Annotated in this window: 49 protein-coding genes, 1 tRNA gene and 1 pseudogene (1 of these 51 only partly in view); 23 read left to right on the top strand and 28 right to left on the bottom strand. The window is 70.3% G+C overall.

From position 1 onward, the window contains the following. A protein-coding gene (locus BMH31_RS03540; protein ID WP_099724413.1) for a siderophore-interacting protein crosses the window boundary here: on the top strand, positions 1–694 show its 3' portion. 53 nt of this gene lie to the left of the window's left edge; the window shows 694 of its 747 coding nt (coding positions 54–747); the start codon falls outside the window, past its left edge; it ends in the stop codon at positions 692–694. Positions 695–724: 30 nt separating this feature from the next. Here the strand turns inward: BMH31_RS03540 and ribB are convergent, their stop codons facing one another. Further along, a complete protein-coding gene (gene ribB, locus BMH31_RS03535) occupies positions 725–1,357 on the bottom strand; it encodes a 3,4-dihydroxy-2-butanone-4-phosphate synthase (protein ID WP_099724414.1) in 633 nt (210 codons plus the stop codon). A 112-nt stretch (positions 1,358–1,469) separates the two neighbouring features. Between ribB and BMH31_RS15675 the strand changes: the two are divergent. Continuing rightward, positions 1,470–2,546 (top strand): annotated as a pseudogene (locus BMH31_RS15675) (MFS transporter); the annotation flags it as partial. A gap of 47 nt (positions 2,547–2,593) precedes the next feature. Here BMH31_RS15675 and BMH31_RS03525 read toward each other — a convergent pair. Next, the gene (locus BMH31_RS03525) at positions 2,594–3,535 is read right to left on the bottom strand and encodes a helix-turn-helix transcriptional regulator (protein ID WP_199068187.1); all 942 of its coding nucleotides are present in this window, start codon (positions 3,533–3,535) and stop codon (positions 2,594–2,596) included. A 92-nt stretch (positions 3,536–3,627) separates the two neighbouring features. Between BMH31_RS03525 and BMH31_RS03520 the strand changes: the two genes are divergently transcribed. Beyond that, entirely contained in the window at positions 3,628–4,461 is an 834-nt protein-coding gene (locus BMH31_RS03520) for a sulfite exporter TauE/SafE family protein (protein ID WP_099724416.1), read from the top strand. Positions 4,462–4,516: 55 nt separating this feature from the next. Here BMH31_RS03520 and BMH31_RS15820 read toward each other — a convergent pair whose 3' ends face one another. Next, on the bottom strand, positions 4,517–6,574 hold the full coding sequence (locus BMH31_RS15820; RefSeq protein WP_099724417.1) for an Ig-like domain-containing protein: 2,058 nt from the start codon (positions 6,572–6,574) through the stop codon (positions 4,517–4,519). 144 nt (positions 6,575–6,718) lie between these two features. On the opposite strand from BMH31_RS15820, the gene BMH31_RS03510 reads away from it, so the two are divergent. After that, entirely contained in the window at positions 6,719–9,481 is a 2,763-nt protein-coding gene (locus BMH31_RS03510; RefSeq protein WP_158234940.1) for a LuxR family transcriptional regulator, read from the top strand. Positions 9,482–9,528: 47 nt separating this feature from the next. On the opposite strand, the gene BMH31_RS03505 is transcribed toward BMH31_RS03510, so the two are convergent. Continuing rightward, positions 9,529–11,085: a molybdopterin-dependent oxidoreductase gene (locus tag BMH31_RS03505; RefSeq protein WP_099724419.1), complete on the bottom strand. Its 1,557-nt coding sequence runs from the start codon at positions 11,083–11,085 to the stop codon at positions 9,529–9,531. Positions 11,086–11,402: 317 nt separating this feature from the next. Here BMH31_RS03505 and BMH31_RS03500 point away from each other — a divergent pair, with 317 nt between their 5' ends. The 3 genes from BMH31_RS03500 (at position 11,403) to BMH31_RS03490 (ending at position 15,704) form a co-directional block, all read left to right on the top strand. Then, positions 11,403–11,723, top strand: coding sequence for a hypothetical protein (locus BMH31_RS03500; RefSeq protein ID WP_099724420.1), 321 nt, complete (start codon positions 11,403–11,405; stop codon positions 11,721–11,723). Between the two features lie 44 nt (positions 11,724–11,767). After that, positions 11,768–14,698 (top strand): LuxR family transcriptional regulator, encoded by a 2,931-nt coding sequence (locus BMH31_RS03495; protein ID WP_099724421.1) that lies wholly within the window; start codon positions 11,768–11,770, stop codon positions 14,696–14,698. Between the two features lie 109 nt (positions 14,699–14,807). Continuing rightward, the gene (locus tag BMH31_RS03490) at positions 14,808–15,704 is read left to right on the top strand and encodes an acetamidase/formamidase family protein (RefSeq protein ID WP_158234939.1); all 897 of its coding nucleotides are present in this window, start codon (positions 14,808–14,810) and stop codon (positions 15,702–15,704) included. Here BMH31_RS03490 and BMH31_RS03485 read toward each other — a convergent pair. Then, positions 15,691–16,434, bottom strand: coding sequence for a GntR family transcriptional regulator (locus BMH31_RS03485; RefSeq protein ID WP_099724423.1), 744 nt, complete (start codon positions 16,432–16,434; stop codon positions 15,691–15,693). The genes BMH31_RS03490 and BMH31_RS03485 overlap by 14 nt on opposite strands. Positions 16,435–16,565: 131 nt before the next feature. Here BMH31_RS03485 and BMH31_RS03480 point away from each other — a divergent pair, with 131 nt between their 5' ends. Further along, positions 16,566–17,507 carry a proline iminopeptidase-family hydrolase gene (locus BMH31_RS03480; protein WP_099724424.1) on the top strand — a complete coding sequence of 314 codons (942 nt, stop codon included), beginning with the start codon at positions 16,566–16,568 and terminating at the stop codon, positions 17,505–17,507. Beyond that, positions 17,504–18,919 carry an APC family permease gene (locus BMH31_RS03475; protein ID WP_099724425.1) on the top strand — a complete coding sequence of 472 codons (1,416 nt, stop codon included), beginning with the start codon at positions 17,504–17,506 and terminating at the stop codon, positions 18,917–18,919. The genes BMH31_RS03480 and BMH31_RS03475 overlap by 4 nt, the downstream gene beginning before the upstream one ends. 105 nt (positions 18,920–19,024) lie before the next feature. On the opposite strand, the gene BMH31_RS03470 is transcribed toward BMH31_RS03475, so the two are convergent. The 7 genes from BMH31_RS03470 to BMH31_RS03440 form a co-directional block, all read right to left on the bottom strand. Further along, positions 19,025–20,572, bottom strand: coding sequence for an Ig-like domain-containing protein (locus BMH31_RS03470; protein WP_099724426.1), 1,548 nt, complete (start codon positions 20,570–20,572; stop codon positions 19,025–19,027). A 137-nt stretch (positions 20,573–20,709) separates the two neighbouring features. Further along, positions 20,710–21,261, bottom strand: a complete 552-nt coding sequence (locus BMH31_RS03465; protein ID WP_199068188.1) for a hypothetical protein — start codon at positions 21,259–21,261, stop codon at positions 20,710–20,712. Positions 21,262–21,339: 78 nt separating this feature from the next. After that, the gene (locus BMH31_RS03460) at positions 21,340–21,765 is read right to left on the bottom strand and encodes a hypothetical protein (RefSeq protein WP_099724427.1); all 426 of its coding nucleotides are present in this window, start codon (positions 21,763–21,765) and stop codon (positions 21,340–21,342) included. Continuing rightward, positions 21,762–22,820, bottom strand: a complete 1,059-nt coding sequence (locus BMH31_RS03455; RefSeq protein WP_099724428.1) for an ankyrin repeat domain-containing protein — start codon at positions 22,818–22,820, stop codon at positions 21,762–21,764. The genes BMH31_RS03460 and BMH31_RS03455 overlap by 4 nt, the downstream gene beginning before the upstream one ends. 40 nt (positions 22,821–22,860) lie before the next feature. Continuing rightward, positions 22,861–24,069 (bottom strand): low temperature requirement protein A, encoded by a 1,209-nt coding sequence (locus tag BMH31_RS03450; protein WP_199068189.1) that lies wholly within the window; start codon positions 24,067–24,069, stop codon positions 22,861–22,863. A gap of 76 nt (positions 24,070–24,145) precedes the next feature. Next, the gene (locus BMH31_RS03445) at positions 24,146–24,526 is read right to left on the bottom strand and encodes a DUF2255 family protein (protein ID WP_099724429.1); all 381 of its coding nucleotides are present in this window, start codon (positions 24,524–24,526) and stop codon (positions 24,146–24,148) included. Between the two features lie 35 nt (positions 24,527–24,561). Next, positions 24,562–25,476, bottom strand: coding sequence for an alpha/beta hydrolase (locus BMH31_RS03440; RefSeq protein WP_099724430.1), 915 nt, complete (start codon positions 25,474–25,476; stop codon positions 24,562–24,564). A 196-nt stretch (positions 25,477–25,672) separates the two neighbouring features. On the opposite strand from BMH31_RS03440, the gene BMH31_RS03435 reads away from it, so the two are divergent. The 5 genes from BMH31_RS03435 (at position 25,673) to BMH31_RS15455 (ending at position 30,972) form a co-directional block, all read left to right on the top strand. Further along, positions 25,673–26,605 carry a helix-turn-helix transcriptional regulator gene (locus BMH31_RS03435; protein ID WP_099724431.1) on the top strand — a complete coding sequence of 311 codons (933 nt, stop codon included), beginning with the start codon at positions 25,673–25,675 and terminating at the stop codon, positions 26,603–26,605. Positions 26,606–26,647: 42 nt separating this feature from the next. Continuing rightward, entirely contained in the window at positions 26,648–27,670 is a 1,023-nt protein-coding gene (locus tag BMH31_RS03430; protein ID WP_099724432.1) for an SMI1/KNR4 family protein, read from the top strand. A gap of 578 nt (positions 27,671–28,248) precedes the next feature. After that, entirely contained in the window at positions 28,249–29,922 is a 1,674-nt protein-coding gene (locus BMH31_RS03425) for an SIR2 family protein (protein ID WP_099724433.1), read from the top strand. A 40-nt stretch (positions 29,923–29,962) separates the two neighbouring features. Then, positions 29,963–30,697, top strand: coding sequence for a hypothetical protein (locus BMH31_RS03420; RefSeq protein ID WP_099724434.1), 735 nt, complete (start codon positions 29,963–29,965; stop codon positions 30,695–30,697). 113 nt (positions 30,698–30,810) lie between these two features. After that, complete coding sequence (locus BMH31_RS15455) at positions 30,811–30,972, top strand: hypothetical protein (RefSeq protein ID WP_158234938.1); 162 nt, start codon at positions 30,811–30,813, stop codon at positions 30,970–30,972. A gap of 115 nt (positions 30,973–31,087) precedes the next feature. Here the strand turns inward: BMH31_RS15455 and BMH31_RS03415 are convergent, their stop codons facing one another. Further along, positions 31,088–32,284 (bottom strand): restriction endonuclease subunit S, encoded by a 1,197-nt coding sequence (locus BMH31_RS03415; RefSeq protein WP_099724435.1) that lies wholly within the window; start codon positions 32,282–32,284, stop codon positions 31,088–31,090. Beyond that, entirely contained in the window at positions 32,277–34,133 is a 1,857-nt protein-coding gene (locus BMH31_RS03410; protein ID WP_099724436.1) for an N-6 DNA methylase, read from the bottom strand. Before BMH31_RS03410 ends, BMH31_RS03415 begins: the two co-directional genes overlap by 8 nt. A gap of 720 nt (positions 34,134–34,853) precedes the next feature. Between BMH31_RS03410 and BMH31_RS03405 the strand changes: the two genes are divergently transcribed. Then, complete coding sequence (locus BMH31_RS03405; protein WP_099724437.1) at positions 34,854–35,942, top strand: endonuclease NucS domain-containing protein; 1,089 nt, start codon at positions 34,854–34,856, stop codon at positions 35,940–35,942. Positions 35,943–35,945: 3 nt separating this feature from the next. Here the strand turns inward: BMH31_RS03405 and BMH31_RS03400 are convergent, their stop codons facing one another. From BMH31_RS03400 to BMH31_RS03375, 6 genes are all read right to left on the bottom strand, one after another. Continuing rightward, positions 35,946–36,407, bottom strand: coding sequence for a hypothetical protein (locus BMH31_RS03400; RefSeq protein WP_143469785.1), 462 nt, complete (start codon positions 36,405–36,407; stop codon positions 35,946–35,948). 52 nt (positions 36,408–36,459) lie between these two features. Continuing rightward, positions 36,460–36,705 carry a metallophosphoesterase gene (locus BMH31_RS03395; protein ID WP_158234937.1) on the bottom strand — a complete coding sequence of 82 codons (246 nt, stop codon included), beginning with the start codon at positions 36,703–36,705 and terminating at the stop codon, positions 36,460–36,462. 360 nt (positions 36,706–37,065) lie between these two features. Then, positions 37,066–37,142, bottom strand: a tRNA-Pro gene (locus BMH31_RS03390). Positions 37,143–37,488: 346 nt separating this feature from the next. Then, positions 37,489–38,463 carry an aldo/keto reductase gene (locus BMH31_RS03385; RefSeq protein WP_099724440.1) on the bottom strand — a complete coding sequence of 325 codons (975 nt, stop codon included), beginning with the start codon at positions 38,461–38,463 and terminating at the stop codon, positions 37,489–37,491. After that, positions 38,460–38,837 (bottom strand): MerR family transcriptional regulator, encoded by a 378-nt coding sequence (locus BMH31_RS03380; protein ID WP_099724441.1) that lies wholly within the window; start codon positions 38,835–38,837, stop codon positions 38,460–38,462. Before BMH31_RS03380 ends, BMH31_RS03385 begins: the two co-directional genes overlap by 4 nt. A 71-nt stretch (positions 38,838–38,908) precedes the next feature. Then, the gene (locus tag BMH31_RS03375; RefSeq protein ID WP_099724442.1) at positions 38,909–39,304 is read right to left on the bottom strand and encodes a VOC family protein; all 396 of its coding nucleotides are present in this window, start codon (positions 39,302–39,304) and stop codon (positions 38,909–38,911) included. Between the two features lie 247 nt (positions 39,305–39,551). On the opposite strand from BMH31_RS03375, the gene BMH31_RS03370 reads away from it, so the two are divergent. Next, positions 39,552–40,955: a DUF2252 domain-containing protein gene (locus tag BMH31_RS03370; RefSeq protein WP_158234936.1), complete on the top strand. Its 1,404-nt coding sequence runs from the start codon at positions 39,552–39,554 to the stop codon at positions 40,953–40,955. 9 nt (positions 40,956–40,964) lie between these two features. Further along, positions 40,965–41,849 carry an NUDIX hydrolase gene (locus BMH31_RS03365; RefSeq protein ID WP_099724444.1) on the top strand — a complete coding sequence of 295 codons (885 nt, stop codon included), beginning with the start codon at positions 40,965–40,967 and terminating at the stop codon, positions 41,847–41,849. Here the strand turns inward: BMH31_RS03365 and BMH31_RS03360 are convergent. Beyond that, positions 41,846–42,613 carry a lysoplasmalogenase gene (locus BMH31_RS03360; RefSeq protein ID WP_099724445.1) on the bottom strand — a complete coding sequence of 256 codons (768 nt, stop codon included), beginning with the start codon at positions 42,611–42,613 and terminating at the stop codon, positions 41,846–41,848. The genes BMH31_RS03365 and BMH31_RS03360 overlap by 4 nt on opposite strands. 113 nt (positions 42,614–42,726) lie before the next feature. On the opposite strand from BMH31_RS03360, the gene BMH31_RS03355 reads away from it, so the two are divergent. The 3 genes from BMH31_RS03355 (at position 42,727) to BMH31_RS15665 (ending at position 45,891) form a co-directional block, all read left to right on the top strand. Continuing rightward, positions 42,727–43,350 carry a TetR family transcriptional regulator gene (locus tag BMH31_RS03355; protein WP_241898111.1) on the top strand — a complete coding sequence of 208 codons (624 nt, stop codon included), beginning with the start codon at positions 42,727–42,729 and terminating at the stop codon, positions 43,348–43,350. Next, positions 43,347–44,909, top strand: a complete 1,563-nt coding sequence (locus BMH31_RS03350; protein ID WP_099724446.1) for an MFS transporter — start codon at positions 43,347–43,349, stop codon at positions 44,907–44,909. Before BMH31_RS03355 ends, BMH31_RS03350 begins: the two co-directional genes overlap by 4 nt. A gap of 460 nt (positions 44,910–45,369) precedes the next feature. Next, the gene (locus BMH31_RS15665; RefSeq protein WP_241898110.1) at positions 45,370–45,891 is read left to right on the top strand and encodes a DUF4190 domain-containing protein; all 522 of its coding nucleotides are present in this window, start codon (positions 45,370–45,372) and stop codon (positions 45,889–45,891) included. A gap of 22 nt (positions 45,892–45,913) precedes the next feature. Here BMH31_RS15665 and BMH31_RS03340 read toward each other — a convergent pair whose 3' ends face one another. The 6 genes from BMH31_RS03340 to BMH31_RS03315 form a co-directional block, all read right to left on the bottom strand. Then, complete coding sequence (locus BMH31_RS03340; RefSeq protein WP_099724447.1) at positions 45,914–46,837, bottom strand: DUF817 domain-containing protein; 924 nt, start codon at positions 46,835–46,837, stop codon at positions 45,914–45,916. Positions 46,838–46,910: 73 nt separating this feature from the next. Then, complete coding sequence (locus BMH31_RS03335) at positions 46,911–47,792, bottom strand: alpha/beta hydrolase (protein ID WP_099724448.1); 882 nt, start codon at positions 47,790–47,792, stop codon at positions 46,911–46,913. Between the two features lie 180 nt (positions 47,793–47,972). Continuing rightward, on the bottom strand, positions 47,973–49,517 hold the full coding sequence (gene der / locus BMH31_RS03330; RefSeq protein ID WP_046453991.1) for a ribosome biogenesis GTPase Der: 1,545 nt from the start codon (positions 49,515–49,517) through the stop codon (positions 47,973–47,975). Then, positions 49,514–50,296 (bottom strand): (d)CMP kinase, encoded by a 783-nt coding sequence (cmk, locus tag BMH31_RS03325; RefSeq protein ID WP_241898109.1) that lies wholly within the window; start codon positions 50,294–50,296, stop codon positions 49,514–49,516. Before cmk ends, der begins: the two co-directional genes overlap by 4 nt. Then, on the bottom strand, positions 50,293–51,393 hold the full coding sequence (locus BMH31_RS03320; RefSeq protein WP_099724450.1) for a prephenate dehydrogenase: 1,101 nt from the start codon (positions 51,391–51,393) through the stop codon (positions 50,293–50,295). Before BMH31_RS03320 ends, cmk begins: the two co-directional genes overlap by 4 nt. A 76-nt stretch (positions 51,394–51,469) precedes the next feature. After that, a complete protein-coding gene (locus BMH31_RS03315) occupies positions 51,470–51,931 on the bottom strand; it encodes an Lrp/AsnC family transcriptional regulator (protein WP_099724451.1) in 462 nt (153 codons plus the stop codon). Between the two features lie 209 nt (positions 51,932–52,140). On the opposite strand from BMH31_RS03315, the gene BMH31_RS03310 reads away from it, so the two are divergent. Further along, a complete protein-coding gene (locus BMH31_RS03310) occupies positions 52,141–53,397 on the top strand; it encodes an MFS transporter (protein WP_099724452.1) in 1,257 nt (418 codons plus the stop codon). Positions 53,398–53,445: 48 nt separating this feature from the next. Here BMH31_RS03310 and BMH31_RS03305 read toward each other — a convergent pair whose 3' ends face one another. Continuing rightward, positions 53,446–54,201, bottom strand: coding sequence for a GntR family transcriptional regulator (locus tag BMH31_RS03305; RefSeq protein ID WP_099724453.1), 756 nt, complete (start codon positions 54,199–54,201; stop codon positions 53,446–53,448). Between the two features lie 258 nt (positions 54,202–54,459). Between BMH31_RS03305 and BMH31_RS03300 the strand changes: the two genes are divergently transcribed. Together BMH31_RS03300 and BMH31_RS03295 are read left to right on the top strand one after the other, a co-directional pair. Beyond that, complete coding sequence (locus BMH31_RS03300; RefSeq protein WP_099724454.1) at positions 54,460–55,989, top strand: ABC transporter substrate-binding protein; 1,530 nt, start codon at positions 54,460–54,462, stop codon at positions 55,987–55,989. Positions 55,990–56,092: 103 nt separating this feature from the next. Beyond that, positions 56,093–57,040 carry an ABC transporter permease gene (locus BMH31_RS03295; protein WP_099724455.1) on the top strand — a complete coding sequence of 316 codons (948 nt, stop codon included), beginning with the start codon at positions 56,093–56,095 and terminating at the stop codon, positions 57,038–57,040. The last annotated feature ends 104 nt before the right edge of the window (positions 57,041–57,144 follow it).

The following is a 57,144-nucleotide window of genomic DNA, read 5'->3' as shown; positions in this document are numbered from 1 at the left end:
GCGCGACGTCGTCGTCACCGCCCGCGAGCAGATCACGGAGCACATGCTCCGCCTCACCCTCGGAGGCGACGACGATCTCGCGCCCGCGGTGCACGGCACCCCCGGATCCTGGGTGAAGCTCTTCGTCCCCGACCCGCGCGACCCCAGCGGATCGACCGAGCACGGCCGCGCCTACACGGTGCGCGGCTTCAACCCCATGAGCAACGAGGTCGATATCGACGTGTTCCTGCACGACGGCGGTACGATGCCGCGCTGGGCCGAGAGCTGCGCCGTCGGCGAGACCGCTCGTGTCGGCGGCCCCCGCCCCAGCGGAGCGCCGGGGCGGGACGCCGCCTCGATGCAGCTCTTCGGCGACGAGACCTCTCTGCCCGCGATCGCCGCGATCCTCGAGCGGGAGCGCGGCCACCGCCCGATCCGCGCCTGGGTCGAGCTCGCCGATGACGCCGACCGGCAGGAGATCGCGCTCTCGCGCGGGGCTGGGATCACCTGGCTCCGGCGCGAGGTCGGCGCCGCCCCCGGATCCGCACTGATGGACACCGCGACCCGGCAGCGATTCGAGCCGGACGCGGGGGTCTGGTTCGCCGCGGAGGCCGGAGCAGCCCAGCGGTTCCGCGGACTGGTGCGCGGCCTGGCCCTCGCCGATCTGCACATCCAGGGCTACTGGCGCGCCGGCGTCGGCGACTACCGCGAGTAGCGGCCCACGCGACCGGGGCTGCCGAGACCCCTACGCCCCGGTCGCTCCGCCCGCGCTGACGTGCTCCCGCACGGCGGCGACGGTCGTGATCGCCATTCCCGCGAAGCGCTCGCTCCGGAGCACGTCATCCAGGCGGCGCATCTCCCCCTCGTCGTCCACCAGTTCGGCGAGCACCCCGATCGGACGCAGGCCGGCCAGACGGAGGAGGTCGATCGTAACCTCGGTATGCCCGCCGCGCCCGCGCACCCCGTCGGGATGCGCGCGCAGCGGGAGCACGTGCCCCGGACGGATCAGATCCCGCGGCCCAGCTTGCGGGTCGGCGAGCACGTTCACGGTGCGCGCACGGTCCGTCGCGGAGATCCCGGTGCTGCCGGCCGACCGTGCATCGACGGTCACGGTGTAGGCGGTCCCGCGCGGATCCTCACTCTCCGCCACGAGCGGCGGAAGCTCGAGCAGATCGGCGCGTTCCGAGGTGAGCGGCGCGCAGAGCAGCCCGGAGGTCTGCCGCACCATCCACCCGATGCTCGCCGCGGTGGCGAGCTCCGCCGAGACGATCGCATCGACCTCGTTCTCGCGCGACGCGTCGTCCGCAACGAGCACGACCCGCCCGGCTCGGAGCTGATCGACGACTTCGGGAACCGGGGTGAGCACTCGCTCCTCCATGCTGGGAGACCTCCTCAAAAGCAACGAGACGATCTGTCTCGTTATTCGCCCAGAATATCAGGACACAGTGCACCGCAAAGTCATCGCCTAATAATGAGACACCGTGGATTGAATGAGTGTTACTATTTCGAGGCATCTTGTCTCATTTCTAAGGAGCGCTCCCATGCCATCCCCGACCACGCTCTCGTCGCCGCCGCACGTCGCCGCTTCCGCGGCGCCCCGGCGGGCCGTCGTCGCGACCGCCTTCGCCTTCGCCGTGACGATGATGGGCACCACCATCCCCACCCCGCTCTACTCCATCTACTCGGCGGAGCTCGCCTTCTCGCCGCTGACCGTGACCGTGCTCTTCGCCGTCTACGCGCTCGGCGTCGTGGGCGCGCTCTCGCTGTTCGGCCGCCTGTCCGACGATCTCGGACGCCGACCCGTGCTGCTGATCGCCGTCGCGCTCGCCCTGTTCAGCGCGATCCTGTTCCTGCTCCCGCCGTCCCTGCCGCTCCTCATCGTCGCGCGCGTGATCTCCGGCCTCGGCGCCGGCCTCATGAGCGGCACGGGCACCGCGGCCGTCATCGATCTCTTGCCCGCAGAGCGGAAGGCCACCGCGGGCACGCTCGCGGTCGCCGCGAACACCGGGGGTCTCGCGCTCGGAACGTTCCTCGCCGGTCTCCTCGCCGACGTCGCACCCCTGCCCCTGGCCGTACCGTTCATCGCGCACCTCGCGCTCTGCGCACTCGCACTGATCGGACTCGCGGCCTGGACCCCGGCCCCCGCGCCGGACGCGCGCGGCACGCTCCGGATCCGCCCGCGCCGCCTCCGGGTGCCATCCGAGATCCGCGGCGCGTTCGTCCGAGCGGTCCTGGCCGCAGGCACCGGATTCGCCGTGACCGGCGTGCTCACCGCCGTCTCGGCACTGTTCCTGGCGAAGGAGCTGCACCTCTCCAGCCACCTGCTCGCCGGTTCCGTCGTCGCGATCGCTTTCGCGGGCATGGCCGTCGGACAGCTCATCGCCCGTCGCATGCGCCCGCGCACCGCGCTCGCGGTCGGCTGCGCGGGCCTCGTCCTCGCCGCGGCCGCCCTCGCGATCGCGCTCGCGGCGGCCCTGCTCGCCGCGCTCCTCGTCTCCGCCGTGCTGCTCGGCGTCTCGGGCGGCCTCTGCCTGAACGCGGGGATCGCGACGACCGTCGAGCAGGTGCCCCCGGCGCACCGCGGCGAGGTCTCGTCCTCCTTCTTCGCGGGAATCTATCTCATGCTCGCCGTGCCGGCGATCGGCGTCGGGCTGCTCGCCGTCGCCACCGGCCTGCGCCCGGCGGGACTCGTGTTCGCCGCGGTCGTGGCCGTGCTCGCCGCCGCGGTCGGCATCGTCGAGCTCGTCGGCGCGCGTCGCTCGGCGCGCTGAGGATCCGCCGTCCCGGCCGGGCGTGCGCTCGATCGCAGCCGGGACGGCGGCACGCCGAACGCTCGGGTGACGGCCGCGGTGAACGATGCGGGCGACGCGTAGCCGAGCTCCGCCGAGACCTCGGTCACCGTGCGCCGCTCCAGCATCGGCAGCGCGGCCAGCAGCCGCGCCCGTGCTCTCCAGGCGGCCGGCGAGGCCCCGGCCGCCTCACGGAACCGACGATCGAACGTCCGCCCGCTCATCGCCGCGCTCGCCGCCCACTCGTCGTTCGTCACGGCGAGGTCCGGGCGGCTCAGGAACGCGCGGCACAGCTCGCGGAAGGGTTCCTCTGAGGGCACCGTCACGTGGAAGGGCAGCGGCGCCCCGGCGCGGAGCTCGTGCAGGATCAGCCCGATCACCGCTCCGTCGCGCCCCGAGACGTCGTAGTCGATCGCGAACCGGCTGGCCTCGCTCAACAGCTCCCGCAGGAGCGCCCCCACCTCGACCACGGTGCACCGGGTCGGCCACCACGGGACCGCGGCCGGCTCGATGTAGAGGCTCCAGGTCGTCACCCCGTCCATCCGCACCTCGTGCGGCGTTCCGGGCGGGATCAGCACGGCACGATCCTCGGGGACGACCCAGGATCCGTCGTCGGTATCGACCCGCATCACCCCGTGCACGCCGTACAGCAGTTGCGCCCGGCGATGCGCGTGCCGGGCCAGCAGGAAGTCGGGCGGGTACTCGGTCCCGATCGGCAGCACGTCGACCGGGAGCCGATCGACGGCTTCGAGCGATCCGTTGAGCACGGTCCCACCCTACGCTCGATCTGGCCGGAACTCGAAGAAGAGTGTCCGACCTTCGATTGCCGGCAATCGCTCGTGCGCGATGGACTGGACCGGTGCTCGCTTCCCTCGCCCTCATCGCTCTCATCGGCATCGCCGTCGGCATCACGACGGCGCTCTTCGGCTTCGGCGGCGGCTTCGTCGCCGTCCCGGTGATCGCGCTCTTCGACGCCGACCTCGGCGCTCGGGCGATCCCCGTCGCCACCGCGACGTCCGCGCTCGTCATGCTCGTGAACGGCATCGTCGCGACGGTCTCGACCGACCGGCGGACCCTGGCGCGATTGCGCGGGCGCGGGCTCCTGGTCGCACTGCTCGCCGCGGGCGGTGCCGCCGGCGCCGCTGCGGGGCGGTTCTCGCCCGAGTGGCTGATCCGCTGGGGCTTCGTCGCCTACGTCGCGATCACGATCGCCGATCTCCTGCTGCGCCCAGGGTTCCTACGCCGCGCGCAGCCCGCCGAGCGCGACGCGACGCCGCGGGCGCGGAAGGCCGGCGGCGTCCCGGACTCGCTCGGCTTCGGCATCGGGGCCGTCGCAGCCTTCCTCGGCGTCGGCGGCAGCGTGATGACGGTCCCCCTGATGCGCCGCGCGGGAACCTCGATGGCCGTAGCGGCGACCCTCGCGAACCCGCTCACCGTGGCCGTGGTCGCCCCGGCGTTCGCGGTCTCGCTGCTGCTCCCGCCGGGCCTCGGCCAGACGGGAGCAGCGACGGCCGCCGTCCCCGGCCTGGTCGGTTCGGTCGACGTCCCTTCGGCGCTGGCGCTGCTCGTCGGAGCGATCCCCGTGATCGTACTGCTGCGCCGGAGGCCTCCGCGGATCCCCGACGGCGTGCACGCCTGGACCTATCTCGCCCTGCTCGCCGTTTCGGCGGGCGCCGTGGCGCTGGCCCGGTGACGGGGTCACCGGGCCAGCGCCTGATCCGCACCGAGCGCGGCGCGGTCTCCCGCCGCTATCGACGCGGTGCCGACGCGCTCCGGCGACGGACCGCGGCCGCAGTCACCGCTGCCGCTCCGCAGATGATGGCGAGCACGCCCAGCGCCGCCGCGGGCGCCGACTCGAAGTCGATCCCCGTCCGGGTCAGCACCGCGGGTCCGCCCGCGACGAGCGGCGCCGGGGTCGGCTTCGGGACCTGCGGCACCGGAGGCGCGGCGGCCACGACGATCTTCACCTCCGCGCTGCTCGATCCCTCGAACGACGCGTCTCCGGCGTAGGACGCGCGCAGCACATGCGTCCCGACGGCCAGGTTCTCGAGCTCCACGGTGGCGGGATCCGCATCGCCGACGGGGATCCCGGCTCCGTAGGGAGCGCCGTCGAGGGTGAGCTGCACCGAGCCGTCGGGCTCGATGACCGCGGGCGTCAGGACGCTCGTCGAGACGGTCGCCGTGGCGGTGCCCCCGGCCTGGATCGAGCCGAAGTCGAGTCCGAGCGCGGTCGTCGTGCGCCCCTTCGCGGCGTCGACCGAGACCGTGCCCTGCGGTGCCGCCGCATAGTCGGCGTCGCCCGCGTAGTCGACCGTGAACTCGGAGGTGCCCGCGGCCCAGGCCGGGTGGAACTCGAAGGAGCCGTCCTCGGCGATCGGCACCGTCCCCAGCACCCCGCCCCCGGTGGAGACGGTGACCGAGCCGGTCGGAGCCGCCGAATCCGCGGCACGGGCGTCGTTCGCCGCAGCGGAGGGGGTCCCGGTCTCCGGTTCGGTCTGCGGGGCCGGACCGACCAGCACGCGGCCGGTGATCGTCAGGGGTCCGCCGACCTGCGCGGGCGCGGCGCCCGCGAGGTCCGCGAAGTGCGTCGGGGCCGGATCCACGATCTGGGTCAGCGTTCCGGTCGCCGGTGCGAACGGCGCATCGCCCGGATCGTATGCGAACTCGAGCGCGTGGGAGCCGACCGCGGTGACGAGTCCGGGGAAGCTCGCGGTGCCGTCCTCGGCCACAGGAGCCGTGGCGATATCGGTGCCGCCTTCGGACGCCGTGACCGTGCCGGTCGGCACCGCGCCGCCCTCGGTGTTCGCGACCGTGGCCGTGATCGTCGCGGGAGTGCCGTAGACGGACCGGCTCTGCGTCGAGACCGCCGAGAGCGAGGTCCCCTGCTCGACCGTGTACGAGAGCTGCACGAAGCCGTTGCCACCCCAGTAGCGCTGATCCTGCAGCAGCTGCACACCGGCGCCGGTGTCGATCCAGCTCTGCCCGCCGGCACCGCCGCCGCCACCGCCGCCACCGGCCTTGCCGCCGCCACCGCCGAATCCCGCGTTGATGCCGGCTCCGCCGCCGCCACCGCCACCGCCGGAGGAGCTGGTGCCGGCGTTGCCGCCGCCGGTGCCGTTGCCGCCGTTGCCCGCGAAGCCCCCGCCGTTGCCGTGACCGGCGCCCGTGCCGTTCTCACCCGCCTGGCCCGAGGCGCCGCCCACGCCGCCGCGGTAGCCGACGAAAGCACCCCCGAGGCCGCCTCCGCCACCGCCGCCTCCACCGACGACCAGCTCATGGTCGCCGGCGGCCGTGCGAATCCGCACGGCGCTCGCGCCGCCACCACCGCCGCCCGCGCGCCCCTCGAGCGAGCCGGTGTTCCCGTTGCCGCCGCGCAGCCAGCCGGCGCCGCCGCCTCCCGGGTTCGACTTCGATCCCGTGGGGCCGCCCATGGTGCTCGTATAGAAGACGAGCTTCTGCCCCGGCTCGACGGGGACCCGGGCGAGCAGCCGTCCGCCGGCACCGCCCGCCCCGTCGGAGGTGATCGACCAGTCGGTACCCGGGAAATTGACGGATCCGCCGCCGCCGCCGGCCGAACCGGCGACGTCGACGGTGATCGCGTGCACGCCCGCGGGCACGGTCCATTCCTGCCCCGAGAGCGATCCGATGGCGAAGGGGGCGACTTCGGTCGCGGCCGCGGCGGGAGTCGCCGCGGCGAACCCTCCGACGAGTGCGGCGGCGACCAGCGTCGTGCCGGTGATGCCCGCGGTGAGCGCGCGTCGCCTGCGGGCGGGAGGACGGAGGCCGAGCATGATCGGTCCTTTCATCGAGAGACGTTTCCGATCGGAATCTAGGTCGCGGCGAGGGCTCCTTCCCGTGCGGGACGCGAAACCTATCCGTCGCTGATGGGCGCGGTTGCGAGTAACATCGGCACACGCACCGCCGCACCCGCACGTTCGAGAGGACCACCGATGCTTCCCGCGTCCGCCGCGATCCCGCATCCCGCGCTCGATTCAGCGGATCATCCGGGCGCCGTGCTCGGCGCCGCACGGCGAACCCGCAGCGCCCTGGTCGCCGTCACGGGCCTTCCGGGGGTCGGCAAGAGCACCTGGGTGCGGCAGCTGATCGAGGCCGGATCGGGCCGGGCCCGGATCATCGCCACCACGGCCGACGCCTTCGAGCAGTCGCTCCCCTTCGCGCTGGCCGACAAGGTAGCCCGCGCCGCCGGGATCCGCGAGGGCCTGCTCGACGCACCGACCGCGCTCGACCTGCTCTCCGCCGGGCGCGTGCTCCTGCCCGCGCTCACCCGCGGCGTCTCCTCGGGCCGACCGCTCTGCGTCGTCGTCGATAACGCGCAGTGGATCGACGACGCCTCGGCCGGCGTGCTCCGCTTCGTACTCGGCCGCGTCGCGCACGGCGGGCTCCTCGTCGTGCTCAGCGGGCACGCGCCCCGGGTCGGTGGACTCGCGGAATCGATCGTGGCCGCGGACCCGACCGCCTGGGGCGAGGTCCGACCGCTCACGCTCGACCCGCTCGATGCCCCCGAGGTGCGCGAGTACGCCTCGCAGGTGCACGGACGCGAGATCTCGCTCCGGCTCGCGGAGCGGATCAGGGATCTCTCGGGCGGACTCCCCGTGCACATCGACGCCCTCGTCGCGGGCATGGAGCGCACGGCGCCGGACCGCAGCCACTGGGATGAGGACGTCCAGTTCCCCAGCGTCCCCGAGAACCCGTTCCACACCGTCGGCACGGGCGGCACGGCCGCGATCGCCTCCGTCGTCGAGATCGCCTCGGTGCTGCACGGCCCGCTGCAGCGATCCGAGCTGCTCGGAGTCGCGCACCGCCTGGGCGAGTCCGCGGACATCGCCGGCGCACTCGCGGCAGGGCTGCTGGTCACCGCGAGTGACCAGCGGATCGCCCCGTTCCACGATCTGTACGCGGCCGACGTCGCGACCCGCATCGATCCGGCGAAGCGCCGCGAGGTGCTGACCGCCGCCGCAGACACCCTGGCGAGCACCCACCGGGCGCTCGTCTGCCGGCTCGACGCGGCCGAGGAGCTCGACCCGCTGCTCCTCGCCGAAGTGCGCACGACCGCCGCAGGGGCGGTCTCCGAGGGACAGCCGGACCGGGCGATCGAGTACCTGCGCCGGGCGTCCACGCTGGCGGACCCGCAGCTGCGGGACGAGCTCGTCGTCGAGATCTGCGTCCTCGCGGCAGCCGAGCTCGTCAGCCCCTCGGTGCTCGACCTGCTCCCCGAGCTCGAACGGATGCCGAGCTCGCCGCTGCGCGACCTCGCGCTGCTGCAGACCCGGCAGATCACCGGCGACATCCCCTGGGCGGCGGAGTTCGCCGCGGGCCTGCTCGCCGCTCCCGTCGCCCACCCGGACGCCCGCACCCTCGAACTGCACACCGCGATGCTGGCGGTCATGATCCAGCTCACCACCGGCGACTACGGTCCGCTGCCCGCGCTACTGGATCGCACACGCGACCTCGCCGACGCGCTCGCGGCGCGCCCCGAGGCCGTCGCCGACCGCCGTCTGCTCCCGCTCCCCTCGCCCGCGGAGGTCGGACTGCGTGCGACCGCCCTGCTGGTGCTCTCGACCGAACGGCTCGGGCTCCGCGAGCGCACTGCAGCGGAGCTTAAGGAGCTCGGCGCACGGATCGACGCAGCCGTCGATTCCCCCGCGCTCTCCGACGCGCTCGTCTGCCGTGCCGGGCACCTCGGCGGCATCGGTCGGATCGAGGAGGCCGCGACCGACCTCGAACGCGTGGCCCGGCTGCGCGACTCCGGCGTCGCCGGATGGAGCGTCGGTCACGCCCGCGTGCAGCAGGCCTACTGTGCCTGGCTGCTCGGCCGCACCGCCGAGGCCGCCGAACGCCTCGAGGAGGCGATCGCGACGGTGCTCGACAGCATCGACGTATCGGCCCGGCCGCTCTCCTACCTGCTGCGCGCCGTGCTGCACGCCACCGCCGGCGACGCCGAGGGGTACGAGCGCGACCTGCGCACGGCCGCCGAGGTGACGGTCACGGCCTACGACACCATGGGCGTCGAGCTCGAGCTCCTCGCCGCGGTGGTCCGCGCCCGCGCGCAGGATCGGCCCGAGGAGGTGCTCGAGATCCTGTCGGACGAGCGGATCGGACCCCGCTGGCTGGCCGGAACATCGATCTTCACCTACCGGGTCGATGCGCTCGCCACGTTGGGCCGTGCCGAGGAGGCGGACCGCGAGCTCGCACGGCTCACCGAGCTGGCCGGCGACTCGTGGGAACCGATCTTCGGCGGCCTCGACTGGCTGGAAGGCCGGGTCGCGGAGGCGTACGGCCTGCACGATCGCGCGATCCGCGCGTACCGGCGCGCGGCGAAGGACGGGCTGCCCGGGCCCCGCGCCCAGGCCGCGTTCGACGCCGGACGGCTGCTGCTCGCTTCGGGCGAGCGGGCGGCAGGCGATCGCATGCTGGCTGTCGCCGCGAAGGGCTTCGGGCCGCTCGGCGCCCACGGCGCCCTCCGCCGGATCTCGCGGCTGCGCGATGCCCCCGCCTCCGAGGCGGACCGCGCGCTCGGGGGCCTCAGCGGCCGCGAACGGGAGGTCGCGGTGCTGGCCGGATCCGGGCTGACCAACAGCGAGATCGCGGAGCGCCTCTACCTCTCGCCCGCGACCGTGGCGTTCCACATGCGCAACGTACTGGCGAAGCTCGGGCTGCGCTCGCGCCGCGAACTGCGCGGCCTGGGCCGCTGATCCGGCGGGCCGGGCGCCGAATCGGGCCCCGGGTCTTCGACGCCGGATCAGTTTCCGACGGTCACCGGGATCGTGTGCCAGCCCGTCGCACCGTTCGGCGCGGGCGGCGCGACCTCGCCCGTCTGCACGGTGCCGTCGCGGGCGATCGCGCGGCAGCGGATCTCGTGCTGCCCGGGTTCGGCCCGCCAGGGCATCTGCCACTGCACCCAGGTGTCGTCCGAGATCGCCGGGGCGAGCGTCGCGCGCCGCCACGGACCGTCGTCGATCCGCACCTCGACCGCCGCGACCCCGACGTGCGGCTGCCAGGCGATCCCCGCGATCGCAGTCTCCCCCGCGGCGAGCGCTCGCCCCGCCCGGGGCACGTCGATGCGCGACTCCAGCTTGATCGGGCCGCGCGCCGACCAGCCGCGATCCGTCCAGTAGGCGGTGGCCCGGTCGAAGCGGGTCACCTCGAGATCGGTGACCCACTTCGTCGCCGAGACATAGCCGTACAGTCCCGGCACCACCATGCGCACGGGGAAACCGTGCTCGAACGGCAGCGGCTCGCCGTTCATCCCGATCGCGAGCAGCGCGTCGCGATCGTCGGTGAGCGTCTCGAGCGGCGTCCCCGCGGTGAAGCCGTCGACCGAGGTCGAGAGCACCATATCGGCGCCGCTGCTCGGCTTCGCACGGGCCAGCAGCTCGCGGATCGGGACCCCGAGCCAGACGGCGTTGCCGACGAGATCGCCGCCGACCTCGTTCGAGACGCACGACAGGGTCGCCGTCGTCTCCGTCATGGGCAACCGCAGCAGCTCGTCCCAGCTCAGCTCGACCTCCCGCGCGACCATGCCGTGGATCCGCAGCTTCCAGCTCGCCGGATCCACCGTCGGCACGACGAGGGCCGTGTCGATCCGGTAGAACTCCGAGTTCGGAGTGATGAGCTTCGTGATGCCCGGCACGTCGAGCTCGGCGCCCGCCGGGATCCCGGGCCCGGGCGTCGCCGGGCGCGGCAGCCGGACCGCCTTGCGCACGTTCGCCACCGCGGCGGATCCGGCCCGCGCGGCCGTGCTCGCGATCGCGAGCGCGATGCCGACCGCGGCGGTGCCACCCGCCCAGGCAAGGAAACGGCGGCGAGAGGGGTCGGTGGTCTTGGCCGGCTCCGTCTGGTGCGGCTCCGCCTGCGCGATCGGCGCGGGCTCCGGGAGCCGATCCCGCAGGAGCCGGAGCGCGCCCGCGGCGGCGAAGCCGGCGAGCAGCGACGGCGCCCAGGAGATCTCCGTGGCCTCGGCCCGCGTGAGCGACAGTCCGCCGACCGCGAGTCCCATCGCAGCGAAGGCGACGATGCCAGTGCGACTCCAGCGGGCCTCGCAGAGCCCCGCGACCGCCGAGACTGCGAGCAGCGCGAGGGCGATCCCGGTGAGCAGTGCGGCCTTGTCGGAGGTGCCGAACCAAGCGATCGCGGTGTCCTTCGCCCAGGCGGGCGCCGCGTCGATGAGCGCTCCGCCGATCACCGCGAACGGCCCGGAGGCGGGCGCGACGACCGCCGCGGCGAGCTCGCCGATGCCGACGCCGAGCAGCGCGGCGGCGGCGCCTCCCGCGGCGGCGAGCGCCCTGCGACCGTTCATGCGCTCAGGATAGGCACGCCGAGCTGCGGATCGGCCGGATCCTTACCGCACCGTAATACCCCCGCCCGCCAGAGCCCCTCGCGTTCGCGCCTGATTTCTCGGTCGACTGAACAGTTGTCCATGGAATGAGGCCGTATTTCATGGACAACTGCTCACTCGACCGAGGAAGAAGCGTTGGGGAGGGTGGGGGCGAAGGGCGAAGGGCGCGGAGCCGGGGCGCGGAATAAGGATCCCCCGGCGGGAAATAGGGCACCTGCCCGATGGGGCCGAGGGGACTTAGCGAGGAACGTAGGACCTACCGAGACAGGGAGAGCATCATGGACCTCAACACCTACATGGGATACCGCGTCACCGAGCAGGAGATCGCGCAGGCCGCAGCGCGAGCCGAACGGGCGCGCCTCGCGGCCGAACGCCCGGATCAGGTCGTTCCGCGCATCGGGATCGTGCGCCGCACGCTGGCCGCGTTGGCCGCCCGCCGCGTCCCGACCGCCGCCGTCACCACCGGGCAGCGCACCACCGGCCCCCGCACGGCAGCACCGCGTCCGGCCGCCTCGCACGCTGCCGCTCCCCGCGGGTCCGCTCGTGCGGTGTGCGAGCGCGTCGGGAACACGAGCGACCGCACCCCGCATCCCGCGTGAGCGGCGTCGCCGCCGATGTCGGTAGCGGGTGGCAGGATGAGACCATGTCACTCGCCACCGCCTCCTCCACCATGGTGGGCCGGGACGCCGAGCTCGCGTGCCTCGACGACGCACTGCGCCGCGCAGAGGCGGGCGAGGCCGCGTCGCAGCTCATCGGGGGCGAGGCCGGCATCGGCAAATCGCGGCTCACGTCCGAGTTCCGGCGGTCCGTCGCGGGCCGAGCCACCGTCCTCACCGGTTGGTGCCTCGACTACGGCTCGACGCCGGCACCCTACGGCCCGCTCCCGGCGATCCTGCGTGGCGTCCTCGACGCGCTCGGCGACGCCGCGGACGAGGCCGCGGGGCCGGGGCGCGACGCCCTGCAGCTGCTGCTGCCCGAACGCGCCGCCGGGCCGATCGACCGCTCCTCGATCCGGCCCGAAGGGCTCGGCGAGACCATCGCGAACCTCCTCGAAGCCGCGGCGGCGACCCGCCCCGTCGTGGTGATCGTCGAAGACCTGCACTGGGCCGACGCCGCAACGCTGTCGATGCTGTCGTTCCTCCTCCGCGCGCTCGCCGGGCGGGCCGTGCTGTTCCTCCTCACCTGCCGCGTCGACGAGGTCCGTCGGGGCGGGCCGATCCGCACCTTCCTGGCGGAGGCCGAGCGCGCCCGGCTCCTCGAACGCCTGCCGCTCGCCCGCCTCGACGCGATCGCCGTGCGCGATCTCATCTTCGGGCTGCGCGGGGCGGTCGACGACGCCGAGCTCGTGCGCCTGGTCGAGCGCAGCGAGGGCGTTCCGTTCTTCATCGAGGAGCTGCTCTGCAAGCCCGAGGGGCCGCTGCCCGACACGCTGCGCGACGTGCTCCTCGCCCGCTTCGACGGTCTCGGCGACGACGCCCGGCGTGTCGTGCAGCTGGCGTCCGGAGCCGAGGGCCCCATCGCCCACGAGCTACTGGCCGAGCTCTTCGCGGGCGGCGACGAACGGCTCGACGATGCGCTGCGCGAGACGATGACCGCCGGCATTCTCACCATCCACGACGGCGAAGCGTACGGCTTCCGCCACGCGCTGCTGCGCGAGGCGGTGCACGACGATCTGCTCCCGGGCGAGCGCGCCCGCCTGCACCGCAACTATGCCGAGCTGCTCGAGCACACGGGCGGGTCCGAGGCCGCTCTCGCCTATCACTGGCATCAGGCGCGCGACGCTCCGCGCGCCCTCGCCGCCTCCGTGCGCGCCATGCAGCAGGCGAAGAACGCCTACGCGTTCTCCACCGCAGCCCGCTTCGGGGAGCTCGCCCTCGAACTCTGGGACCAGGTGCCCGATGCGGGCGCCGTCGCGGGCACCGAACGCATCTCGTTCCTCGCCCGACTCGGGTCCATCCTGCGAAACGGCGGGGACGGCGAGCGCGCGCTCGCCGTGGTCACGCTCGCCCTCGACGAGCTCGATCCTGCGACGGCGGAGCCCGCGGCGCACGCGCGCCTGCTGCGCGATCGCGCGCTCTACCTGCAGAATCTCGGGCGGCACGGCACCGTGCCGCTGCTGCTGGAGGCACTCGAGGTCATCGACCGCGACCCCGGCGAGGCGCAGCTGCGCGCTACCCTGCTCAATTTCCTCGGTGGACGCCACCTCACCGGCGCTCGGCTCGAGCAGGCCGTCGCGACCTCCGACGAGGCCTTCCGCATCGCCGAGGCGGCCGGTTCGGAGAACGCGATGTCGGTCGCCGCGAACCTGCGCGGTTGCGCGCGGGTGCACCTGGGTCAGGTCACGGCCGGGCTCGCCGACTTCCGGCTGTCGTGGGAGCACGCGATCGACCACGACAGTCAGCTGAGGCACCGCGTGAACTACGCCGACACGCTCAACCTGCTCGGCCGCTTCCGCGAGGCCGTCGAGGTCGCCGAGCTCGGCGTCGCCCACTCGCGCACCCTGGGCGTCGAGCGCGCGACCGGCTCCGTGCTGTCGCACAACATGGTCGAGCCGCTGATCGAGCTCGGCGAGATCGATCGGGCCGAGGCCGCGACGGCGCGCGACCTGCAGGTGCGCACGCTGCAGATCTTCCGCCTTTACTCGACCATGTCGCGCATCCGCACCCTCGTCTGGCGCGGACGGATCGCCGAGGCCGAAGCGCTGCTGGCCGAGTGGCGACCGCGGGCGGAGGCGACCGCCGAGGTGGAACGGCAGGTCTGGTACTCGCTGCGCAGCGTCGAGATCCTGATCGCGCTGGGCGACGGCGACCCTCTGCGCGCCGCGGAGGCGCTGCAGCGCACGCTCGACGATGACGGCACGCGCACCGCGCAGCTGATCCGCATCCTCCTCGAAGGTGCGCGGGTCGTCGCCGACCTGCGTGCCGACGGCCACACCGACCTCGCCGGCACTACCGCGGCAGCGCTCCGCGCCGCCTGGCGTTCGCTCCCGGTCGAACTGCAGATTCCCGGCTGGGGCACCGTGATCGACGCCGTGCTCGACGCCGACGCCGCAATGCTCGCCGAGGCGGTGCGCCTCGCGGACGGCGACGGGATCCCGGCGGTGTTCGCCCCCATCGTGCGCCTCGAACTCGCGCGGACGCGCGCCGCCACCGGGGACCGAGCCGCGGCGGCCGAGCTCGGTGCCGAAGCCCTCGCCCGCGCTGAACGACTCGGGCACGACCGCCTGCGGCGCAGGGCCGCTGAGTTCCTCGACGCCGCCGGCCTGCGCCGCGCATCCGACGCGGGCACGGGAGCGAGCACGACCCCGGGCTCGGGTACCGGCACGGCCGCCGCCCTCGTCGGGTCCGCGACCGGAGTTGGCGTCGCCGACCTCACCGCGCGCGAGCGCCAGGTGCTCGAACTCGTCGCCGAGGGGCTCAGCAACCGGCAGATCGGCGAGCGCCTGTTCATCAGCGCGAAGACGGCGAGCGTCCACGTGTCGGCGATCCTCCGCAAGCTGAGCGTCGCGACCCGCACCGAGGCGGCGGTGCTGGCACGCACCGCGAGCCCCGCGCCGGCGACCGATCCCGCCTGATTCAGCACCCGGGAGTGGTGCGCGACCGCTCCGCGTGCTTGCATAGGTCTAGTAGCTGTACCTCTTCGGGCGCCTCGCGGCGCCTTCCCGAGTGAAACCGGAGCCCACCGTGCACGTCCTTCCCGCAGACAACGCCGTCCTGTCGCTCGCCCCCGAGCACGAGCCGGTCCTCACGATCGACTCCGGTGACGAGGTGCGCATCACCACGATGGACTGCTTCTCGAACACCATCACCGACGAATCGCAGCTGTTCAGCTCCGTCGGCTGGGACGACGTGAACCCCGCGACCGGCCCCATCGCGGTGCGCGGCGCGCAGCCGGGCGACACGCTCAAGGTCGAGATCCTCTCGATCGAGGTCGACTCCGTCGGCACCATGACCACGCACCCCGACTTCGGCGTGCTCCCCGGCACAGTCGAGGAGCGCACCCGCCGCATCCCCGTGAGCGACGGGCTGATCCGCTTCAGCGACCGCCTCAGCATCCCGATCTCGCCCATGATCGGCGTGATCGGAACCGCCCCCGCCGACGAGTCCGTGCCGACCGGCACCCCGAAGGGCCACGGCGGCAACATGGACACTCGCCGCATCGCCGCCGGTACCACCCTCTACCTGCCCGTGGCCGTCGCGGGTGCGAACCTCGCGGTCGGCGACGTGCACGCGGCCATGGCCGACGGGGAGGTCGCCGTGTGCGGGCTCGAGATCGCGGCCGTCGTCGAGCTGCGCATCACCGTGATCCCCGGCCGGCCGCTCCCCCTGCCGTTCCTCGCGACCCCCGAGCACCTCATCGCGATCGCCTCCGCCCCCGAGCTGCGCGACGCCGTGACCGAGTCGACCCGCATGATGCGCGACCTGCTCGTCGAGCGGAGCGAGCTGGACGCGACCGATGCGCTCATGCTGCTCTCACTCGTCGGCGACGCCCGCATCAGCCAGGTCGTTGATCCGTGGGCCACCGCCCGCATGGAGCTGCCGGTCGCGGTCGCCGAGGCCTACGGGATCACCGCGCCCTGAGGTCGACCGCCGTCGCCTCGGCGCGCTTCCGCGCCTGCTCGATGAGGTCGCGGTCGATCATCGCGTGCTGCCGGGCGACCGCTCCGGCAGCCGCGATCTCACCCGCGACGATCAGCCGCACGAGCTCGGTGTGGTCCCGCGTCGCCCGCGCCTCCATCGCGGCCTGGTCTTCGATCGCGCCCCAGGGATGCTGGGGCGCCGAGAGGCTCACGCGGCGGTCGAGGAACAGCATGGCGTCGGCGAGCGCCGGGATGTGCGCGGCGTCCGAGATGGCGAGGTGCAGGCGCGAATCCGCTGCCTGCTTCTCGCGTCCCGAGGCGGCGGCGACGAAATCGGCGAGGCGCGCCTCGAGGATCCGCACGTCGTCCGCGGTGCGCCGCTCGGCCGCGGCCTCGCAGATCGCCCCCTGGATTCGGCTGCCCGCGTCGATCGCGTCCTCGATCTCGGCGAGGCGCCGGTGCAGCAACTGCGCGGCGGCGCTGCGTTCGTCGATGCGGGCGGCGGTGACGAAGTAGCCGCCGCCCCGTCCGCGACGCACCTCGAGCAGGCCGGCCTCGGTGACCATGCGCAGCGCCTGCCGCATGGTCTCGCGCGCCACGTCGAGCGACTCGGCGAGCTCGCGCTCGCTCGGCAGCCGGGATCCCGGCAGGTACTCGCCGATCAGCACTGCCGTCAGCAGGCGATCCCGCAGTTCGTCGGCGCGGGTGCGCGGCTCGAACGCTTCGCTCATCGACCCGCCTCCTTCGAATCCCGGGGTTCCTGATCCTTCAGCCTAGGGCGCGTGGGCTTTCTTTTTCTAAAAGGTCTCCCTACTATGCCTTTTGTCCCCCATCACGAAATGGCTCAGCGAGGAGAAGATTCGTGTCGACCGTCGACGAAACCCGGGTTCCCTTCAGATCCGGCCACACCTGGGTGCGCATCACCCGCCCCGACGCCCCGCGCGAGGGGGCGCTCCCCCTCGTCGTGCTGCACGGCGGACCCGGGTTCTCCCACGACTACCTGCGCTCGCTCGCCGAGCTCGCCGACGCCACCGGCCGCACCGTCGTGCACTACGACCAGTACGGCTGCGGGCGCTCGACGCACGAGCCCGACGCTCCCACGGACTTCTGGACCCCCGAGCTCTTCGTCGAGGAGTTCCACACCGTGCTCGCCGCGCTCGGCATCGAGCGTGCGCACGTGCTCGGCCAGTCGTGGGGCGGTATGCTCGGCGCCGAGATCGCCGTGCTCCGGCCCGCGAACGTCGCATCTCTGCAGATCTGCAACTCCCCCGCCGCGATGGACCTGTGGTCGCAGGCCGCCGCAGCGCTGCGCGATGAGCTGCCCGACGAAGTGCGCGAGGCGCTCGAACGGCACGAGGCCGACGGCAGCTACGACGACCCCGAGTACCTCGCCGCGTCGCACGAGTACGACCGCCGCCACGTGGTGCGCCTGGATCCGACTCCGCAGGACTACCTGGACTCCGTCGCGAACGTCAATGCCGATCCCACGGTCTACCACACCATGAACGGCCCGAACGAGTTCCACGTGATCGGCACCATGCGCGACTGGACGATCATCGATCGCCTGCCGCGGATCGAAGTGCCGACGCTCGTGCTCGCGGGTGAGTTCGACGAGGCCCAGCCCATCACCTGGCAGCCTTTCGTCGAGCACATCCCCGGGGCCCGATCCGTCGTGATCGCGGGCGCCAGCCACTGCTCCCACCTCGAGAAGCCCGAGGAGTTCCGGGCGATCGTCACCGAGTTCCTCGCCGAGGCCGACCGCCTCGCCGGCACTGAGACCGCGACCACGGAGGTCAGCGCATGAACCAGCACGCCCCGAGCACCCCGAGCGCGCAGAGCGCCCGCAACGAAGCCGACCTCGCGCGGTTCGGCTACAAGCAGGAGCTGAAGCGGTCGATGTCGACCGCCGACCTCGTGGTCTACGGCCTCATCTTCATGGTGCCGATCGCGCCGTGGGCGATCTTCGGATCGGTCTACAACGCGTCCATGGGCATGGTGCCGCTGGTCTACACGATCGGCCTCATCGCGATGATCTTCACCGCGCTGAGCTACGCGCAGATGGCGAAGGCGTTCCCCCTCGCCGGCGGCGTGTTCAGCTACGTGGGGCGCGGGATCCACCCGAACCTCGGCTTCTTCGCCGGCTGGCTCATGCTGCTCGACTACCTGCTCGTGCCGACGCTGCTCTACGTGATCGCCGCCGAGTCGATGGTCGGCATCTTCCCCGGCACCGAGCGCTGGATGTGGGGCATCATCTTCGTCGCGGTCAACGTCGTCGTGAACCTCACGGGCGTCACCTCGCTCAAGTGGATGAACCGCATCTTCTTGGTCATGGAGCTCGCCTTCATCGTCGCGTTCGTCGTGATCGCGATCATCGGGCTGAACGGCGGCCAGCTGCCCCAGGCCGAGTGGTCGACGAAGCCGATCTGGAACTCCGAGTACGTGACCCCCGCACTGCTCGCGGCGGCCCTCTCGATCGCCGTGCTGAGCTTCCTCGGATTCGACGGCATCTCGACCATGGCAGAGGAATCGACGGGCGATTCGAAGGCACCGGGCAAGGCGATGGTGATCAGCCTCCTCGTGGTGGCCTGCCTGTTCATCGGCCAGACCTGGCTCGCATCGATGCTCGCCGGAGACTTCAAGCCCGTGCCCGACGACGCGGTCGGCAACTTCTTCTTCGACCAGATCCGCGCGGTCGCCGGCACCGGGATCGTGAACGCGTTCTTCGTCGTGAACGTGCTCGCCGTCGGCATCGCGAACTCGATGGCCGCGCAGGCCGCCACGAGCCGCCTGCTCTACTCGATGGCCCGCGACCGCCAGCTCCCGAAGTACCTGGGCCACATCAACTCGCGCAAGGTGCCCAGTTACGCGATCCTCACCGTCGGCGTGCTGTCGGCGATCCTCGTGCTGTTCTTCGCCGGCAAGATCGGCACCATGAGCTCGATGGTCAACTTCGGCGCGCTCACCTCCTTCGCGCTGCTGCACCTCACCGTCATGTGGTTCTACCTGCGCCGCAAGCAGTCGAAGAAGTGGATCTCGCACGCGCTGCTGCCCGCGGTCGGCTTCGTGATCATCACCTACGTGCTGATCAACGCGGGCGCGGAGGCGCAGATCGCGGGCCTCATCTGGCTCGTCGTCGGCACCGCCATCTTCATCTTCAACAAGGCCACGGGCCGCAGCGTCGAGATCGACGTGACCGTGGACGAGCTGCCGGAGTAGGATCCAGGCTCCCGGTTCTCCGGCCGTTCCGGCCGCCGAAATACCGCAGCCCCGGTCGGGATCTTGGATCCCGACCGGGGCTGCGTCGTTCCGTCGCGGCGTCGGCTACTGCGCAGTCGATCGGGCGGCGACTGCCGTTCGCCGCCGGACATGGATCAGCGTCAGCACGGCTCCCGCCACGAGGAACACCCCGCCGAGAACGAGCGGTCCGGTCGGATCGGCGCCCGTGGTGGCCAGCTTCGCGCCTCCCGGGGTCTTGCTCGGGGCCGTGGTCGCGCTCGGCGTGGGCGTGGGCTTCATGCTCGGCTTCGCGACCACCGTGACGGTGGCGGCCTGGTCGCTCTCCGAGGCGGCGAACACGTCGTCCCCGCGGTAGGCGGCGGTGATCCGATGCGCGCCGATCGCGAGCGAAGATGTCTTGAGGGTGGCGGTGCCGTCGCTCAGCGGCGCCGTGCCGACGGAGGCGCCGTCGGCGAAGAACTCCACCGATCCGGTCGGCGCCGACGCGTCCGCCGCGCGTGCGGAGGCAGGAGCCGGGCGCTCGACCGGCAGGGGCGAGACGTCCGCCACGAGTGCGACCTCGGATCCGGCCTCCACTCGCTCGGGCGACGCCGAGACGGTCGTGCGGCTCGAGATCGCGGACGGATGCGCGGTGATCGTCACGGTGAACGGATCCTCCGATTCCGAAGCTTCGAAGCCGTCCGCGCCCGAGTACTGCGCGGTGATCCGGTGCGTGCCCGGAGCGAGGTCCGAGAGGGTCAACGATGCGGTCCCGTCGTCCAGCGTCGCGGTCCCGAGGGAGGTGGTTCCCTCCAGGAACTCGACCGTTCCGGTGGGCATCGGATCCGAGCTCCGAGCGAGGGCGGGAAGCACCGCCGAGACGTTCGCCGTGAGCTCGACCGGGTCGCCCTGCATGGCGGAGTCCGGCGACCCCGAGATGGTCGTGAACGTCGACACGGGCTGCGGCGCCACCGCCGTGAGTATCGCGGTGGACAATGAGGGCGCCATGGTCCGCTCACCGGCGTAGGACGCGGTGATCACGAAGTTCCCCGCGGCCCACGGCACGAACGGGGTCGAGGCCGTGCCGCCGAACAGCGAGACGTCGGCGAGGTGCTGGCCGTTCACCGAGAACGACACGACCCCCGTTGCGACCCGGCCCGGAACGGTGCTGCCGACCGTGGCCGTCACCAGAGTGCTCTGTCCCGGGTCGACGGGGTTCTGCGACAGGCTCACCGCGGTGTGCGTCGCGACCCGCTCGGGCGCGACGGTGAAAGTGACCGGGTTCGAGGTCGATTCGGCGTACGTGTTGTCCGGGGTGAACCGCGCGGTCGCCGTGTAGGTGCCCGGTGCGATCTCCGGCCAGTTGGGTCCTGCCACGTACTGGACCACCGCGGCTCCGTCGCTGACACGTCCGCCGGTCGATCCCCAACCGGGAATGCTGATGGAGTAGTACCCCGGCGGGCGTGTCCCGTCGCCCGCGGTGACGTCGACCGTGAACTCCACGGTGTCTCCCGGTATCGAGACTCCGGGGCTCACCGTGAGCTTCGTGGTGGTCGCGGTGACCGGCTCGTCCGCCGTGGCCACCGAGGGGGTCATGACCAATCCGGTCAGAACGAGAAGGAGTGCCGCGGCGGCCCCGATGATGCGTCGCATAGGCGAAGCGTACTGGAGTATCCAGCTCGCTGCCAGGAAACTCGTGGCCGGTGCCGGTGCCGGTGCCGGTGCCGGTGCGCCGCGGATCACTCAGGGGCACTGCGACGCCGGCGACGGGCCCGGAGCGGTGCCGCGCTTCAGATGCGCGAGGGCGCGAGCCGCTCGATGTCGACGCGCGCACCGGCACCGGCACCGGGCTGCACCTCGGGGCGCTCCCGGAGCTGCGCCAGTGCCACGTCGAGATCCGGCCCCAGCAGCGCGAGCGCGTTGCAGCCGCGGGATTCCCAGACCGGGAACTCGCCACGGTCGTCCCTCGTCGAGACGTCCCAGAGCAACGCATCGCCGTTCTCGCTCCAGCCGAACACTTCGAGCGTCTCGGTGAGCGCCCAGTCGCCGTCCGGTTCGACCATCCAGTCGAAGCCCTCGGCTCGGCCGTCGCGGTAGCCGGCTCGGAATCGTGCGGTGAGATTCTCGGCCCGCCCGCGACCGTCCGCGTATCCGGGCAGCACGGGCGGGTAGATCAGCCAGAGGCCGAACGTCCGCGCCCAACCGAAGCTCCGCACGAACTCCCGGTACGAATCGGGGAACCCGCCGCCGTCCGGGAACCGGAACGCGTCGAGCGCGTACTGATCGATGTGCGCCGGGGAACCGGCGTCGCCGCCGACGGAGTATGGGTGCGGGGACTGCATGCGTTCAGCGTAGGCGAGCGCGGCGGGCTGCGGGGCCGTGATCGAGACCGTGATCGGGAGTCCTCAGCGCGGGCGGCGTCAGTCCGAGACCAGGAACACGATGCGTTCGTGTCCCTCGACGGCGGGCACCTCGCAGAAGTCTTCCAGCGACGAATCATCGGATTCGACGATGCCGTCGCTGCGCAGCCAGTCCACGTCGAGGCGCGCCTCCAGCTCGGCGGCGGGTGCCGTGGTTCCGATGACGATGGATTCGCCGAGGACCGCGCCGTCCGGCTCGTCGACCTCGGTATCGGCATGCAGTTCGACGCGGACCCAGGCGACGTCGACATCGGCCCGCAGCTGACGCAGGCGCTCGGCGATCTCGGCGAGCGGCGGCCTGCCGAAGCCCCAGCGGTTCGGGGCGAAGGAGTCCTCCCGCCCGTTGCCGTCGAAGAACTCCTCGAGCGTGAGGAGCGGCAGCCGATCCCTCTCGGAGCGAGCGGCGATCTGCCCCGTGGTGATCACCGGTCGTACCCGACCACGCCGAGCGGGATCGGCTCCGGGTTCCGCGCCACCCACGACACCGCCAGTTCGGTCAGCCGATCCACCCGTTCGCCGTCGTCGTTCCCGCCGCGGAGCGCGTGCGCGAGACGACGTGCCTCCTCGGCTTCGCTCGCCTCGAGCGGGATCCCCGTGGCGAGGTGCTCGGGCACGGCGGCGAGCATCCGCTTGAATTGCCGATCCCAGTTCGGGCTGCCGTTGTCGAGGATCTCGCGGGCGATCCTCCCCGTGATCCGAACCGCTTCGCCCTGCGCGGTCTGCGCGGGCCCGCTCGACGGCACCAGCAGTTCCCACATCGCCTGGTGCTGATCCTGCCAGGCCCCCGCAGGGACGGTGATCGGCGAGACACCGTCGTGCATCGCGCGCCGCGGCACCGGTTCGACACCGAGGAGCTCGTACAGCGCGGTGAGCCCGGCGTCGGTCTCGGCGAGGAAGTCGCGGTTGAACCCCGCGCGATGGAACTCGAACCCCGTACCGATTCGCGTGACCTGCGCGCGAGCCTCGTCGTTCGCTTCCGCTCCAGCGTCGAGCAGCAGGCGCGCTATCTCGGCCATCGCCGGGATCCCGATGTTCTGCGTGCGGTGGAGCCCGTTGAGCAGCGGATCCTCGTCGTTCTCGTTGAGGCGGCGCGGATCCGCACCGTGCGCGAGCAGCATCCGGACCGTCGCCGCGCGCTGATTCCCCGCGGCCGCGTGCAGCGGCGTATCGCCGTAGCGGTCGGGTCGTTCGAGGTCGGCACCGAGCGACAGCAGCAGCGGGATCTGCGCGTCGCGCCCGAGCGAGGCCCGCTCCCACAGCGGCGAACGGTCGTAGGTGTCGGCCGCGTCGACGTCGAGGCCCTGCTCCGCGAGCCAGAGGATCAGCCCGTCGGGGCAGTCGACGAAGCCGATCGCGGTGTGCTTGCCGTAGCCGCCGCGCGCATCGAGCAGGGTCTTGTCGAAGACGGCCTTCACATCGTCGAGCGGGGACGAGCGCAGCTGCTCGTCGAAGTCCTTCGGCAGGGTCTTGCGCTTGGCCACGGGCGTCCTCCTCGGGGTTCGGCGGGGCGTCGGTTCGACTCTACGCAGTGGAGCTCCCCGGTGTCCGCTCCCGTTCCTGCTCCCCCTCCCCCGGCGCGGCGTCGACCGGCCGCCGCCAGACGAGCACCACGACCGTGAGCACGAGGATCACCGTGGTGAGCGCGAACGGAACCGGGATGAGCGGATCGATGAGCACCAGGATCCCTGCGATCGGCACGACGGTGTTGACCACGCGGTCCGCCTGCGGCCGGATCGCGAGCAGCCAGATACCGATGATGAAGACGGCGAGCGGCACCGTGAACGCGAAAGAGGCCCAGGGCTGCCGGAGCTCGCTGTGCCCGGTCAGGACGTCGATCTCGACCTCGACGCCCGCCGAGAACGCGCCCGCGGCCGCGAAGATGAAGTAGTGGCCGTACCCGTAGGCCAGCGACCGCGAGAAGCTGCTGATCGCGTGGTGGTGCGGGGGCCAGAAGTAGATCCACCACAGGGCGGCGGTCGCGATCAGCACGAGAACCGCGATGGAGATCAGCGGGCCGAGCTCCTCCGAATCCTTGAGCGCCTCGATGATCGCGTTCGCCGAGCCGAGCAGGCTCTCGCCCAGCACGATCAGGGTGAAAAGCCCGTAGCGCTCCGTGATGTGGTGCGGATGCCAGGGCGTCGCGCCCGTGCGTTCGGCGATGATCGGCACCGCGAGCTCCGCCGCGATCAGCACGACGAGCGCATACGGGAACGCCGAGGCCGGCAGCAGCAGCGACCCCAGCCAGAGCGCCTGCACGAGGGCGATCCCTCCCGCGTAGATCAGGGTCGCGCTGCGCGCGGCCCCGGCCGAGCGCGACGCGCGCAACCACTGCGCGACGAGCGCCAGGCGCATCACGACATAGGCGTAGATCAGCACCGAGAAGTCGTGCGATTCGAACGCGGGCCCGATCCCGGCGGCGAGCACGAGCACGCCGCCCATCTGCACGATGGTCAGCACCCGATAAAGCCAGTCGTCCGTGGCGAACGACGTGGCGAACCAGGTGAAGTTCATCCAGGCCCACCAGATCCCGAAGAACACGATCGCGTAGTCGACGATGCCGTCCACCACGTGCCCCGCGGTGAGTGCGTGGTGCAGCTGCACCGACGCGATGCTCACCGCCACGACGAAGACGAGGTCGAAGAACAGCTCCAGTGTGGAGGCGGCGCGCCCGTCCTCCCCGGGGTCGCGGGGACGCATCGGGATGAGGCGCGAAGGCGAGAGCGAAGTCATGGGCGGGCCCTTTCTCCGGCCGGTCCCGGAGCGCTCGCGGCGCTCCGGGACCGGGGTTCGTCTGAGGTTCGGCGGTTCAGTCCTCGGGGATCACCTCGAGCGTGTTGGTGCGTACCGGGGCCTCCGACATCGTGATCGCGTAGGGGCTCCCGGCGTACTTCGTCCGGAACGAGGCGTCGACGGCCTGGTTCGTCGCTTCGTCGTCGGTCGGTACGGCCACGAAGCGCACGGTCTTCTCGACGCCGCCGGCGCTGATCCGTCCGCGCCCGCTCGCCAGCGCCGGGCCGTACCACTTGCCAGCGGTCCCGTTGTAGGAGCGGATGAAGATCCGGTCCCCGACCGGCACCGACCAGATGTCCACGGTCTTGGGAGTGGTGCCGTCGGACAGCGTCGCCCCGACGGTGAAGTAGGTCTCGGCGTTGATGCGGGCGAGTTCGTCCGCGGTCCAGGAAGCCATGTTCGTGTTCCTCTCGATGGTGCGGTGTGTGGAGTCTAGAGCTTGTCGGCGAAGAACGGGACCAGCTCGGCGACCGCTTCGGCCACCTCGCGCTCGCCGTCGTAGAGGTCCATGTGGTTCGCGCCCTCGACGATGTGGAAGGACTTGTCGGTGCTCGCCGCGCGCTCGAACAGATCGTCACTCATCCACTTGGATCCGGCCTCGCTGCCCGCGATGAGCAGCAGCGGCTGGGTGAGGAACGCCTCGGCCTTGTGGAACGCGTCGTAGGAGGCGATCTGCGACAGGCTGCGCGTGGTCATGAAGCCGGGGGCGTTCGGGTGCTCGCAGCGCGGCGTGTGGTAGTACTCCCACGCCTGGCGGAGCTCCTCGTTCGGGGCATCCTCCTCGCGCATCGGAGCCAGCGGGAACGGGTTGTCGCCGCCCGCGGCATCGCTCGTGCGAGCGTCCGCACCCATCTGCAGCAGCGGGGCGGCGTCCGCGTCCCGAACGTCGTTCGTCCAGCCGTTGCGGAACATCTGGCCGATGTTCACGAGGCTGACGCCGCCGATCGCCTGGATCCGGGGATCGTTGATCGCCGCATTCGCGGTGTAGCCGGCGCCCGCGCAGATGCCCATGGCGCCGATGCGGCTACTGTCGACGGAGTCGAGGGTGGTCAGGTAGTCGACCACCGCGCTGACGTCCTCGGTGCGGATGTAAGGGTTCTCCAGCTGGCGCGGCTCGCCCGTGCTCTCGCCCTGGAACGATGCGTCGTAGGCGACGGTGATGAAGCCGGCCTCGGCCAGCTTGCCCGCGTACAGTCCGGCGGTCTGCTCCTTGACGCCGCCGCCCGGGTGGGAGACGACGATCGCCGGGAAGCTGCGGGTGGCGTCGAACACCGGCGGGAAGTGGACCACGGCCGCCAGGGTGGTGCCGGTGCCGTTGCGGGTCTGGATCTCGATGCGCTCGGTCATGATTCTCCTCGGTCGCGGCGGCAGTCGCGAAGGTGCGATCCGGCCCGCTTCCTGCGGGCCCTGCTGCCGGGTGCAGCACCATCGTCGAACGGCTCACCCCGACGAAGAAGGTTCCGTTGGAACCCCCTTCGAACGGGCCCGTGCCGGGTTCTCCCAGAACCTGGCTCGTGCGGCGGAACGCCTCTACCGTTGAGGCATGGCACTGAAGGACGAGCGCGTACGGGACTTCCTGGCGACCCGCCGTGCGAAGATCACCCCCGACCTCGCGGGGCTCCCCCGCGGCAGCGGCGTGCGTCGCGTCCCCGGGCTGCGCCGGGAGGAGGTCGCGATCCTGTCGGGAGTCTCCGTCGACTACTACACCCGCATCGAGAAGGGCGACCTCAGCGGCGTCTCCGATGAGATCCTCGACGCCATCGCCCGGGCGCTGCAGTTCGACGAGGACGAGCGGGCGTATCTCTACGATCTGGCGCGCACCGCCCGGCGCCCGAGCCGCGCCCCGCGACAGCGCCGAGCGTCCGCACCCGTGTCGCAGCAGGTCCAGCTGCTCATCGATTCGATGGCCGCGATGCCGGTGATCGCGATCAACCGGAGGCTCGACCTCGTCGCGGCGAACGCCCTCGGTCGAGCGCTGTTCGACGTGGTGCGCACCAGCCCGACGCGGCGTTCGGCCGCGTCGCCGCCCAACATCGCGGCCTTCATCTTCCTGGACCCCGGCGCCGAGGACTTCTACGCGGACCTGGACGACGCGGCCGCGACCAGCGTGCGGATCCTGCGCACCCAGGCCGGCGCCACGCCCCACGATGCCGAACTGACCCGGCTCATCGGCGAGCTCAGCACTCGCAGCCCCGAGTTCAGCGCCCGCTGGGCGGCGCACGACGTCGGGATCCACCGCAGCGGGGCGAAGGTGCTGCGCCACCACGGCGTCGGCGAGCTCACTCTCGGGTTCGAGGAGCTCGCGCTCGAATCCGCACCCGGCCTCCGGCTCTCGGCGTACGTCGCCGAGCCGCACTCGCCCACCGCCGAACGCCTCCAGCTCCTCGCGGCCTGGGCCGCGACGGAGGACACCGGTGTGCGGGATGCCGACGGCGGGCGGGACGCCGACGGCGTGCGGGATGCGGCCCGCTTCTAGCGGGGCCGCGCCTGCTCGCTCGGCCGTGGCAGACTGCCGGGCATGACGATCTTCAGCGCGGGCGAACTTGCCGATCTGTTCGACGATTCCGCGTACGGGCGCGAGAAGTATACGGAGCCCGCGCCGAGCGACGAGCTCGTCGCCGAGGTCGAGGCGGAGCTCGGGTACCGGCTGCCCGCCGCGTACGTGGAGCTGTGCCGCACGCGGAACGGCGGAACGCTCCGCCGCAACTGCTTCCCCACGGAGGGCGTGCACGTCTGGGCGGAGGATCACGTGGCCGTGACCGGGCTGTACGCGATCGGTCGTACCGCGACGTGGTCGCTGCTCGGTGATCTCGGGTCGCCGTTCATGCAGTCCGAGTGGGGGTATCCCGAGATCGGCGTGTGCTTCGCCGACACTCCGACCGCGGGGCACAGCGAGTTCATGCTCGACTATCGGGAGTGCGGCCCGCAGGGCGAGCCTGCGGTCGTGATCGTGGATCAGGAGGACGACTATCGCGTTTCGTTCCTCGCGCCGGACTTCGCGACGTTCATTCGCGGTTTGGTGCCGGAAGAGGTCTTCGCGGAGGATCCCGAAGAGGCGCTCGCCGAGGAGTTCGAGACGGTCGAGGAGGGATCCTTCTCCCCCATCGTGCTGCGCGGCCTGGCGGCGCTCGACCCGGTGCTCGATGATGGCGAGGCGAGCATCCGCGCGATCGGCAGGCGGATCGTGCGCGAGAAGGACTTCTTCGCCCTGCACGCGGACGCGGACTCGCATCTCATGTACGCGACCATGTTTCTGCTGTACTCGGCCCTGACGACGGCTCGCTCACGGGAGGACTTCCTGTACGAGGACCCGGCGAATCGCAGCTACGAGCATCCCTGCTACGCGATGATGATTCCGTCTTCGTACACGGGCCAGCCCTACGGCTTCACCACCGGCGGATGGGCGCCCGGCTTCGTGGAGGACTGGTGGGACGCGCAGATCGCGGCCGGCGGGATCGTCGCCAGTGAGGGCGGGTTCCGGTTCGCGCCACAGACCGAGGTTGGGTTGGTGCGGGTGCTGAATGTGTTGGCTCGCGCGTGAAGCGCGGATCGGTCCCAGGCAACGACCGAAAGCCCTGGCGAGAACTCGTTCTCGCCAGGGCTTTCGGTCGGGCTGACAGGATTTGAACCTGCGACCGCTTGAGCCATCGACGTGATCTACGTCACACACACCCAATACCCGTAGATGCCATACGAGAGTAAGGATCGCGGGCGATCGCGGATCCTGCCAGTTCCCGGCGTTTCCGGTCCCATCCCAGACTTAACGGGCACTTCTGCGGGCACAGCGTCCGTGAGCCCTTGCAGGCATACCTCGATCGATCTGAGCCCATGAGGGTGGCCATCGTTCTTGCCGCGCTGTGCTCTGCAATCATCCCTCGGCCGCGCCGGCTAATGCAGGGACAGAGCGCCACAATCACGGGGCGACCCCCTGCTGCAGCGAGCACGCCCAGCGCACAGCGATGGCCTGAGCGCCGAACCATCAGACCACTCTCGAGGGGGTCCGGCGCTGAGCAGGACGGTGCCGATGACCGAGTCGAGATACATCACCGCCGTCCGGAAGGCGGCGTCAGCGCTCGTGCAGCGTTCGATTGCCAGAGGGCTCATCTACAATTTTGAGGCATGACTTCAGGCCTCACCGACGACCGCCAGACGATCGAGGACACGGCGTCAGCGGGGCTACGAGAATCGCTCGTATCTCACGGCGCGTTGCCGTACCTGTTCATGGGCAGTGGCATATCACGCAGATACCTCGGTCTTCCGGACTGGGTCGGGCTACTGCGGCACTTCGCTTCAGAAGCGGGCGTGGATTTCAATTACCATCTCGCGTCAGCCAACGGCGATCTTCCTTCAGCGGCGACGAGTATCGCACGCGCCTTCCACGAGCATTGGTGGAAGGATCCGGCTTATACGTTGCAGCGCGAGGAGAACGCAGAGATCGTCAGAGACGACGAGGGCGGACTGAAAGTCGCGATCGCCGCCTACATCCGCGCGAATGACGCGCTTGTCGATGGAGTGCCCGGAGTCGATGATGTGGCGCTCGCGGAGGAGATCGTTCATCTTCGCACGGCCGTGGTCGATGGCGTGATCACCACCAACTACGACTCGCTGACCGATCAGCTCTTTTCGAATTTCCAGGCCTATGTCGGCCAGGACGAGCTGATGATGAGCGATGCGCAGTTTATCGCGGAGACGTACAAGATCCATGGCGCAGCGACGCAGCCGTTGTCGCTGATCCTCACCAAGGGCGACTACGAACGGTTCTCAAACCGAAACCACTACCTCGCGGCAAAGCTCCTGACCATTTTCGCCGAGCACCCGGTGATCTTCGTCGGGTACAGCCTCAGCGACGAGTACCTGAACGAGATCCTGGACAATATTGCAACTGCCGTCGGCCCGGACCGTCTCGGCGAGCTCGGCCGACGGATCTACTTCGTCGAATGGAACGAGGACACCGGCTTCCAGACCGTGGTCGAGCAGACCAGCATCGAGCGCGGCGGGTTCCGGTTTCCAATCACGCGGATCGAGACCCACAGCTTCAAGTGGCTATGGGAAGTCCTCTCGCACCTGGAACGCCCCTTCCCCGCAGCCATCCTGCGAGAACTGCGCAAGCACGTCTTCGACCTCGTCACCCACCCGGAACCTTCGCAGAACCGCGAGGTTGTGCGTGCGATCCCGATCGATGCCGACGAGGCGGACGAATACCGCGTGGTCTTCGGAGTCGGTGCGTTCTCGGAGAAGGACTTACAGAACCTCTCGACCATCGGTCGCTCCTTGCGTAGGGAGGACGTGGAGCGCGATGTACTTGGCATTCGAAAGAGGGGGTTTGATGCTGGAAACCTCTTGACCTCGGGCATCCCCGATGGCATCCGCCCGGGACATACCTCATATCTGCCCGTTCACAAGTACTTGCACGAGCTGGGGCGCATCGCACCGGACAGGAGCATCGATTTCGCGGAGCTCCCTGATGTAGTTCGCAAACTGGCCGAGCGTCGGGTGTCGGCGTCCGCTCAGAACAAGGCTCGCTTTGACCGCGAGGTGAGCGGTGTCCTGAAGACCCCGCGCGAGGTGCTCGACTCTGACTACCCGATGTACTTCAAGCTCGAGTGCCTGGTTCTGCTCGATCCGGACGACTACAGCGCAGCCGATCTCCGTGAGGCTCTGGTCGAGCTATACGAGAGTCCAGAGACGACATCTCAGAACAACATGGCGCTCTTGCGCCGAGCCATTTGCCTCTACGACCGCAGGGTAGTGCTCGACTCGCTCACACGAGAATCTCCGGACAGCGCGGCCTAGCGGCATCCTTGGCGAAGGACGCAGCTCCGGCGGAAGACACATGAAGCGCGCATACAAGGACGAGCAGGACATCGTCGACCACGCCGCCGACATCGACGACGCGGAGGTGTGCTTCTATCCCGAGGAGAGCCCTCTGGCTCATCGGTTCCTCTCGGCCCTCCGCGACGGAGGCTTCGAGAAGCGCGAGCGGCCGGACTTCGAGGACAACGGAGCGTCGCTCCTGCTGGAGGCCATGCAGGTCGACGACCACGCGGGCTCGGGCAAGAAGGACAAGACCCGGGCCCGAGAGGCCTCGCTGCTCCGAGAGATCGAAGCCGCGGGTCTCGACGTGCCACCCGACGTCAGAGTCCTAGCCCTGGCCGACAGCGGCCTCCCTGCAGGGCGGGACCACAACTACCGGGCGTACGTCCGGCACTTCACAGCCACTGTGGACCAGCATGCTCGGAACGCGGAGACCTACCGCGCAGAACGCCCGGGGCACGACCTGGGCTTCATCGTCTTCGACGAGTCCACCTCGTACTTCGAAGGCCTGGGCGCGTTCGGGCAGCCGGGCGAAGGCAGGCCGCACGTGTGGCTCAACGATTCCGTCTTCGTGGACGCTATCCTGCAATCCGGTGCGGACTGCTTCGTCTGGATGACGCCCTACAAGCGACTTGAAACCATCCAGACGGGCGTCGTGCCGCTCCCGGCGATGACGATCATCGACGTCGCGCTGCTGCGCCAGGCAGACCATGTCGTCTACGACGCGGGCCGCATGGTCTCCTCAGAAGAGTGAAGGCCCTTGGGCAGGTGTTCTAAGCGTGCTCTACAAAGCGGATCACGTCGTGCACGTAGAAGACGCGGCCGTGGGCGGTGTCGCATGAGCGCCCGGGGCCGATGCTCAGAACCGTGTCCCAGGGACCTGAGCACACCGAGCTTGCGCTGCTCGTGGCCAGCCTCGTGTGGCTCACGCTCGCGGCGCTGCGGGCATTCGGCCTGCCAGGAGCAGTCGCGCGCGAGGTCGCCACCGGGGTGCCCGTTCCCGGCGAAGCCGTGGGCGGTGCGCGATGATCGCGCTCGACCTGGCCTCCCCGACGCCTCCTTTCGAGCAGATCAGGTCCCCCAGCTGGCCGATCTCATCAGGAACGGCGCGCTGGAAGTCGGCGTTGACCAGTGTGCAGAGGCGTCAGATGCGCGTTTCTGTCGCGTCTGCACGGTATTCATCGCCCTCGCAGAGCGAGACCTCGATATTGCGCGTCAGGAGCGCACCGAGCAGTGCTGCCCTCGCGGTTCGAACGCGGGCGAGTTCTGCGGATGAAGCTTCGAGTTGAGCACGGACGGCACCAAGTCTCTTGACAACGTTTAGGCGGTCCTCGTCACTGGGCGGCATCGCAACGGTTGTCGAGAACAGCTCCTTGCGGTTCACCTTGGGCATCTTCAGTCGCGTGGACAATGCAGTCGTCTGAGCCGTGAATCCGTCCTCTAGCAGGGCCTCGCGTAGGAGCTCAGGCGGGGTACCGTTGAGGGGCGAGAGCGGGTAGGCATCGGCACTGCACAGCGCGACGTAGCCCGGGAACGCGGCCTTTCGAAGCGCCGGGCGAATCTTCGCGTACACGACGTCGTCCTCGCCTACGAGGTACTTGCCACTGATCATGGCGTCTTCGCGAGCAGTGCGCGCACCGACGATGCGACCCGTGCCCTTCTCGATGGAATCGACGCCAATGTGAATGAGGTCGGCGTAGTCTTCGTCCCGGGGATCGACCAGCTTAGACTTGATCTCGCAGACAGAAGCCAGTGGAACCCGCGGAGACTCCGAAAGCATGGACTGACGCATCGCCGCAAGCAGCACAACGAGGGCGGACTCTTCGGCCTCTAACGTGTTGATGTACTCATCCACCGCGGTCATGACCTCGACGATGCGACGTTGGACGGGCACTGGCGGGCGCGAGACCCGCATCCTCATGAAGTCTTCCTCTTTGAGCCGGTTCCGACTCACGGCGGTCGCCCCAGTGGACAGCGCGAACGCTTCCTCTCCGAACATCGGAGAGGAGCAATAGAGCGCGAGGTACTCCGGTGTCGCCAACTCTGAATCGACGACGAACTGGGGGAACTCGTTGGACACGACGACCCCGTCGAAGTCACTACCGACCGCGGCGAATGACTGCTTCCACGCGAAGAGGCGATTGTAGACGAGGGTCCCAGGTTTCAGCGCGTAGCACTTGCCCTTGACTTCGACACCTTTGCGTTCCTCGCGGACGAAAAGCCCAGCCCCATACCAGCGAACGCCGGCGAAGCGCACGACATCATCCGGGCCGGGAACGACCTGTTCGGGTTCGTGCTGCGCGAGGAGACTGCTGAGAGAGACGAGCGGCCAATCAGACATCAAATCCGCCGATGCCTGCCTCGCCGAGCGCCTGCGTCATGCGCTCCAGCGCCTCGTCCCGCAGCGCACGGGCCTCTTGCCAGTCGGCGACAGCCGTGTTGAGGTCATGCGTCTGGGCCTGGGGCCAGGGGTTACGGCGAACGCCACGAGGATCAAGGTTTCCTGCAGCGTCGAAGATCGGGGTGCGCCAGGACCGGGCTTCGCGGCTCTCGACACCGTCGCGGATTGCCGTCTTCGCCCGCCGTGAGATCTCGCCCCATCGCCCAGTGTCTTTCCTGCCACGGCCGGCCCGGACCTCGTGACCGTCGTCCTCCATGTCGATGAAAGTGACCATGGCGTCCGGCTCGTGACCGTTGCTCGTCTTGGTGAAGCCGAAGATCGAAGTCCTCACCGCGCGCCCCTGCTCGAAGAAGAGCTGCTGGGGCATGTCAATCACGAAGTCCAGCTGCGCCCGCTCCAGGATCGCATTTGCGGTCTTCGTGTCTTTCGAGAGTGTGTTCACCGGCATGATGATGACGAGCTGGCCACCCTCTTCGAGGTACTCGATCGCCGACATCGTGAAATTGACCGGGTTGTCGTTCTCGTACGGCGGATTAATGACGCACTTGGTCGGTTTCAGGCCCTTGATGTAGTCGCGAAAGTTCTTGTCGGCAGTGACGACGGTGAAGCTCTTCCCTCTGGTCACGAGCGAGTCACGGTAGATCAGGTTCGAACGGCCGTCGCCGTGAAGGAACATGTTCGAGCAGGCCAGTGCGAACAGCACAGCATCGATCTCGATGCCGATGAGCTGATGCTCACGGATGTGCTCGATACGCTCTTCGTCTCCATGGGCCTTGTCTACGAGCTGCTCCATCGCGTCCATCAGAAAGCCGCCCGAACCCATGCAGGTGTCGAGCACGACGTCATCGCGACCGAGGCGCGCCAGATCGACCATGAACGTCTTGATGTGATCGGGCGTCAGGATGATGTTCTTGTTGTCCATCTTCCCGGCACGGGAAAGGAAGATCTTGTACGCGCGGCCCAGGATGTCGCGCTTCGTGGTGCGCTTCGACGGCTGGTGCACACGTTCGTCGATGTCGCCGATGATCGCCTTGTACTCATCCAGCGGGATGTCGACGTTCGTGATGAAGTTGAAACGGCTCTTCCAATCAATATCCTTCGACTTGGCGTTGATCTTCTTGTCGAGCTGACGGTTGACGGCGTCGACGATCTGATCGTTGAGGTAGCGCGCTTCGACGAAACGCGGGTCCTCCGGCTCGCTGATCGACGTGTAGACGTTGCGGAACGGCTGGTCATCGAGAGCGATCATCAGCGCCGAAAAGAACAACGACCGCTCGGTGTCGCGCACGCGGGAGTCCTTATGGAAACGCTCGTTGAGCTGCACGAGGAACCGGCGCAACTCGGCATCCGAAAGCGGGTCACCATGGGCCGCAGCCTCGTAGTGCTTCGTCAGGGCGTCGATGCTCACGAGGCTTCGCGGGTCGTCGAGCTCCTCGATCTCCTCCGTGCCGCCCTTCCGGAAGAAGTAGCTGACGTGGAGCGACTCGAGCGTCTGACCAGACACGGCGATACCGATGATGTCGACGTGTGGCACCGCGTTGGTCATCATGTAGCCGCGGATGTCGGCCTCGGCTGCGAGGTGGTCGGTCTTCGGCCCCAGGTCACCAGACTTGGCCTCGACCACGATCAACCAGGACCCCATGTCCTTAAAGAAGTCGGGGAAGCCGTCGACGGTCGATCCATCACGCTTCGACTGGAAGCCGAACTTCTTCGGAATGTCACGCTTCTCGATGAAGGTCGACGGTCCGTAAAACTCCCGGAACAGGTTCTCCGTCGTGCTCTCGGCCATCCCATGCACCTCCCGTTAACGCGCGCAACTGCAGCCGCCGGGGCGCTACATCGTTGGTCCCCTTGCAGAACAGTGGCCCGGCATGCGCCGAGCACGTCGTCCAGTCTATGGGCCGTGGTCGGTGTGCGATTGGGAGGCCACAACCGGGAGTGTCCCAGATCAGCACCTCGTTGGCGAGGGGGCAGTTTAGTCGGGTCAGGCGTCCACCGCCTCACCAATTAGGAGCGGCTGCGAGGTCCGAGGACGTTAGGCTGGTCGTTCCGATCCGAACCCTGGCGAGGTAGCGCGCGGAAGCTGGGGACACTCATGAGCGGCGTCTTCGCCGCTGTCGCGGGAGTGGTGGGCATCGTCTGCTCGCCATGACGGCCTCATCGGGCACGACCGACAGCTGAAGCCGACCACGAGCTATGACGCGTCCGAGGTCGACCTCCGCCGTGTTCTCGATCTTGATGATGCCCGGCGCAATTGCGCGCCGGATCCGGTGAGCTGTTTCAACTCGAATCACTCGGTTCAATTGAGTTGTGCGCAAGGCTTCTTCGTTGTCGAACGGCGACACCTGAGCGCGGCGCGCCAGGCAAGCTATGAATTGACTATGCCTGCTAATAATTAGATCGCAGCCCGGCATTGGAAGTACAGCCGACTCGCTCGGCCGCAGAGCACTTCTCGATAGGCTCATTGCCAGGCGACCGGACGCCTCGCGGTGGTGGAGGATGAACAGCAATGGCAGTTGAAATGGGCCTATGGCGCGCAGACGGCGGCCGACTCAGCCGCATCGTCCCGACCTCGATCGGCCTCGAGTCCCACCTCGAGACGTACATCGAGTCCGACCCGTCGATGCTCGGCGAGACGCTCCTGATCATCGGCCGCCAGGTCCCCACAGCTTTCGGCGGGTTCATCGACCTGCTCGCGCTCGACGAGACCGCCGCGGTACACGTCATCGAGCTCAAGCGCGACAAGACTCCACGCGACGTCACGGCCCAAGCCCTGGACTACGGCTCCTGGGTCGCGGGGCTCGGCCGCACGCAGATCCAAGCCATCTTTGAGGCGTACAAGCCCGGCGTCGCGCTCGAGGAAGCCTTCGCGGAGTGCTTCAACGAGACCCTCCCCGAGGAGGTCAACAGCACGCAGACGTTCACCATCGTCGCCGCGAGCGTCGACGCGGCCACCGAGCGCATCGTGCGGTTCCTCAACGAGAGCTTCGCGGTGCCGATCAACGTCGTCTTCTTCCGCCACTTCGAAGACAATGGTGCGAAATACCTCGCCCGCACCTGGCTGGTCGAGAACGAGGGTCAGCAGGCTCCCGGCGCTGCGACCGCCCGCCAGACGAAGACCCGCGAGGCATGGAACGGCAGCGACTGGTACGTCGCGTTCGGGGAGGACAGCGGCACCCGACAATGGGCGGACGGGCGGAAGTACGGCTTCGTGTCGGGCGGCGGCGGGGCATGGTTCTCCCGGACCCTGAAGAACCTGCCGATCGGCGCGCGCGTCTTCGTGCATATCCCCAAAGCTGGCTACGTCGGCGTCGGGACTGTGATCAGCGAGGCCCGCCGCTTCGACGAGGCGTTCGTCGACGTCGACGGCGTCGAGACCCCGCTGCAGAGCCTCCCGCTTGTCGGCACCTACCGCCACGAGGGCGACGATGAAGACGACAGCGCGGAGTGGGTCGTGCCCGTCGAGTGGACCAAGACTGTGCCGCGCGAGCAGGCAGTCTGGAAGAACGGGATGTTCGCGAATCAGAACACCGCGGCGAAGCTGCGCCAGAAGTTCACCATCGAGCAGGTGACCGACGAGTTCGGCCTCGACGACTGACCATCACCGGGCTTCGGAAGGCGGAGACGCCGCCGGCGTCATCCGCCAGCTGAACTCGCGGCTCTCGACGTCGTACTTCAGCACGTTCAGCCGCCCAGTCTCCTCGACGGCGGCATCGATGTAGTAGTGCGACGCTCCATCATGGAAGACCTCGTGCGAGCCGTCGGCGTGCAGCTCCGAGGTCCGGACGTGGCCAGCGACGATCGTCTTCACGAACGGCCCAGTGCTCGCCGGGTACTTCTCGGTGAGCACGTGCTCCGGGGTCGCGACGCGCCAGAGCTGGCCGGCCTCCTCGTCAACGCCGGCATGCACGTAGATCGCGTGATCCTCCTCATGCAGCAGCGGCAGGCCGCGCAGCCAGAAGATCAGCGCGCCGTGACGGGCCAGGAGCTCGCGCCTGATCATCGCGTTGATCTGAGCGCTAGTCGCGCTCGTGGGGATCGTATCGACGAACTGCTCCGTCACGAACGAGTGCACCGTGACGAAGCCGATGTCCGAGTGCAGCCAGTCGTAGTCCTCAGTCCTCCGCGTCGAGCCAGTCCAGCATCCAGCAGTCGTGATTGCCCAGCAGCGCGACGACCCGCTCACTGTGCTCCTGCTGCAGGGAACAGACTCGCTCGAGCACTTGCCGCGAGCTAGGCCCTCGGTCGACGTAGTCGCCGAGCAACACGAGCTGGGCTCCGGGGTCGCCGTCCAGGTCGACGACCTCGAGCGCTCGCTCCAGCGCGTCGAGGTGCCCAAGGATGTCGCAGACCGCGTACACGCTACTGGCGATGGTTGAATCCTCTAAGTGTGGGTCGAGTGCAGGATCTCATTTTCCTCGCAGAAGCTGAGGCCTGGATCAGACCATCGCCACATCAGCAGTTGAACCTGGGAACAAAGCGTTCTTGAGACACTCGCGAGACCAGCAAGCGCAGGGTGGCAATAAGCGTCAGTAAGCGTCTTCTGTAGCGAAGCAGCGTCAGGTGGGATCCACGAAAGGAGCGCAGAATCCCGGGCGTGTTCGGCCTTTCGTGGCGAGGTCTGCGGGCACACTAGCGGGCACAGAGGTTCAATTCGGCCAGATTTGGGCAACGAAAAACCCCGGAAAATCGTTGATTTTCCGGGGTTTTTGACTACTTCATGGTCGGGCTGACAGGATTTGAACCTGCGACCCCTTGACCCCCAGTCAAGTGCGCTACCAAGCTGCGCCACAGCCCGTTGTTTCTCGAACTCGACCCGCCAGAGCGAGCCTCGCACCGAGGCAACCCCTCCATCTTAGCCACAACTTCGACGCACCGCGAACCGGGGGATCCCGCGCGTGCCGCGTCGGAGCGGAAGCGCCGTCGCGGGCGCATCGAACGGACCCAAATTGACCATAGCTGGGCAGGGAAAGGTCAATTTGGGTCCGGTCGATCAACGCGAGGCGGGCCGGGTTTCGATACTTCGACTCGTCGCTGCGCTCCTCGCTCAGCACGCCGCCCGCAGGCTCGCTCAGCACGCCGCCCGCAGGCTCGCTCAGCACGCCGCCCGCAGGCTCGCTCACCCGGCGAGAAGCAAGGGCGGCCTACCGCCCGATACTCGACATGTCCGCGTACCGGTCCCCCACCGCGGGCGGCACCGCGTCCAAGAACGCGAGCTGCTCGGCCGACAGCGCAAGCGCATCGGCACCCACGTTCTCCTCCAACCGCGAGACGCGCTTGGTGCCGGGAATCGGCGCGATGTCGTCGCCCTGCGCGACGACCCACGCCAGCGCGACCTGCGCGGGCGTCGCTCCGAGTTCCGAAGCAACCGCCTCGACCGCCTCGACAATCCGCAGGTTCGCGTCGAGGTTCTCCCCCGTGAACCGCGGGTTGCTGCGACGGAAATCATCGGAACCCAGCGCAGACGCAGAACGGATCGCCCCGGTGAGGAATCCACGCCCGAGCGGCGAGTACGGCACGAGCCCGATCCCGAGCTCCCGCAGCACCGCGAGCTGCTGCCGCGCCGGCTCCTGCGTCCACAGCGAGAACTCCGTCTGCAGCGCGGTCACCGGGTGCACGGCGTGCGCCCGCCGAATGGTCTCCTCCGCGGCCTCCGACAAGCCGTAGTGCAGGATCTTCCCCTCCGCCACGAGCTCCGCGAGCGCGCCGACGGTCTCCTCGATCGGCGTCTCGGGATCCATCCGGTGCTGGTAGTACAGATCGATGCGGTCCGTGCCGAGCCGCTGCAGCGACCCCTCGACGGATCGCCGCACGTTCTCGGGGGTCCCGTCGACGGCGCGGCCGCCCTCGGCGCTCCGCTTCACGCCGAACTTCGTCGCGAGCACCACGTCATCGCGGCGGCCGGCGAGCGCCCGCCCGACGAGCTCCTCATTATTGTTCTCGCCCCATACGTACAGCTCGGCCGTATCGAACAGGGTGACGCCCAGGTCGATGGCGCGGTGGATCGTGCGGATCGATTCGGCGTCGTCGGTGCCCGCACCGCCGTAGAACGCCGACATTCCCATGCAGCCGAGGCCGATCCGGCCGACCGAGAGAGTTCCGAGTGTTGCGTGTTTCATGCGTCGAGCCTTTCGGAATAGAGGGTGATCTTGAGGTCGATGGCGCCGAGCGCGTCGTCCAGCTCGGCGAGGCGCGCCAGCACGGTCTCCCGGTGCTCGCGCAGCAGCTCCAGCCGCTCGGCGCTCGTGCGCTCGCCCGCGCGGGCCAGCTCCACATAGCGGCGCACCGTCGCGATGGGCATGGCCGTGGATCGCAGCTTGCGCAGGAACCCGAGCCACGCGATATCGGCGTCGGTGTACCGCCGATCCGACGACACCCGATCGACGGGCGCGAGCATGAGCCCCTCGCGCTCGTAGTAGCGGAGCGTGTGGGCCGTCAGCCCGAGTTCGTGCGCCGCCTCCGAGATGGACCGGGTCTCGATCGTCTGCTGCATGGGGCCAACGCTACGACTTCGAGCGCACTCGAAGTCAAGCGCGGATCGCGCGAATTCTCAGCGAACCCGGATCACCCCGCGGCGAGCACCGCGAGCACGTTGCCGGCGGGATCGCGGAACCAGGCGATATCGGGGCCGCGACCGGGGGCGCCGTGCGCGATCCCCTTCGCGTCGGTACCGAAGTCGGGATCCGTGTAGATCTTCGTCACGACGCCCTTCGCGTTGAGCTCGTCGACCGCGGCCTCGACGTCGTCGACGGGGAAGTTGAGGATCGTGAAGCTCGCGGGCGTGTGATTCGGCTTGCCGTAGACGAGGATCGACCCGCCCTGCGGCAGGCGGATGTCGAGGAACCCCATCGCGTTGGGCGCGACCTCGAGCCCCAGGGTGTCCCCGTAGAAGGATCGGGCCGCATCGATGTCGTCGACGCTGAACCCGCTGAACGCGTTCGCAGTGGTGAAAGCAGCCATGCGCCCAGCATGCGCGCGTCGCACGCGGGTGTCCAGGATCGGTTTCGGCTTTCGGCCCGTTGCTGCGCTCCTCGCTCGACCGGCGGGACGGGGTTCAGCGCGGGACTACGACCGTGCCGGCACGCCGCCGCGCCGCTCCCCTAAGCTGAGCCCACACCCGCCACCGAGCGCGGCCGCGCGCCACCGAGCGCGGCCGCCCGCTACCGAGCGCCGCCGCGCGCCGCGCCACCCCGCGAGGAGAACGAAGATGTCGCACATTCCCGGACGCCTGCGCTTCGAGCACGACGCGGTGGCGAGCTTCGCCGATCATCGCGCCGACGGGCGCGCGGCGCGATCCCGCACCCCGCGCTCGGCGCACGCCGAGTTCGACGCGGATCCCGGGCGCGATCCGCTGGGGATCATCGAGCGGCAGAACGCGGATCGCCTGCCCGACCTGGTGCCCCTGCGCATGAGCCGCATGGCCGAGAGCCCGTTCGCGTTCTACCGCGGGACGGCGGCGATCCAAGCCGCCGACCTCGCGGACTCCCCCGACAGCGGCCGCCTGGTGGTGGCGTGCGGCGACGCGCACCTCAGCAACTTCGGCATCTTCGCGGCGCCCGATCGCAGCCTCGTGTTCGATCTGAACGACTTCGACGAGGCCGCGATCGCGCCGTGGGAGTGGGACGTGAAGCGGCTGGTGACGAGCGTGTCGATCGCGGCCGCCGACAACGGTTTCGGCGCGGCCGACGCCGAGGAGGCGACGCTCGCGGCAGCCGCCTCGTACCGGATCACGATGCGCGCGCTCGCGAAGCGCACGGCGCTCGAGCGCTACTACCAGCGGAGCCTCGCGACGGAGCTGCCGGGCATGAGCGCGAGCTCGGTGAAGGCGCTGAACCGCACGCTCAAGCGGGCGGCGAAGCGCACCTCGTCGCGGGTCGCGGCGAAGATCATGGAGGCGGCACCCGACGGCACCCAGCAGATCCGGGAGCAGCCGCCGACGCTGGTGCACGTCGATCCCGCGCAGGAGGACCGCTTCAGCGAGCTCGTCTCGGCGTACCGGCGCTCGGCCGCGCCCGACATCGCGCTGCTGCTCGCGCAGTACACCCCGACGGACGTCGCCCGCCGCGTCGTCGGCGTGGGCAGCGTCGGCACGCGCTGCTCCATCGCGGTGCTCACCGGGCCGCACGGCGAACCCCTGATCCTGCAGATGAAGGAGGCCGGCCGCTCCGTGCTCGACGAGTACGGCCGGCTGGATCGGCGGCCGGGCCGCGGGATCACGGCACTCGATGCGCCGGCCGACGGCGGCGAGCGCGTGGTCACGTTCCAGCAGGTGCTGCAGTCGAGCTCCGACGCGTTCCTGGGGCATCTGCAGTTCGACGGTCGCGGTTTCTACGTGCGGCAGTTCCGCGATTTCAACGCGTCGATCGAGGTGTCGGAGCTGGATCCGCCGGCGTTCCTCGATTACGTGCGCGCGTGCGGGCACCAGCTGGCGCGGGCGCACGCGCAGAGCCCGGGGGCCGGGTTCATCGCGGGGTATCTCGGGTCGAACGACGTGTTCGATCGTGCGATGGCGTCCTGGGCGCAGGAGTACGCGGCGCAGTCGCTGGCGGACTACCGAGCGTTCGTTGCGGCGATTGACGCCGGACGTTTCCAAACGGCCCCGCCGCAATAGGCTGGTCGCATGAGCGACACCAGGGATCCCGGGGACGCCTGGGTCACGGCGGCGGACGGCAACAGCTATTGGGGCCGGTTCGGCGCGGCGGGTCTGCTGCTGCACGATCCGGGGCGCGGGGTGCTGCTGCAGCACCGCGCCGACTGGAGCCATCACGGCGGCACCTGGGGCATTCCCGGCGGGGCGCGGCACGAGCACGAGGACGCGGTTGCGGCCGCGGTGCGCGAGTCGAACGAGGAGGCCGGCGTGCCGCTCGACGGGGTGCTCCCCCGCTACCGGCACGTGCTGGATCGCGGCGGCTGGACCTACGCGACGATCGTCGCCGATGCCGCGCGCCCGTTCGAGCCGGTGATCGCCGACGCCGAGAGCCACGCGCTCGAGTGGGTGCCGCTCGACCGCGTCGAGGAGTATTCGCTGCACCCGGGGTTCGCCGCGAGCTGGCCGCTGCTGCGCCCGCTGCTGACCGCGCCGCCCGCGATCGTGGTCGATGCGGCGAACGTGATCGGCTCGGTGCCCGACGGCTGGTGGAAGGATCGCCGCGCCGCCGCTGTACGCCTGCGGGATCGCATCCTGGCGCTCGGCGGGGCGCCGGTCGCGCCGGGGCTCGTCGGGCTGTCGGACGCGGCGCTGCCCGGCATCGACGCTGCCTACCCCGAGTGGGTCGTCGTGACCGAGGGCGTGGCCCGCGACGTCGAGTCGGCGGGCGACGTGCGGGTCGTGGGGGCGCCCGAGCTGGGCGACGACACGATCGTGGCCGAGGCCCGCGCCCTCGTGGAGCGCGGTCTGCGGGTGTCGGTCGTGACCGCCGACGAGGAGCTGCGCACCCGCGTCGAGGCGGTCGGCGTCGCGGCGACCCGCGGCCCGAAGAAGCTGCTCAAGCGGCTCCCGATCTAGGCGCGCTCGATGCCGCGCCCCGCCGCGCGCACCACTCCCGCGGCGATGAGCCCCTGCCCGAGGCAGTAGGTCAGCATGACCATGCCGCTGGTCCAGTCCGGCATGGCGTCGGGCAGGAACAGGCGGAACGCGAGGATCGAGTCCGACACGAGGAACCAGACGCCGCCCCAGGCGACGACCGGGCCGCAGCGCGACGCGAGCGTCGCGGTGCCGCCGAGCACGAGGCCGTACAGCGCGACCGGGATCAGGAGCGCGCCCGTGTGCGGGCCGAGGATCGCGATGAGCACGATCCACCAGAGCGCGGAGGCCGCGGCCCAGAGCGGCACGCGCGGTCGCGCCGCGATCCCCGCCCCGCGCCAGAACACCCACATGTAGGCGAGGTGCGCGATCCCGAAGCACGCGAGCATCATCGGCAGCTCGGGCAGCGTCGGGAAGAAGGTGCCCGCGCCGTCGCCGAGCCAGGAGGCGAGGATCCCGATGACGAGCACGGCGACGACGCCGCGCGGGAACGGGCGGATCCTTGCGGCGGCGCCGAGCACGGCGAGCACGAGCGCGGGCATCAGGATCAGCTTGGTGGGCTCCGCGAGCGGGTGCTCGGCGAAGCGGAGGATCACGTGCACCGCCGAGACGATCGCGTAGGGCGCGAACCAGGCGAGCAGCGCGGTCGGCGATCCCGCGGGGCGCACGGACCGTGCGGATCCGGCTGCGCTCCGGTGAGCCGCCGGGGACGCGTCGGAGAACGCTGCGGAGGACGTCGGTGTCATGCCCGAAGCCTACCGGCGGCGATGCACAGGAACTGCTCGGGCAGGGGCGCCGCGCGTTCCTGTACGCTTGTACACGTTCAATTGATGTACAAACGTACAGAAAGGGGTCGGTCGTGACCGAGCAGCCCGTCATCGACGCGCCCGCACCGGGCCGCCGCGACCCCGAGGGCCGCAAGCGCGCGATCATCGCCGCGGCCGCCGAGCTCATCATCGAGGGCGGCACCGCCTCCCTCACCCACCGCCGCGTCGCCGCGCGCGCGGGCGTCTCGCTCGGATCCACCACCCAGTACTTCGCCTCGCTCGACGAGCTCCGCGAGTCGGCGCTCGAACAGCTCGTCGCCGAGACCGACGCGGCGCTCGACCTGCTCGCCGAGATCACCTCGGCCGACGACTTCACCGTCGCCGACCTCGCCCCCTTCGTGCGCTCCTGGCTCGTCGACCCGCGCCAGGTGCAGGCCGACCTGATCCTCGTGAGCGCCGGCGCATCGGATCCGACCCGGCGCGCCCTCGCCCGCCGCTGGTTCGACCGCGCGGTCGCGATCCTCTCGGAACGCCTCCCGCCCGACCGAGCCCGCGCCGTCGCGATCTACGTCGACGGCGCCATGATCCACGCGGGGCTCCACGACGAGCCGCTCGATCTCGACGTCATCGTCGGCGATCTCGAAGCACTCGCCCACCCCGCACGCCCCCGCTCCACGGAGCCCGCCCCGCAGCACCAGAACGGACCCCGCTCGTGACCGACGCAGCAGCATCGACCACTCAGTCCCACGCCACCGCACCGCAGCCCTACTCGAAGGCCCGACGCTGGGGCACGCTCGCCGTGCTCACGGCCAGCCTGCTCGTGATCACGATGGACATGACGATCCTCAACATCGCGATCCCCGACCTCACCGAGCAGCTGCGCCCGAGCGCCGACCAGGTGCTCTGGATCGTCGACGTCTACTCGCTCGTGCTCGCGGGCCTGCTCGTCACCTGCACCGCGCTCGCCGACCGCTGGGGCCGCAAGCGCATGCTCCTCATCGGCTACACGATCTTCGGCGGCACCTCGCTGCTCGTGCTCTGGGCGACGAACGCCGAGGCCGTCATCGCGCTCCGCGCGTTCCTCGGGCTCGGCGGCGCGATGATCATGCCGACCACGCTGTCGCTCATCCGCGTCGTGTTCAAGGATCCGCGCGAACGCACCCTCGCGCTCGGCATCTGGGCCGCGGCGTCGAGTCTCGGCGCCGCCGTCGGCCCGCTCATCGGCGGCGCGCTGCTCGAGCAGTTCTCATGGCAATCGGCGTTCCTCATCAACGTGCCGCTCATGGTCGTCGCGCTCGTCGCGGGCATCTTCGTGCTGCCCGAGTCGAAGGTCGCGAACCCGGGCCGCATCGACCCGCTCGGCGTGATCCTCTCGCTCGCGGGCATGACCCTGTTCATCTGGTCGGTCAAGGAGTTCGGCGTCGGCGCATCCCTCGCGAACCCCACCGCCTGGGCCGCCCTGCTCGCCTCGCTCGCGCTGCTCAGCTGGTTCGCGGTGCGCTGCCTGCGCAGCGACGCGCCCCTGCTCGACCTGCGTCTGTTCCGCAGCCGACCGTTCTCGGCCGGCATCATCGGCGCGCTCGGATCGAGCTTCGCCATGGGATCCGCGCTGCTGCTTCTCGCGCAGTGGATGCAGCTCGTCGACGGCGCCACCCCCGTCGAGACGGGCCTGCGCCTCTTCCCCGCCGCGATCGGCGGCGCGATCTCGGCGCTGCTCGCCCCCGCGCTCGCCCGCTGGACCAGCCCGCGCGCGGTCCTCGCCGGCGGCATCGCCTCGGCCGGTGTCGGCATGATCCTCATCGGCGTGCAGCCCGGCACCCTCTCGACCCTCACCGTGCTCATCGCCATCACGCTCGTCGGCGTCGGCACGGGCGCGCTCGCCATCGGATCGGCCCTCATCATGTCGGGCAGCCCCGAGGAGAAGGCCGGCAGCGCCGCGGCGCTCGAAGAGACCGCGTACGAGCTCGGCAGCGTGCTCGGCGTCGCGATCCTCGGCAGCGTCGCAGCACTCTGGTACCGCGCGAACTTCGCGGGATTCGTCTGGCCGGGAACCCCCGACCCCGCGGCGGTCGCCGATGCGGAGTCGTCGCTCGGCGGCGCCATCGCGGTCGCGCAGAAGCTCGGCCTGCCCGAGCTCGCGCACGAGGCCGGGATCGCGTTCACGCATTCGATGCAGTGGACCGGGATCATCGGCGGCGGTGTGCTCGTCGCCGTCGCGGTCACGATCTTCTTCCTCACGCCGAGGGGCACGAGCGTCTCCGACGCGCAGCACTGAGGCTGACTTCTCCCTCTTCGGCTTTCGTCGAGTGGCGGCGAACTGGCGCTATTCTGGCCGATTCCAGCTGTTTGGCGCCACTCGACGAAATGCGCGGGCACCCGTGCTGCGGGCACCCGGCCTCGTCTCCTCTGCCCGATGCGGAGGCCACTTTGAATCACGCGTACGCGCTCGCACGCCTCGTCGAGTGGCGACAAACGGCTGCTATTCCGCAAGATTCCAGCGGTTTGGCGCCACTCGAAGAGGCACAAGAGGCGTGGACGCACGCACGCGCCAGGCAGGTCCGTCGGGATTGCGGGCTCTCAGGGTCGCCTCGGGGTTTCCCCCGATCCGAGCGGGTACCCGGGTACGATCCCGTCGATACCGCGGTCCGATGGCACGGGCTCGACGGATCCGTAGCGTGGAATCATCACGCACCGGACGACCATCGAGGCCGGAGCCACACCGAAGGGAACGCGTCATGAACGCCACCGCCAGCTCGAACGACCAGGCACAGACCGACACCGCCGTCGTGGCGGATCCCGCAGCCGCCACCGCGGTCATGCCCGACACCACCGGCACCCAGCCGACCGTGACGCTGCAGGGCGGGCAGTCCACCGCCCAGCAGCCGACGATCCCGCTGCCGCCGCTCGGACCCGACGCCGACCTGCCGCCGGCGGCCGCCGCGCACCCGATCCCGCAGGCGCCGTACCAGGGGGCTCCCCGCCCCGCGCCGAACCCCGATCAGACCCGCACATTCACGATCACGAGCTTCGTGCTCGGCATCGTCTCGGTGGTCGCCGGCTGGACCTTCATCGCGCCGATCGTCGGCCTCGTCTTCGGCATCATCGCCCTGCGCCGCCGCACCGCCGACCGCACCCTCGCGATCTGGGGCGTCGTGCTCAACTCGATCATGCTCGGCGCGACCGCCCTCGCCGCGCTCTTCGGGATCGCCGCGGTGACCTTCGGCGCCCTCGCGTCGATCCCCTACTGGGGCTGGTGAGCCGCGGCCGACCGCAGCAGCCTCAGTCGACGGCCCGCTCCCTCTCGGGGGCGGGCCGTTCCGCATCCCCGGCGCCCGGCTCACCCGCCTCGGGCGGTTTCGGCGGGTACACGAAGGTGACGAGCACGATCGAGATGATCATCAGCAGGAACCAGGCGACGATCTTCTGCGGCGACACGAGGTGCCAGCCGTCGGTCTGATTCGGGTAGAACCAGGCGCCGGCCCAGGTCCCGATGTTCTCGGCGAACCAGATGAAGAGCGCGACCCCGACGAACACCGGCAGGATCGGCACCCGCAGCGTCGTACGCCACACGCGGAAATGCATCACGGTCGGCAACCAGAGCACCACGACGGCTGCGAGCAGGATCCACCGGAAGTCGAACACGAAGTGGTGCCCGAAGAAGTTCAGGTAGATGAGCGCGGCGACGATCGCCGTCAGCCAGACCTTCGGATACCGCGCGAAGCGCAGATCGTGCAGGCGATACACGCGCACCATGTACGAACCGACCGCGGCGTACATGAACCCCGAGAACAGCGGCACCGCGCCGATGCGGAGCACGCCCTCGCCGTCGTAGCTCCAGGATCCGACGTCGGTCTTGAACAGCTCCATGGCCGTTCCGGTGATGTGGAACAGCACGATCACCCACAGCTCCCGGCCGCTCTCGAGCCGGAACGCGAGCATACCGATCTGGATCACGATCGCCGCGATGGTCAGGGCGTCGTTGCGGGCCAGCGCGGCGTCCTCGGGATACCAGAGGCGGGCGGCCACGATCACGGCGAGCAGCAGCGCACCGAATACGCACGCCCACGCCTGCTTGAGCAGGAACACCGCGCACTCGACGAGCACCGCTCGGGCCCCACGGCGGGGCGCGCCCCGCAGGATCCGGTGGGCGAGCCGATCGATCCCGCGCTCGAGGCGGGTGAACTCGCGGGTGCCGTCCGTCATCCCTCGAGGCTAGCGGCCCGTCCGCGCCGCGCGAAAACCGCGGCCGGCGAGGGGGTTCCGTCGGGCGCAGGTTTCAGCGGGCGGCGATCCAATCGTCGAGCGCCGCGCGGAACCCCGCCGGCCGCTCCACCCACGGGTAGTGCCCGCAGCCGTCGAGGGTCCGCAGCTCGGCGCCCAGGGCCGCCGCGTAGGCGCGCACCGTCTCGACCCCGCTCAGGATGTCCTCCGCCCCGGCGAGCACGAGGGCGGGCGGCCGTTCGGCACGCAGGATCCGCTCGACCGCGTCCTCGGGGGTCCCCCGGAACCAGGCGGTCGCGGCGGCGAGCGATATACCGCCGATCGTCGCGTGCCTGCGCTCCGCGTCACCCCAGGCGGCGTAGCCTGCGGGCGCCTCGGTCTCCCACGCGCGCTGGAACGCGGCCTCGTCGGCGGGTTCGACCTCCATCGAGGCAAGCGCCGCGTCGATCAGCGGATCGTCGCGGCGTGCGCCGACCTCGTCGCCGTCGTGCGGAGTGCCCGTGAGCCAGGCCGCGGCCGGCGTGATGAGCGCGAGGGATCGGGCCCGGCCCGGGAAACGCGCGGTGAGCGCGAGGGCCGCCCGGGTGCCCGCCGAGTGAGCGAGCAGGTCGAAGCGTTCGAGGCCGAGCCGATCGGCGACCGCGATCGCGTCGGCGGCGTCCGCCCACCACCCGCGTGAGAGGCCGCCCGTCGGCTCGGTGCCGCGCAAGTGCAGGACCGCGAGCGGACGCACCTCCGCGAGCCCGGCGAGGCCGTCGAGGTACTCGGGCCCGCGGCAGGGGCCGCCGGGGATCACGATCACCGGATCCGCCGGGGTGGCGGTGGCGGTGCTGGTGGCGGGCGCGTCGGCGCCGGTGCTGGCGTCGGCGCTCGTCGCATCGGCACCGATCAGCTCGAAGGCGACCCACGATCCGTCATCGGATTCCACGAACTCCATGCGCCCACCCTAGCGATCGTGCCGTGCGGGGCCCACGGACGGGCTGACGCCCCACCGACGAAAGAACGGCCTCTCGACGAGAGAACGGCAAGCCACGCGCGCAGAACCCGTCCCCTCGTCGATTGGGTGTGCTCTCGTCGAGCGCGTTGCTGCCGCGCTGCGAGGAAGCTCGAACCGGGACTAGCGGCCGGCGCGGGGCCGCTTCTCGCGGATGCGCATGTTCATGACGATGGGCGTGCCCTCGAAGCCGTAGCGCTCGCGCAGGCGGCGCTGGATGAAGCGGCGGTAGCCGGGATCCAGGAAGCCCGTGGTGAAGAGCACGAACGTCGGCGGGCGGTTCTGCACCTGCGTGCCGAACAGGATGCGGGGCTGCTTGCCGCCGCGCAGCGGGTGCGGGTGCTCCTGCACGAGCTCGGCGACGAAGGCGTTGAACTTCGCCGTCGGGATGCGGGTGTCCCACGAGTCGAGCGCGGTCTCGAGCGCCGGAACCAGCTTCTCGAGGTGGCGGCCGGTCCGAGCCGAGATGTTCACGCGCGGCGCCCAGGCGACGTGCGCGAGGTCCTGGTCGATCTCGCGCTCCAGGAAGCGGCGGCGTTCGTCGTCGAGCAGATCCCACTTGTTGAACGCGAGCACGAGCGCGCGGCCCGACTCGAGCACGAGGTCGATGATGCGCAGGTCCTGGTCGCTGATCTCCTGGGTCACGTCGAGCAGCACGACCGCGACCTCCGCCTTCTCGAGCGCGGCGGCGGTGCGCAGCGACGCGTAGAAGTCGGCGCCCTGCGAGAGGTGCACGCGGCGGCGGATGCCGGCGGTGTCGACGAAGGTCCACACGCGGCCGGCGATCTCGACCTGCTCGTCGACCGGGTCGCGAGTGGTGCCCGCGAGGTCGTTCACGACCACGCGCTCCTCGCCGGCGGCCTTGTTGAGCAGGCTCGACTTGCCGACATTCGGACGGCCGAGGATCGCGACGCGGCGGGGGCCGCCGAGCTTCGGGCGGGCGACCGCCGACTCCTCGGGCAGCGCCTTCATGACGTCGTCGAGCAGGTCGGCGACGCCGCGGCCGTGCAGCGCCGAGACGGGGCGGGGCTCGCCGAGGCCGAGCGACCACAGCTGCGCGGCCTGCGGCTCCTGCACGGCGTCGTCGACCTTGTTGGCGATGAGGAAGACGGGCTTCTTGGTGCGGCGCAGCAGCTGCACGACGCGCTCGTCGGTCGCGGTCGGGCCGACGCGCGAGTCGACGACGAACATGACGACGTCGCAGAGCTCAATGGCGACCTCGGCCTGCGCGGCCACCGACGCGTCGATGCCCTTCGCGTCGGGCTCCCAGCCGCCGGTGTCGACGAGGGTGAATCGGGTGCCGGCCCACTCGGCCGGGTAGCTCACGCGGTCGCGGGTGACGCCGGGCACGTCTTCGACCACGGCCTCGCGGCGGCCGAGGATCCGGTTCACGAGCGCCGACTTGCCGACGTTCGGGCGTCCGACGATCGCGACGACCGGCAGCGCCTCCGCCTCGGGCTGCGTGAAGCCGAGGAACTCGCCGTCGGCGCCGAGGATCTCGAGGTCCTCGGCCTCGAGCTCGAAGTCGTCGAGGCCGGAGCGCATGGAGCGCAGGCGCTCCTCGTCGGTGACGTCGGCGCCGCCCTCGATCACTTCGCTCGGGTCGATGGCGGAGAGGTCGAAGACCTCGGTCTCGCCCTCGTCGTGCAGTTCGTTCGACTCGGTCATGCGGTTTCCTCCTCGGGGCGGGCGCTGGCCTGGTGGGCCTGCGCGCCTCGGATGATGTCGGTGACGGCGGCGACGGACTGCTCGAAGTCGAGCTCGCTCGTGTCCACCAGGGTGACCCCGGGTGCGGGGTTCAGGAAGTCGACCACCAGCGCGTCCTTCGCGTCGCGGGCGATCAGGTCTTGGAGCACCTGTTCGGGGCTCAGACCGGGGAGTTCTGCGGCACGGCGCTGGGCGCGCACCTCGGGGCGGGCGGTCAGCAGGATCCGCACCGGCGCGTCGGGAGCGACGACCGTCGTGATGTCGCGACCCTCGATGACCACGCCGGGCAGGCCCGACTCGGCGACGATCGTGCGGAACATGGCGTTCAGCCGTTCACGGACCGCCGGGTGCTTGGAGACGCGGCTGACCTGGCCGCTGACGGAGTGCTCGCGGATCTCGGCGGTGACGTCGATCTCGTCGGACGGCAGGCCGTCGAACGCGGGCACGCGCACGACGACGCGCTGCGCGCCGCGCAGCGTGATCTCGTAGCGCCAGAGGTCGAGCAGGTTCTCGACCGCCGCGGCGTCGTCGAGATCGATGCCGGTGCGGAGCGCGGCCCAGGCGAGCGCCCGGTACGCGGCGCCCGTGTCGAGGATGCCGAAGCCGAGGCGCTCGGCCGCGGTGCGCGCGACGCTCGACTTACCGCTGCCCGCGGGACCGTCGATCGCGGCGAGCAGGGACGAGGTGTGCGCGGGGACGGCTTCGGGTGCGCCGAGCGCGGGGTCGACCCGTTCGGTCATAGCGTCCTCCATCCGCGGCTCTGCAGATCGGCGACGGCCCGTTCGGCCACCTCGGGCAGCACCGCGATCTCCGCGAATCCGATCTGCGCACCCGGCGAGTGCTCCAGGCGCAGATCTTCCATATTAATGCCCAGCTCGCCGAGCTCGGTGAGCAGGCTCGCGAGCTGCCCGGCGCGGTCGTCGATCAGTACCGTGATCGAGGCGAATCGGGCGGCGCTGCCGTGCTTGCCGGGGATCCGGGCGACGCCGTTCGTGCCGCTCGCCAGCAGGTCGGCGATGCTCCGCTTCGAGCCGGGCGCATCGGCGGCGCGCAGGGCGTCGGTGAACGTCGCGACGTCGCGCTGGAACGCGTCGAGCAGTTCGATGACCGGCTCGCGGTTGGCGCCGAGGATCTGCACCCACAGTTCGGGATCGCTCGCCGCGATGCGCGTCGTATCGCGCAGTCCGCCGCCCGCGAGCTCGATCGCGTGCTCGTCCGCGGGCACGAGGCGGGCCGCGAGCAGGCTCGACACGACCTGCGGCAGGTGCGAGACGAGACCGACCGCGCGGTCGTGCGCCTCGGGCGTCATCTCGAGCAGCACCGCGCCCAGGTCGAGCGCGACGGCCTCCACGAGCGCGAGGGTCTCGGCGGAGGTGTCGGCGTCGCGGCACACCACCCAGGGGCGTGCGACGAACAGGTCGGCGCGGGCCATGATCGCGCCTCCGCGCTCGCGTCCCGCCATGGGGTGCGATCCGACGTAGTTGTCGAGGTTCAGGCCGCGGCGCTGCAGTTCGTGGAGCGGGGCGAGCTTGACGCTCGCCACATCGGTGACGACGGCGTTCGGGAACCGGCGGATCGCGCCCTCGACGGCGTCGGCGACCACGTCGGGCGGCGTCGCGACCACCACGAGCGCGGGATCGGGTTCGCCTTCGGCGCGGGCCCGACCGGCCCCGTAGTCGGCGGCGAGCGCCGCGGTGGTCGGCGAGACGTCCTCGAGGGTGACGTCGACGCCGCGGGCCCGCAGCCCGAGGCCGACGCTCGCTCCGAGCAGGCCCGCGCCGATCACGTGCACCTGCCCCGTGACCCTGCTGGCCAAGCCGTTCGCCTGTTCCGTCATCTTCCGCCCTCGCGCTCGAAACTCATCGCCCGGTCCATTCTCCCAGGTCGAGCCCCGGTTCCGCAGCGCACGCGGATCATCCTTCTGCGAGCAGTCCGGTGACGCGGTAGGGGATCACGGTGCGCAGGAACAGGCTGGTCGAGGTGCGGCGGATTCCGGGACAGAGCCGGATCTCCTCGCTGACCCGGTAGAGGTCGTCGGGGTCGCGGGCGACGACGCGCAGCAGCAGATCGGTGTCGCCCGCGGGAGCGAAGCATTCGAGGACCTCGGGGATATCGGCGAGCGCCGCGATCGCCTCGGCGATGCTGTGCTGGTCGAGCTCGACCTGCACGCTCGCCGCGACGGGGCGGCCGAGCGCCTGCGGGGTGATGCGGGTGCTCGCGAGCCGGAGTGCGCCCGCCGCGTCGAGCTTGTCGAGGCGGGCCTGCACCGTGCCGCGGGCGAGCCCGAGGCGCTGGGCGATCATCGCCACCGGCATGCGCGCGTCGGAGTCCAGCTCGCGCAGGATCCTGCGGTCGGTCAGATCGAGGTCGCTCATTCTGCTCACCTTCTGCCCAGTTTGAGAGTTCTGGATCAAGCATATCGCTCAATTCAAGAAACTTCGCTTGCGCGATTCGCTCGGACTCCCTTGAATATGAGCGGGGCACGGTCAGTGCACCCGACACCACGAGATCCGGGAGCGCAGCACCCCGCGCGAACCGGATCACGGACAGCCCCACAAGGGCACGCCCGAACAGGAGACCCGCCTTGAGCGCACCCCAGGCTCTCGCCGCCCCGCACCTCGCCGTCGCCGCCCCGGCCGCGGTGAGACCCAGGATCCGGGTCGCACTGACCGCCCTGACGCTGAGCTTCCTGCTGATCGCCGCGAACCTCTCGACGCCGCTCTTCCCGCTGCTCGAAGTGCGGCTCGGCCTCGACTCCTTCGGCGTCGCGGTGGCCTTCTCGAGCTATGTGCTCAGCATGCTCGTCGGGCTGACGCTGTTCCGGCGGCTGGCCGATCGCCTCAACCGCCGCACGGTGCTCGTGACCGCGCTCTCGGTGGCTGCGCTCGCGACGGCCGGCCTCGCGCTCGCGCCGAACCTCGGCTGGTTCTGCACGGCGCGCGCCGTGCAGGGACTCGCCATCGCCGCCGCGACCGGCACCGCGTCGAGCGCGTTCCGGGTGCTGCTCGCCGGGCGTCCCCGGACCGCCGGCCGCCTGACCCTGCTGGCGAGTTCGGGCGGCGTCGCGCTCGGACCGGTGCTCGGCGGCCTCCTCTCCGAGACCGGCGATCCGTTGCGCACCCCGTATTTCTCGGTCGCGTTCGCACTGGCGCTGCTCGCCCCGGTGATTCTCGCGGTCGCGCCCCACGGAGCGTGCCGTCCGGAGGACGCCGAGCCGCTCCCCGCGGACCCGCACGGATCGATTCCGGCCGCCACGACACCGGGAGCCTCCCCCGCCTCGGAGCAGCGCGCGGGCTCCGCCGCCGCGGTGCGCCGCGCGGCCGTGATCGGGTTCCTCAGCTTCTCGCTCTTCGGGTTCTGCCTCTCGCTCGCACCGTCGGCGTTCGCCGCGCTGCTGCCCGTCGAGTCCCGCTCGGCGGTGGGACTGCTCGCGGCGCTGACCCTCCTGGCGTCGGCGTCGATCCAGCTCCTCCCCCTGCGTGGCGCCTGGCGGGAGCCCGTCGGGCTCGCAGTGCTCGCCGTCGGCATCCTGCTGCTCGGCCTCGCTCCCCTGACCGGGGCGCTCGCGCTGGTCGTCGCGGGCGGCATCGCCGCGGGCGCCGGCCAGGGGCTCGCATTCCAGTCGGCGTTCGGCCGGGCGGTGGCCTCAGTCCCCGTCTCACGCACCGGCGCGACGGTCAGTTCGATCTACACCGTCACCTACCTCGGCAGCGCGCTGCCGGTGCTGGCGCTCGGCTCGGCCGCGGGGTTCGTCGGGCTGCCCGTCGCCGTGCTCGGGTTCGCCGCGCTCGTCGCGCTCGGCGCGGTGCTCGCCGCGGTCACGGCACCGCGGCGCGGCTGAGCGGCTCGCGCTCCCCGCGCCGCGAAGCCCCTAGCGCCCCTGGGCCCGCTACCCCGCGAGCAGCGCGAGCGCCTCCTGCTGCCCGGGTTCGAGCAACGGGCCGAAGCGGTTCGCAACGGCGCGGCGCGCGATCGTGCCGGCTTCGACGGCATCGCGGCGGGCGATCGCGTCGAAGAGCCCGCGGTCGATCGCTGCGGATTCGAGCTTGACCCGGTTGTCGTGGTGGATGCCCTCGGCGTCGCGGTGCATGAGACCGCGGAGCACCCCCGAGACTGCTTCGCCGCTGAGCGCGAAGATCCGGTTGCCGCTCGCATTCCAGACGAGGGTGTGGAACGCGAGGTCGAGGTCGGCGAACTCTTCGGCGTTGGCCTCGGCGGCGGCCTGCATACCCTCGACCGCGGCCCGCATCTCTTCCCGCTGGGCGTCGGAGTGCTGCAGCGCGGCGAGCGCGCTGGCGGATCCCTCGAGCACGACGCGGTACTGCACGAGCTCCGCGAGGTCGAGCGCGGCGGTGCCGAGCATGGCGCGCAGCGAGCGCCGCAGCGTGTCGGGCGAGGGCGCGAGCACCTGGGGACCGCCGCGGGTGCCCGGCTTGGATTCGATGAGCCCCATGCTCTGGAGCACCCGTAACGCTTCGCGCACCGTCGGGCGGCTCACGTCGAACTGCACCATGAGCTCGCGCTCGCTGGCGAGCTGGGCCCCGACTGGGATCTCGCCCGACACGATCGCGTGCTCGATCTGCTCGACGATGCGCTGGTATGTATGGATGGGGACCGCCGGGGCGAAGCTGTGCGGAGTGGACAACGACGGTGCTCCTTCGCGAAGTCTGGCCCGGTCCGCCCGTCGAGACGACGGGTCTGCCGGAAATGTCCCTCATCCTAACGCTGCGAGCAGTGGTCTTACCATGTATCCTGGTTCGAACCTCACGACTCGAAGGCGAACGTCGATGAAGATGACCGCCGAGGGGTGCCACCCGCACCGTTCGAGCCACCCCGGCAGCACACCCCGAGCCGGAGCACCGAGAAGCCGACCGCCGGTCGGCCCACCCTGCGACAGGAAGCAATGATGCGACGCAAGACTCCCCTCACCCTCGCCGCGGCGCTCGTCGCGGCCGGCGCACTCGCCCTCACCGCCTGCTCGGCGGGATCCGGCGGCAGCACCGGATCCGGCTCGAGCGCGGGCTCCGGCCAGACCGCGGTCACGGTCGCGCTCACGGGCGCACCCGTGAACCTCGACTTCACCAAGACCGCCGGATCCGCGATCCCGCAGGCGCTCATGACCAACGTCTACGAGGGCCTCGTGCGCGTCGACCAGTCGGGCAAGATCGTCCCCCTCCTCGCGAAAGAGTGGAAGATCAGCGAGGACCGCAAGACCTACACCTTCACGCTGCAGGACGGCGCGACCTTCTCGAACGGCGAGAAATTCACCGCGAACGACGTGAAGTTCAGCCTCGACCGGGTGAAGAAGGACTGGACCACCACGCTCAAGGCGAAGATGGACGTGGTGCAGGACGTCGAGGTCAAGAACGACACCGAGGTCGCCGTGCACCTGAGCCACCCGTCGAACGCGTGGCTGTTCGACATGGCCACCCCGGTCGGCGCCATGTTCTCCTCCACCGGCGTCGCCGACCTGGCGAACACGCCCGTCGGCACCGGCCCCTTCGCGGTCGAGTCGTGGAAGCAGAACGAGAACATCGTGCTGAAGACCCGCGACGACTACTGGGGCACCGCGCCCAAGGTGAAGGAGGTCACGCTGAAGTACTTCGCCGACGCGACCGCCACCACCAACGCGCTGCGCACCGGCGACGTCGACGCGATCGTCAACCTGCAGGCGCCCGAGCTCGTCGACACCTTCAAGGACGACGGCAAGTTCACCGTCACCTCGGGCACTTCGAGCGGCGAGGTCTCGCTCTCGTTCAACAACCGGGTCGCCCCGTTCAACGACAAGCGCGTGCGCCAGGCGGTGCTCTACGCGCTCGACCGCCAGGCCATCATCGACACCGCGTGGAACGGCTACGGCTCGCTCGTCGCCACCTACGCGACCCCGACCGATCCCTACTACGTCGACCTCAACGCGAAGTACCCGCACGACCCCGCGAAGGCGAAACAGCTCCTCAAGGAGGCGGGCGCCGAGAACCTCTCGATCACCTACACCGTGCCCACCCGCCCCTACGCGCAGGCCGTGTCCGAGATCGTCGTGTCGCAGCTCAAGGAGGTCGGCATCGACGTCAAGATCCAGTCGTCCGAGTTCCCGGCGGTCTGGCTCGACAACGTGTTCACCAAGCACGACTTCCAGATGACCACGGTGCTCGCCGTCGAGGCGCGCGACCTGCTCACGGTGTTCAACAACCCGGACTACTACATCGGCTACGACAACGCGAAGATCGCCCCCATCGCGGCGAAGGCCGACGCGGCCGACGAGCAGGGCTACATCTCGGGCATGCAGGAGGTGCAGAAGCAGATCGTCGACGATGCCGCATCGGGCGTGCTGTTCCTGTTCCCGAACATCGTCATCACCAAGTCGGACCTCACCGGCATGCCGAAGAACTCCATCGTCGAGTCGCTGGACCTCACCGGCCTCTCCTGGAAGTGACCCGCTGACGGGGCGGCCGCGCACCGCGTCCGCCCCGTCGCCCCCTTCTCGAATCCCGTGCGCGGCACCACGCCGAGCACCCCCACCGTCCAGAGGATCACGCATGGCCATCCGGATACTCATCAACCTCGCACGGTTCGCGGTGACGTTCCTCGTCGCGACCGTCGTCGTCTTCCTGTTCATGCGCCTCGTCCCCGGCGATCCGGCGCAGGTCGCACTCGGCGTGAACGCGAGCCCCGAGCTGCTCGCCAGGACGCGGCACGAGTTCGGCACCGATCGCCCCCTCGTCGTGCAGTACTTCGACTGGGTCGGCGGCCTCGTGCGCGGCGACTTCGGCACCTCGTACGTCACCCGCGCCGACATCAGTCCGCTGGTGGTCGACCGCCTGCAGGTCAGTCTGATCCTCGTGCTCACCGCGATGGTCGTGGCGCTCCTGGCCGCGATCCCCCTCGGCACGATCGCCGCGGTCAAGCACCGCAACGCCTCGGGGATCCTCATCGGTGCCGGATCGCAGCTCGGCGTCGCGATCCCCGGCTTCCTCGCCGGCATCCTCCTCGTGCTCGTCTTCGCGGTCGGCCTCGGCTGGCTGCCGGCCGGCGGCTGGACACCGCCCGGCGAGAACTTCGGCGACTTCATCCGGCGCCTGATCCTCCCGGTGCTGGCGCTCGCCTCGGTGCAGGGCGCCATCCTCACCCGCTACGTGCGCTCGGCCGTGCTCGAGATCATGAGTGAGGACTACCTGCGCACCGCCCGTTCGAAGGGTCTCAGCCCCACCAAGGCTCTGCTCAAGCACGGCATGCGCAACGCCGCGATCCCCGTCATCACGGTGACCGGCGTGCAGATCGCGGCCCTGATCATCGGTGCGGTCGTGATCGAGCGCGTCTTCGTGATCCCCGGCCTCGGCTCGATGCTGCTCGACGCCGTCGGCAACCGCGACCTGCTCACGGTGCAGTCCGTCGTGATGGTGCTCGTCGCCATCACCCTCATCCTGAACCTCGTCATCGACGTCGTCTACACGATCGTCGATCCGCGGATGCGAAAGAGCGCGTGACCATGGATACCCAGCACATCCCGACTCCCCCGTCCCAGGCACCGCGCACGAGCGCGATCGCGTCCCCCGCAGCCTGTCCCCTATACCCATCTGACGCTGCCGAA

The organism is Leucobacter sp. OLIS6, assembly GCF_002752355.1.
In the GTDB taxonomy this organism is placed as follows: Bacteria; Actinomycetota; Actinomycetes; order Actinomycetales; family Microbacteriaceae; genus Leucobacter.
The sequence above is the reverse complement of the archived record's forward strand: the minus strand, read 5'-3'. Positions and strand labels throughout refer to the sequence as shown.

Coding starts and splice junctions, on each gene's coding strand:
- ribB (WP_099724414.1), bottom strand. CDS start 1,357: ATGGAGGAGCGAGTGCTCACCCCGGTTCCCGAAGTCGTCGATCAGCTC.
- BMH31_RS15820 (WP_099724417.1), bottom strand. CDS start 6,574: ATGAAAGGACCGATCATGCTCGGCCTCCGTCCTCCCGCCCGCAGGCGA.
- BMH31_RS03510 (WP_158234940.1), top strand. CDS start 6,719: ATGCTTCCCGCGTCCGCCGCGATCCCGCATCCCGCGCTCGATTCAGCG.
- BMH31_RS03505 (WP_099724419.1), bottom strand. CDS start 11,085: ATGAACGGTCGCAGGGCGCTCGCCGCCGCGGGAGGCGCCGCCGCCGCG.
- BMH31_RS03500 (WP_099724420.1), top strand. CDS start 11,403: ATGGACCTCAACACCTACATGGGATACCGCGTCACCGAGCAGGAGATC.
- BMH31_RS03495 (WP_099724421.1), top strand. CDS start 11,768: ATGTCACTCGCCACCGCCTCCTCCACCATGGTGGGCCGGGACGCCGAG.
- BMH31_RS03485 (WP_099724423.1), bottom strand. CDS start 16,434: ATGAGCGAAGCGTTCGAGCCGCGCACCCGCGCCGACGAACTGCGGGAT.
- BMH31_RS03475 (WP_099724425.1), top strand. CDS start 17,504: ATGAACCAGCACGCCCCGAGCACCCCGAGCGCGCAGAGCGCCCGCAAC.
- BMH31_RS03470 (WP_099724426.1), bottom strand. CDS start 20,572: ATGCGACGCATCATCGGGGCCGCCGCGGCACTCCTTCTCGTTCTGACC.
- BMH31_RS03465 (WP_199068188.1), bottom strand. CDS start 21,261: ATGCAGTCCCCGCACCCATACTCCGTCGGCGGCGACGCCGGTTCCCCG.
- BMH31_RS03450 (WP_199068189.1), bottom strand. CDS start 24,069: ATGACTTCGCTCTCGCCTTCGCGCCTCATCCCGATGCGTCCCCGCGAC.
- BMH31_RS03445 (WP_099724429.1), bottom strand. CDS start 24,526: ATGGCTTCCTGGACCGCGGACGAACTCGCCCGCATCAACGCCGAGACC.
- BMH31_RS03440 (WP_099724430.1), bottom strand. CDS start 25,476: ATGACCGAGCGCATCGAGATCCAGACCCGCAACGGCACCGGCACCACC.
- BMH31_RS03435 (WP_099724431.1), top strand. CDS start 25,673: ATGGCACTGAAGGACGAGCGCGTACGGGACTTCCTGGCGACCCGCCGT.
- BMH31_RS03430 (WP_099724432.1), top strand. CDS start 26,648: ATGACGATCTTCAGCGCGGGCGAACTTGCCGATCTGTTCGACGATTCC.
- BMH31_RS03425 (WP_099724433.1), top strand. CDS start 28,249: ATGACTTCAGGCCTCACCGACGACCGCCAGACGATCGAGGACACGGCG.
- BMH31_RS03420 (WP_099724434.1), top strand. CDS start 29,963: ATGAAGCGCGCATACAAGGACGAGCAGGACATCGTCGACCACGCCGCC.
- BMH31_RS03415 (WP_099724435.1), bottom strand. CDS start 32,284: ATGTCTGATTGGCCGCTCGTCTCTCTCAGCAGTCTCCTCGCGCAGCAC.
- BMH31_RS03410 (WP_099724436.1), bottom strand. CDS start 34,133: ATGGCCGAGAGCACGACGGAGAACCTGTTCCGGGAGTTTTACGGACCG.
- BMH31_RS03405 (WP_099724437.1), top strand. CDS start 34,854: ATGGCAGTTGAAATGGGCCTATGGCGCGCAGACGGCGGCCGACTCAGC.
- BMH31_RS03385 (WP_099724440.1), bottom strand. CDS start 38,463: ATGAAACACGCAACACTCGGAACTCTCTCGGTCGGCCGGATCGGCCTC.
- BMH31_RS03380 (WP_099724441.1), bottom strand. CDS start 38,837: ATGCAGCAGACGATCGAGACCCGGTCCATCTCGGAGGCGGCGCACGAA.
- BMH31_RS03375 (WP_099724442.1), bottom strand. CDS start 39,304: ATGGCTGCTTTCACCACTGCGAACGCGTTCAGCGGGTTCAGCGTCGAC.
- BMH31_RS03370 (WP_158234936.1), top strand. CDS start 39,552: ATGTCGCACATTCCCGGACGCCTGCGCTTCGAGCACGACGCGGTGGCG.
- BMH31_RS03365 (WP_099724444.1), top strand. CDS start 40,965: ATGAGCGACACCAGGGATCCCGGGGACGCCTGGGTCACGGCGGCGGAC.
- BMH31_RS03360 (WP_099724445.1), bottom strand. CDS start 42,613: ATGACACCGACGTCCTCCGCAGCGTTCTCCGACGCGTCCCCGGCGGCT.
- BMH31_RS15665 (WP_241898110.1), top strand. CDS start 45,370: ATGAACGCCACCGCCAGCTCGAACGACCAGGCACAGACCGACACCGCC.
- BMH31_RS03340 (WP_099724447.1), bottom strand. CDS start 46,837: ATGACGGACGGCACCCGCGAGTTCACCCGCCTCGAGCGCGGGATCGAT.
- BMH31_RS03335 (WP_099724448.1), bottom strand. CDS start 47,792: ATGGAGTTCGTGGAATCCGATGACGGATCGTGGGTCGCCTTCGAGCTG.
- der (WP_046453991.1), bottom strand. CDS start 49,517: ATGACCGAGTCGAACGAACTGCACGACGAGGGCGAGACCGAGGTCTTC.
- cmk (WP_241898109.1), bottom strand. CDS start 50,296: ATGACCGAACGGGTCGACCCCGCGCTCGGCGCACCCGAAGCCGTCCCC.
- BMH31_RS03320 (WP_099724450.1), bottom strand. CDS start 51,393: ATGACGGAACAGGCGAACGGCTTGGCCAGCAGGGTCACGGGGCAGGTG.
- BMH31_RS03315 (WP_099724451.1), bottom strand. CDS start 51,931: ATGAGCGACCTCGATCTGACCGACCGCAGGATCCTGCGCGAGCTGGAC.
- BMH31_RS03300 (WP_099724454.1), top strand. CDS start 54,460: ATGATGCGACGCAAGACTCCCCTCACCCTCGCCGCGGCGCTCGTCGCG.
- BMH31_RS03295 (WP_099724455.1), top strand. CDS start 56,093: ATGGCCATCCGGATACTCATCAACCTCGCACGGTTCGCGGTGACGTTC.